The sequence below is a fragment of the Enterococcus sp. DIV1059_2 genome, assembly GCF_051713685.1.
GTDB classification, from domain to species: Bacteria; Bacillota; Bacilli; order Lactobacillales; family Enterococcaceae; genus Enterococcus_D; species Enterococcus_D casseliflavus.
This window is the reverse complement of sequence record NZ_JBIOQK010000001.1, coordinates 3,612,843-3,670,513: the sequence shown is the minus strand read 5'-3', so window position 1 is coordinate 3,670,513 and position 57,671 is coordinate 3,612,843. Positions and strand designations below refer to the sequence as shown.

Genomic DNA, 57,671 nt, shown 5'->3' with positions numbered 1-57,671 from the left:
AGTATCGACAAAACTATCATTTTTCCGCACCCATCGGGTGGATAAATGACCCCAATGGGTTTATATATTACAAAGGGCATTACCATCTCTTCTATCAATACTATCCTTACGATAGTCGATGGGGGCCCATGCATTGGGGGCATGCGCGCAGTAGTGATTTGGTCCATTGGGAAGATCTACCAGTAGCGTTAGCCCCAGATCAACCTTATGACAGCGGCGGGTGTTTCTCAGGAAGTGCAATTGAAAGAGACGGAAAACTATATTTATTTTATACAGGCTGTCAAGAAATTGATGGTATTAGCCATCAGCATCAATGTTTGGCGGTCTCTGAAGATGGTATTCATTTTAGCAAATACAGTGGTAATCCTGTGGTAGCAGAAAAACAGCTAGGTGAGAATGGGCTGATACAAGAATTTCGTGATCCTAAAGTAATTGTTCACAACGATGCTTACTATATGGTAGTAGCTACTAAATCTACACAGTCTACTGGTAGAATAGTGATGTTTCAATCGTCAGATTTGTATACTTGGCACTTTTACTCTGTGTTGCTAGAAGGGACTTCAGAGCAAGGAATAATGTGGGAATGTCCTGACTTATTCCATTTAGACGGACGAGATGTCTTAATCATGTCACCGATACAAATCAAGAAGAACGGACTGGAATATCATAATATCAGTTCTACCATGGCTTGTATTGGTGAGGTAGACTGGGAAACAGGTCAGATGATAGTTGATAATTTCCATGAAATGGATTTTGGAATGGATTTTTATGCACCACAAACAACAACAGATCCTAATGGTGGACGGGTGATGATTGCTTGGATGCAGATGTGGGATCGTACATTGCCTACACATGAGTTAGGCCATCTTTGGGCAGGCTCTATGAGTTTGCCCCGAGAGTTAAGAGTGAAAAAAAATCGATTGGTACAAAAACCCATCTCAACTGTATATAGTCATTTAGTTTATCAACAAGGCAGTGAAAATATTGCAGTGACTGACACATCAGTCGTATTTCGAAACGCGCTGTCTGATTCTTCATATTTACATCTAGTCGCAGATTTGGAGAAAGCAGAAGTTTTTACAATTGAATTACTGCGGTCTAAGACGGATTGTCTCAAACTAACTTATGACACTGCTACACAGGTTTTTGAATTGGATCGTCAGAAACTAGGAAGAGAGCTTACAGGGGCGGAAGAAGACCCTCTGAATGTCCGAAAAGTTGAAATACCTTTGATTGATAATCAGCTCGTTCTTGAGATTTTTAGAGATACCTCATCAGTTGAAGTCTTTATTAATGGTTTAGAAGTTATGACAGCTACTTTCTATGAGCTGGAAAAAGCTCGAGATATCTTATTTCATTCGATCGGAGAAAGTCGTATTCAAGCTTTTGAAACAGCGAGTGTGAAATAAATGTTTGATTGCTTAGGCGATGAATCAATTATTTAATAGGTTTTGAAGGATAATTTTTTAGAAAAGAACAGATAGCTAGATTTCCCATGGCTTTGCTATTAGTATTTTGAAAAAATTAGTAATTTATGACAAAATTCATTATACTAAACTTGTGCAGAAATGTGAGGGATCAACTATGAAAGCAACAATGAAAGATGTCGCAAAATTAGCAGGTGTCGGAGTAGGAACTGTTTCCCGGGTATTGAATAACGGCTCTGTTAAAGCTTCTACTAGAGAAAAAGTTGAAGCAGCAATGACAGAGTTAAACTATCAACCAGATTTTTATGCCCGGGGGTTAAAGATGAAGCATACGAATACGGTTGCTTTGATTCTACCCACTGTATGGCATCCATTTTTTGGCGAATTTGCCTACCATGTAGAAACAGCATTAGAAAGACAAAACTACAAGCTTTATTTGTGTAACTCCAGTGGGAATAGTGAAAAAGAACAAGAATATATCCAGATGGTCAGCCAAAATAAAGTAGACGGCATCATTGGAATTACTTATTCAGATATCGATGAATACATTTCGAGTAATCTGCCTTTTGTTAGTATTGACCGTTATTTCACTGAAGAGGTGATTTATGTGACCGCTGACAATGCGGCCGGTGGACGTTTGGCTGCAAATGAACTTTATCGCCGAGGATGTCAGAATGTAGCATATATCGGTGGGTACCAAGAAACACCGAATGAAACGAAGAGTCGTCGAAAATATTTTGAGATTGAGTGCCGTCAATTGGGGATTTCCTATAAAGCGTTAGATATGTTAGAACCTTTAGACCATCTCTCAGAACGTGTAACAAATTTTTTGTTAGAGAATCCCGATATCGATGGGATTTTTACGATCAACGATCCGATGGCATTAGCTGTCATTGGTATGCTTGAAAAAATAGGGAAAAACGTACCAGAGGATGTCCAAGTTATCGGATTTGATGGTCAAAAGATGACAGAAGGAGACCCTTATCTCGTCTCAACAATTGCCCAACCTACAAAGCAAATGGCGGAAGTGGCAGTGGCAAAATTAATTGCTGTCATTAATGGAGAGACAGTAGAAAAACGTACCGTATTGCCGATTGAATTTGGTGAAGGTGGAACAACGAAATCTTTAGTGAGAAACGATTTTGCTTAGTGCAAATACGTTTCTTTTTTTGAAAATGAGTGAATGAAAGGTGTAGATAAAATGTTATATGGCGGGATAGAAGCTGGTGGAACAAAGTTTGTCTGTGGGATTGGTAATGAACAATTACAAGTGATAGAACGGAAAAGTTTTCCAACCACAACACCAGAAGAAACGATGAAGCAAGTGTTTGATTTCTTTGATAAGTACAAAGGAAATATCGCATCAATTGGTGTAGGAGCATTTGGGCCTATTGATATTCAAATCGAATCAAGAACTTACGGATATATCACCAACACCCCGAAGTTAGCTTGGCAAAATTATCATTTTGTAGGAGCTTTGGAAAACGCCTTGTCGGTTCCCATCTATTGGACTACCGATGTAAATGCTGCTTGTTATGGAGAATATATGGCAGGGTATGGAAAAGGTAAAAATAGTGTTCTGTATTACACCGTTGGTACTGGTGTTGGTGGTGGTGCTGTAGTCGATGGAAAAATAGTCACAGGTTTCAGTCATCCTGAAATGGGACATATGCTCTTACAACGTCATAATGAAGATCAATTTGAAGGAATCTGTCCTTTTCATCATGATTGTTTGGAAGGGTTAGCCTCAGGCCCCGCGATTGAAAAACGCTTTGGAAGAAAAGCCCAAACCATTTCATTTGATCATCCTTATTGGGCGATTGAGGCAGATTATCTTGCTCAGTGTGTGTATAACACAACTTTACTATATGCACCGGAAGTAATAATTTTAGGTGGGGGTGTAATGAAACAGCCGCAACTACTCGAGTTGATTCGCCAAGCGTTTAAAGAAAAAATGGGTTCCTATGTGGATACCCCTACTCTCGAAGAATACCTACTAACTCCAATGCTTGCTGACGATGCAGGCTTGATCGGCTGCTTAGCTTTAGCAATAAAGAAGTTGGAACAATAGCAGCATGTTAAAGAACGTGCGAGAGAGTTTTTATAGCAGTTAGGATAGATAAAAAGGTTAACTAAAATGTGAGCTAGTAAAAAGGATGGCTAATAATAGATGTTCATATGTATCTTTTTCGTAATCGAATGTTGCGAATAAGAATTTTTTCTTTCGTTCTATACTATTGTCTAGTTGTCTCAAATTGCTTCTTAATGCTTGATTTTTGTTTTATCATAGATATTCAGTATAGAAATAAACGATGTGAAAATCTATTCTTCTTCTCGGTAGTTTATTGCTTCTAGTCGGGATGATTGCGTAGAAACTTAACGTCAATTAAAGCGCATCACGAATAGTAGTAACGAGAACTAATTAGACATTAGAATGTTATAAGGAAACCGTCAGGAGAGTCTACCTGACGGTTTTTATAATTATTAGAAGGCTTGCTATTCCTCACAGCTCCGCAATTTTCCTTACGGTATTGATAGTCCGAATCGTAATCTGTTTGCCGACGCTGGTGCTGGCTGTTTTTTTCCACCAATTGGTTTTTTGATAGTCTTTGCGGAGGTAAGACCAGAAGACGACGTCTTTGTAAGGGAAAACCTGTTCAAGGTCGGCATTCGGAGCCCCGAGTTTTTCAGATAACACCTCGTAGGTCAGCGAAGGCATCAAAAAGATCAGGTTATCATAGATGGTTTTATCTTCCGTTCCTGACCAATCAGGTATATGGGTCAAGCGTTCCTGCAGGTCTGTTTGGCGAATGATATAAATAGCGATATCAAAGGAAAAGTACCGTTTGATCATTGCTTTAATCATTTCGGCAAGGGCTTGTGGATCATCATCTTCGCTAGAAAAAATCACATTGCCGCTATTCAAATAAGTGACCACATCTCTAAACCCCAGTTCTTCAAAACCGGCTTTCAATTCTTTCATAGAAATTTTGTTATTCCCACCGACATTGATGCCTCTTAATAAAGCGATGTATCGTTGCATGGCTAGACCCTCCTTTAAAACTCTTCTTTTAGCTGATTATAGAATGGATGGAGCGGAAGCACAATCCTGGCTTCTCAGCTACCCAAAATACGTGAGCGAGAAGCGATTAATGCAAGCTTATTGGTGGAGTGGCTGTGGCGTACGTATTTTTGCACTGCAGATTAGTAAAAACGAAGAAACAACCTATAGATGGTAATACCCCTCACAAATTTGCTAAAGCAAGCGAATTTGTGAGGGGCACTTTAAGTTGTTTTCTCTATTTCTGGCTTCATTGTTAATCCACCGCAATCCTCACAGACACTGTCTGTACGGGGACATCATAAAAGGGATCTTCTCGTCGGCCTAAAAAGTCTTGGGCTTGCTGAGGGAAGAGGGCGTACATCAGCACGTCTTCTTCGCTTTTGGCATACTCAGCGATTTCTTCCTTGAAGGCTGGCAATTGCGGTGCCAGTAGATCAGCTGGTCTGACGGTGATCACTTCGGCATCTCCGATAATTGTTTCTTTGATTTCGTCGCTGATGGGTGCTGGCGATTGTCCATAAAGTCCTTTGACGTAATCTTTGATCTCACTTGGGACAAGTTTGTAGCGTTCTCCTGAAATCACATTCATCAAGGCTTGAGTGCCGACCATTTGCGACAATGGGGTCACTAGCGGAGGATAGCCCAAGTCCGCCCTGACTTTTGGTACCTCTGCTAGGACTTCTTCATACTTGTCTTGCAATCCTTGTTCTGTCAATTGGCTGAGTAGGTTCGACAACATGCCGCCAGGTACTTGATAGATCAGGGTTTTAGGTTCGATGTCTTTGACTTTCGGATTCAGCAGCCCTTCTTCACGGAAACGATCACGAACGGGATTGAAATGTTCTGCAATCTCAGCGACTTTCTGCAAATCAAGTCCAGTAGCAAAGCCGCAATCTTCTAAGGCGATCGCCACAGATTCGGTCGCTGGCTGACTGGTGCCGCCAGCAAAAGAGGAGATGGCAGTATCAATGATGTCTGCGCCAGCTTCCGCAACTTTCAAGTAAGTCATCTCAGCAATGCCGCTGGTGGCATGGGTATGGACTTCCAGCGGCAGATCGACCGCGTCTTTGATTCGGCTGACCAACTCGTAGCCGGTCTGCGGCGTCAAAACGCCTGCCATATCTTTGATACAGATAGAATCTGCGCCGAGGTCTGCCATTTTGTTGGCAAGGTCAACGAAGTAATCCACGGTATGGATCTGGCTAGTAGTATAAGAGATTGCCGTTTGACAGTGTCCACCCGCTGCTTTTGTGGCGCGGATGGCGGTTTCTAAATTGCGGACATCATTTAAAGCATCAAACAAACGAAGAATGTCGATGCCGTTTTCGACCGATTTGGTAACAAAGTCAGCAACGACGTCATCGGCATAGTTTTTGTAACCTAAGAGATTTTGTCCACGTAAGAGCATTTGCAGTTTGGTACTTTTTACTTCTTTGCGGATCGCCCGCAATCTTTCCCAGGGGTCCTCATTTAAAAAACGCAGACAAGCATCGAAGGTCGCGCCGCCCCACATTTCTAGGGCATGATAGCCTGCTTGGTCCATGGTTTTTAGAATCGGCAACATATCGCTGGTAGGCATTCGTGTAGCGATCAGACTTTGTTGGCCGTCCCGCAAGACGGTTTCGGTAAATTGGATTTTTTTCATTCTTTCACTCTTTCCTGAATGATTTTACGGATCTGCCGCTGCATGTCTGCCACGCTATGGGTTCTAGAACGGCCACAAACTTTGGCGTCTTGTTCACAGACGTAGCAGCTTCTTGCAGGCAGTCCAATTTCGGTGCGGCTGATAGGTAAAAGCTGGTCTTGGGTTTTGGTTAAGACATCCAGATCCACCAACCGGCCGTAAGGATGATTGGTCTCAATTTGAACCATCATTCGTTTTAGTTCATAAGGATCTGTGGGCAGTACGAGATAATATTCTGGTCCGGTCTCCAAACTGCGGTAGAGGTTTGCCAGTGGAATCAGTTCCTTGACGACCTCTTCGATTTCCGTAATGAGTTCTTCAAAAACGGCGGTCAATGAGGCAGAATTTTTCACAGGACCAGGAATATTCATGGTGGCAACAAGCAATGCCGCTTTTTCATCCGCAGCGAGAAGCTCCCGTTGAAGGGAGCTTCTATTTTCTCGCGCCTGCAGCATATCGGTTAGCGTCACAGGGGTTCCTGAAAATAGGGCATCAGACATTTTTGACCACATCAATGATCGTGCCATCGCGGTATTCGATCAAAGCGACGGTTTTTTCCCCGTACTTGATTGGTTCGGGTTGACCGACAATGCTGTAGGCTTTTTCTTTTAATTCTTCAATGGTGTATTGGGGAATATCCAATGCTTCAAAATGGCTGATCAGGTCTTTGCGAGCTGGATTGATGGCGATCCCGATTTCTGTGACGACGACATCAATGCTGGCGCCTGGCGTGACGATCGTGTTGACGGTATCGACGATCGTTGGGATCCGTCCCCGCACGAGAGGAGCGATCACTAAGCTCATTTTGCACGCCATACTGGTATCTGAGTGTCCGCCAGAAGCACCGCGGATCACACCGTCAGAACCGGTGATGACATTGATATTGAAATCCGTGTCGACTTCCAGTGCGGAAAGAATGGCGGTATCCAATTGATTGATAAACGCCCCTTTGCTTAACGGTGAGGCATACATATTGGCATCGATCTCGTAATGATTGGCGTTTTTTCCTAGCGATTGTGCGGAAGGGTGATCAAAGTCTTGGACATCGATCAGTTTTTCCACTAATCCTTCTTCTAACAGTTCCACCATGGCATTGGTGATGCCGCCAAGGGCAAAGCTGGCTTTGATCTCATCTTGGATCATCGCCTCGCGTAAAAAACGAGAAACAGCTAATGCGGCACCGCCTGTTCCAGTTTGGAAGGAGAAGCCTTGTTGGTAGTAAGGCGAGCTGGTGATGACCTTGGCTGCATACTCAGCAATCAGCAATTCTTTTGGATTTTTGGTAAAGCGGGTCGCACCTTTTGCGATCCCTGCAGGATCACCGATGGCGTCGACTTCCACGACATAATCGACATCCGTTTGGGGAATGCTGATTGGGGTATTTGGAAACGGCACCAGGGTGTCGGTGATGATCACGACTTGGTCGGCGTATTTTGCATCGACCATCGCATAGCCCAATGAGCCGCAGGTTGCTTTTCCGACGGTGCCATTAGCGTTGCCATACGCATCTGAGCTAGGCGCTCCTAAGAAAGCGACATCGATGTGGATGTCGCCGGCGGCAATCGCACGAGCACGACCGCCATGAGAACGGATAATGACTGGGGCATCCATAATGCCTTCGGAGATTGCGGCACCGACTTTGTCCCGCAGACCGCTGGAGGTGATATTGGTCACGACCCCAGATTTGATATGTCCGATCAATGGTTCATGAACATTCGCGATGGAACTAGGGGCAATCGCAAGATTCTTGATGCCCATTTTTGCGATCTCGTCCAAAACGAGATTCATGATAAAGTCCCCTTCGCGAAAATGATGGTGGAAGGAGATCGTCATGCCGTCCATTAACCCTGTTTTTTCAATGGCTTCACGGATACTGCCCAAGACCTTGCTTTTGCCTGGCAAGACTGGCTCGATCTTGCGACTCGCTTCTTTGTAGGCATGGATATTGGCCGTTTCATTTTCAAAGACTCCGTATTGGTTGGCATAGCATTCAGGGATGTCTTTTCCTGCTTTGTTTAACACCATAATTACACTTCCTCCTCGGTAATCAATTTCGCTGCTTTGGCAAGGGCGATCACGCGTTCCGCTCGCTCAACGATTGGTTTATCGACCATTTTGCCATTCAAGGAGATCACACCAGAACCTTTGCTTTCGGCTTCGCGAATGGCCCAGATCACTTCTTTGGCCTGTTGGATCTCGGCTTTTGAAGGCGCATAGATCCCATTGACTAGGGGAATCTGCCGTGGATTGATCACTGATTTTCCGTCAAAACCAAGCTGCTTGATGCGAGTCGTTTCAGCGATAAAGCCATCGGTGTCATTGATATCAGAAAAGACGGTATCGATGGCGGCGATCCCTGCAGCTCTAGCTGCATGCAAGATCATACTGCGGGCAAACAACAATTCTTGCCCATCTGGGTAGCGACGAGTCTTCATATTGGTGACATAATCTTCTGCCCCTAAAGCGATCCCGATCAAACGATCGGAAGCTGTAGCGATGTCTCGGGCATTTAAAACGCCTTCGGCAGACTCGATGGCAGCCATCATTTTGGTGGTTCCTACAGGCAGATCGTTTTCTTCTTCTACTTGTGTGATCACAGCGGCAACGTCAATGATGTCTTGGGCGGTTTCGGTTTTCGGTAGACGAATGACGTTGACCCCCGCTAGGACCATCGCTTCGATATCAAGGGCACCCACCGTGTCGAGGCCGTTGATGCGTACGACGGTTTCGATGGCAGAATAGTCAAAGGTTTTTAAGGCAAAATGCACCAGTGTCCGAGCGGAGTCTTTTTCATTCAAGGAGACCGCATCTTCTAAATCAAACATAACGGAATCGGCGCCATACAATGGTGCATCCCGTAGCATGGCAGCATTGGCTCCTGGTACAAACATCATCGTTCTTCTTAAACGTTCCATGTGTCGATCTCCTTCCAAGCATACTGTTCTTGTTCGGCGGCCCGATGAACGGCGGTCAGAGTTCGGGCTTTGATGGTACAGTCCAATGCGCCTTTATCGGTGGCAGTGATTTTGGCCTGTGTCACGCCTAGATGGTTCAGCGTCTCAAGGATGACGGCGCGAATTTGTTTGCCGAATTGTTTTTCGACACTGCTATCGAGGGTCAGCTCGATGGTTTGGGTTGTGGTAGGCTCGATCGCGATCAAGATATCACTTGATTCAACAGAGCCAGCAACCGCACTTTTTTTGATTTCCACTTATTATCACCTCTAAATATAGTTATGCTGCATTAAAAATGAGAACGTTGTTTCTGGTAAAAATTGCTGCAAGGAAAGTAAATCTTTTTCTGCAATCGCTTTCCGAACGTTTGTAGCCGAAACGGTTGATTGGTTGATCTTCAGACGGTCGATCACGATCAGTTCAAGCTCGGGTGAAAAAACGGCAGCCATGGCCTCGTTGTAGAGTTGGGTCACGGGCGAGTAAGGCTCTGAGCCTACAAAACGCGTAGTGATCGCCAACAGCGGGGCAATTTTTTCTTTGAAGAGGGTTGCATCAAAGGCGGCTTGTTTTTTGGCGATCGCCTCAGGTGCTTGCTCTTTCAAGAAATAACTGGGAAAGACCGCCGAAGAGACGAGATAGTTGTTGGTCGGCAGCACCGTTACATTTGGCAGATGAGCCACACCATCCGTCACCATCTGCAGCCGTTCGCTGGTAGAAAATTGCGAGCGGTCTTCTGATAAAACGAACACATAAACCTGTTCTTTTTGACTCGCAGCCGTTTCGACTAAGTACAAATGTCCTTTGGTAAAAGGATTAGCGTTCATGACGATCGCGCCGTTGTTTTGTCCAATTCGCTGCCGTTGCAGTTGCTGGGCATAGCTTTCAAAAGAAGGAACGCCTTGTTCCATGAACAAGATGTCTTGTGCTGCCAGCACTTCACGAAACCCGAGGGATTCAAAAAACAGGCGGTTTTTCGGTGCTGTATAGACGAAGGACTTGGTGAAGCCTTCGTCTTTGATATGATCGCTAAGGTGTGAAATCAATTGCGTCAACAGCTGTTCGGAGCGTCTTTTTTCACAGACCACCACATACTTGATGATATTGGCATAGCAAGAAGCAGTAGCAATCAAGGTTTGCTGGTCAAAAATGCCGACGGTATAGGCTACTTCTTCACCGACGGCTAAGCCAGCACGGGTGATCAATTTTTGCCATTGCAAAAAGACTTCTGGATCTTTTTGCAGCCAGATTCTTTTTAATGTATACATACAATGCCTTCTTTATTTTTTTACTGGGAAGAGCTTCGACAAAAGCAAGGATGCGAAGTAGATGATCAGGATCACGACAAAGACGCCGCCCCAACCGAATAACAACAGTTCAAATGAAGTCAGTAAATCTTGACTCATAGTTTTCCTCTCCTTTCTAGTGACCTAAGCAATCAGTGCCAGCAGTAAGCCACCGGCGATGACCGAAGCAATCTGTCCTGAAACGTTGGCACCGGCTGCATGCATCAAAATAAAGTTTTGCGGATCTTCATCTGTCGCCATTTTTTGGATGACCCGACTAGACATTGGAAACGCAGAGATACCAGCGGCACCGATCATTGGATTGATTTTTTCTTTACGGAACAAGTTCAGCACTTTCGCAAACAACACACCGCCGACCGAGTCCATAATAAAGGCAACCAACCCTAAACCAATAACCATCAATGTATCGACTTGTAAGAATTCTTCATATTGCATTTTCACAGAAATTGATAAACCTAGGAGGATACTAATGATATTCACTAGTTCGTTTTGAGCAGTGATGGACAAACGATCCAAGACACCACATTCCCGCAAGAGATTTCCAAACATCAAAAATCCAACCAGTGGCAATGAAACAGGTGCAATTAACCCTGCTACGATCGAGATCACGATCGGGAACAAAATTTTGGCCGTTTGCGAAACTTCGCCGGCACGATACGACATACGAATTTTTCGTTCATGCTTGGTCGTCACTGCTTTGATGGCAACCGGTTGAATGATCGGTACTAGCGCCATGTAAGAATAAGCTGCTACCATGATCGCACCCATATATTTCGAGTTCAGCGTATTTGCGACAAAAATCGAAGTCGGACCGTCAGCAGCGCCGATGATCCCGATGGAAGCTGCATCGTTTAAATCAAAACCAAGCAACACGGCAACGATGATCGTAAAGAAGATCCCGAATTGCGCAGCAGCGCCAAACAACAAAAGAAATGGATTTTGCAGCAAAGGACCAAAGTCGATCATGGCGCCAATCCCGATAAACAAAAGCAAGGGGAACAATTCAGTTGAGATCCCCATATCAAACAATACTTGGAACGGGCCAGCTTCTCCGCCAGCACTTAACACACCTGAGTTCGGGAAGTTCACTAACAACGTGCCCAATCCCATGGGGACTAATAAGGTCGGTTCATATTCTTTCTTGATCCCCAAATACATCAATAGACCACCGATGAACATCATAACGATCCGTCCCGGCTCCGATCCTAACCCGACTACACCTTCAATTAACGTTTCCACTACGTCACTTCCTTTTCAATAAATTAGCCGATCGTAATCAGCAGTTCTCCTGGGTTGACCATGTCGCCCGCATTGACTGCAATGGCAACCACGGTTCCTGCTTTTGGTGCCACGATCTCATTTTCCATCTTCATGGCTTCTAAAATCATCAACGACTGATTTTCTTGTACAGTATCACCTACATTGACCAAGAGACGTAAAATCGTTCCCGGCATCGGAGAATGAATCGGCTCGCCATCAGCAGGAAGCGTAGCTGGCGTTGGCTGTGGTGCTACTTTTGGTTCTGGTGTGCTGACTGCCTCTGATTGAGCAGGTACCGCTGCGGGAGCCGGTGTTGGCACTGCTGGGGCAGGAGTGGTAGGTTGCGGCGCACCGATTTCTTCCATTTCGACAAGGTATTCTTGCCCATCGATCGCTATTTTAAATTTACGTAACATGTTTTTCCCTCACTTGTTTTCATTTTTTTTGGCTATTTTTTTGATTGTGAACTGAGAATCAGGCAGCTCTCCTGCGGCAATACTGGCGGCAATCAGGGCGACTCGCTTAAATTCAGGATTGCGTTTCTCAATTCTTCGAATGACAAACTGACTTTCAGGGTAACATTCAGCCCCTAGTGCGGCGGCTATCAGACTGACTAATGGATAATCTTCTGCAGGCGCTGGCTGATAGCTCGACACTTCTTGCCAATCAGACGCGGGTGGATCCGTTATCATTTCCTGGGGCTTCAAAGGGGAGCTGACAGGCGCATCAGGTTCATCATGCATTTTTTTGAACAATCTTTTAATAAGATTCATGGGTTTCTCCTTTCTCAATGATTCGTTCCCTTTCATTATAGAAACTCCTGCTCAATCAGCGAGATTTATTTCGGCTAAAAATTGTTTTTTCAGTGTTCCTTTTTTAAAAAAAGAGTGAAAAACCGAGATAAACGTTGATTTATCAAGGTTTTTCTTGCGTTAATATTCTGTTAAGAACTTTTTAAACGAAAAATAAGATTTGAAAAGAGAAATTGTTTTTTTGCTGTTCTTTTTTTTAACGGGTCTTTTTTTCTATTTCTTGATTGTTTATTCTTAGACGTGTAAAGCATTCAATAACATTATTTCCTTTAAGAAAAGAAAAAGATTCACAAACTAGTGACGCTTGTCGCTAACAAATTACGGGCCTGTAATTTTTTTAAAATGTTTTTTGATAACGCTTACACATTTCGATGCATGAAAGGAAGAAGAAAATGTTCTTAACGATTTTATCCTATGCTATGATTATTGTCTTCATGTTCGTCATCATGAAGAAAAAAATGTCACCCTTTACATCCTTAGTAATTATCCCATTACTATTTACCCTCGTTGCGATGGTTGCTGGTGTTTCAGAAAAAGGCAATATCGGTGATTTTGTCCTTGAAGGAATCTCCACCACAGCCAACACAGGGATCATGTTGCTGTTTGCAATTTTGTACTTTTCCATTATGTTGGATGCGGGATTGTTTGATCCAATCACGAAAAAAATGATTTATTTTGCTAAAGGCGATCCGATGAAAGTCTTGATGGCAACGGCAGTCGTTGCCGCTGCAGTCTCTTTGAACGGTGATGGAACGACCACGACATTGATCTGTTGTTCTGCGTTTATTCCCATCTATAAGAAGTTGAATATGAAAATGATGAATCTTGGTGTCTTGATCATTTTGCAAAATACCATCATGAACTTGTTGCCATGGGGCGGACCAACTGCTCGGGCAATGGCCGTGCTGGAAGTCGATGCGGATATTCTTTCTTATCTGCTGCCAGGAATGATCTTGTCTTTGCTCTATGTGGTTTTCTTTGTAGCTCGCAGAATGGGGATCCAAGAACGGAAACGTTTAGGGGTTACCGAGCTGACGAATGATGAGATTTTAGAAATGACAACTGTGACTGATCCTGATACATTAGCGATCCGCCGTCCGAAAAACTTTGTCTTCAACGGTATCTTAACAATCGTCTTGATTGGCTGGTTAGTAGCAAGCTCCTTTATCTCTAGTATCGCTTTACCGCCAATCTTGTTATTCCTTGTAGGTACGTGTATTGCATTGATGGTCAACTACCCAATCTTGAAAGACCAGTCGTCACGGATCGGTGCCAACGGCGGCGACGCTGTGCAAGTCGTAATTTTAGTTTTTGCAGCAGGCGTCTTCATGGGCTTGTTCCAAGGCTCAGGGATGGCAACGGCTTTGGCGAATAGCTTCACGCAAATCATCCCTAAACAATTGGCTGGTTTCTGGGGCTTAGTCATCGCCCTGATTTCTGCACCTGGGACCTTCTTTATTTCCAATGACGGGTTTTACTTTGGGGTCCTACCAGTCTTGGCAGAAGCAGGTCGTTCGTATGGCTTCACCAATATGCAAATGGCCTTGGCGTCCTTAATGGGCCAAGCGTTCCACTTGTTAAGTCCATTGGTTGCCTTCATCTACTTGCTGTTGCGCTTGACGGGCTTAGATATGGGGCAATGGCAAAAAGAAGCTGCGAAATACGCACTGGGGATTTTCGTGATCTTCGTCGTTACGATTGTGCTATTAGGTCACATGCCGTTTTATATTCCACAGTAATTTCATACAGAAACTATCGAGCAGGCTGCCATTTTGCTCGGTAGTTTTCCTTGTTTATCGATAAACTTATTTTTTCCCAAAAATCTCATTTGTTTTTAGTATGATAGGAGTAAATCATGAATCCAATTATTGATGCAGTAAATAAAAATCTGGATCTGACCAAAAATAAACCATTAAAAGATTTGATCTATGAAGCATTCAAAAAAACCATCATTTTAGGAGATATTCCCGCAGGCTCTCGCATCAATGAGAAAGAATTTTCCGATACGCTAAATATCAGCCGAACCCCGATTCGTTACGCCATGACTCAGCTCGTGGCTGAAAAACTGGTGGAGCATGTGCCAAAAATCGGCATCGTCGTAAAAGGGATCAGTATCAAAGATGCTTATGAGATTTACGATATCCGCAAATCATTGGATACGTTAGCGACCATCAAAGCGATGGACTTGATGACTGAGGAAGATTTCCAGGAAATGCGCTGCTTGTTAGAACATGGCGAACAGCTGAATCGTGAGGATGATGTGGATGGGGTCTTGAAAAACTTTTCGGACTTCAATGCGTTTATTTACGAAAAAAGTCAAATGCTGCGGTTAAAAAGTATCGTGCTAGATCTGCAAGCGTACCTCGTGTATTTTCGTGACATTGCGATTCGCTCTTCTAGGAGAAGGGATGCGGCATTGGCGGAACATTGGCTGATTTATCGCGGCATGAGAACCAATGACACGGAACAGATCACGTTGTTGACCCATGAACATTTGGATCACTCCCTGCAATTTATTCTTGCTGAAATGGAGCGAAGAAAAATTGACTGATTCCCATCTTTTTACCGCCAGCAGCTATGCAGTCAATGCGCTGCATTATGAGGTAGCGTTAGCACCCAAGCCTGGTTTAGTAGATCCTTGCTCTTCTGGTGCGCATCAGGACATGAATGTGTTTACCTTTATCAACAGTATCACTTGTTTGGCGCCGTTTTTTCAGCGCTATAGCCAAGCGGGCTTTGCCCATAGAGGCTCGCTGATCCAGCTATTTGACCAGTTACGAGGGATCGGTCAAGAAGCAGAAGAAGCGATGCTTCGGGCAACCAAAGGCATCAATACCCACAAAGGGGCAAATTTTTCCTTTGCAGTTTTGTTGGGGGCGACAGGAGTCTATTATCAACAAAATGGCAAGGCGGAGCTGACGGCTGAAGATACCAATCAGATCCTGCAGCTTGCCGCTGATATCTGCCAGCATTTGGTCAAGCAAGACCTGCAGCAAATCACCCACAAAGACCAATTGTCTTACGGGGAAAAAAATTATTTGACCTACGGCACGATGGGGATTCGTGGAGAAGCTGCAGCTGGGTATCCAACGGTCAAAAAACTGCTGGAGTACTTGCGGCAGCAACCGCAAAAAACCTCCGTTTCCTTGTTGCGCGGGTTAGTCTATCTAATGAGTGAAACCGAAGACAGCAACCTCGTCCATCGAGGAGGTTACGAGGCGATGAAGACGGTGCAGCAGGAGATGCAAAAAATTCACCAAGCCAATCTGTCGGATACAGACTTGCTTCGTGAATTAACGACCTATGATCAAGTATTGATTGCACGCCATTTGAGTCCCGGCGGCTCGGCGGATCTTTTAGCCTTGGCGCTTTATTTCTTGCAGCTAGAAGGCGTCTCCTTCTGGTAAAAAGGTATAGCCGATCCCCCAAACGGTTTTTAAAAAGCGGGCGTGCTTCGGCTCATCTTCAATTTTGTTTCGCAGATGATTGATAAAAACCATCACGGTATTGGCATCGAATTGGCCATCTTGCCAGACATTGCTGTAAATCTGTTCTTTCGAGAACACTTGATCTGGATTTTCCATGAAAAAGCGCATCAGCATGATTTCTTTTGAAGACAACTTGATGGGCTGATCATTTTTGAAAAACTGATAGCGTTTTTGGTCAAAACGAAACATGCCGCTGCACAGATCGCCTTCCGGTTTGGCGATCCCTTTTTCTCGCAGCACGTTGCGGCGATCAAGAATCGAAACGATTTGTGCTTTTAAGAGTGCTGGTGAAAAAGGCTTCGTAATGTAGTGATCGGCGCCGATCTCATAGCCGTTGATCATGTCTTTTTCGTCACTTTTTCCGCTCAAAAAAACGATCGGCACCGTGGGGTTTTCTTCCCGAATCAGTTGTGCCAAATGATAGCCGTCATTTTCATGCTCTAAACTGATATCCAGTAAAAAAAGATCAAAGCTGACACGAGAATTGATCGCAATCGTTTTTTCAACGGAATCGGTCTGGTAGATCAGAATACCCGTCGACTGTAAAGATTTCCAAATCAGCCGCCGAATGGCAGGGTCATCATCAACGATTAAAATTTTTTCATCTCGCAAAATATCCGCCTCCTGTATCAATAGTATTATAGTAAATATGAAAGGGGTTTACAATGAAACCGCCATCAAAGTTTTGGCTGTATTTAAGTGTGGTCGCTACCTTATTCATTACACTGATTGGACTTATTTTTACCTTTACAAGTTATAAAAGCGCACAAAGACAAGCTGAAACCGTCGGGTTGCGGCAGTTGGAAACGGTCAACCAAGCGGCGATCAAGCTGATCAGCCGCAGTATCGAATCGTACCACATGGCTCTTGCCAATTATGCCGATGACCACCTCGAAGGCGCCGCCTTGGCTGACTTGCAGCGGCCTTTAACGTTACCAGTGATCAATTCTGCGAACAATGCCATGGTCGGATTGTTTTTGATCAACCAACAAGGTCAGGTCATCGCCCAAAATACCGCAACGGCGGTCAATAAACCAGAAGATCCGCCGGTGCAAGAATTGTTATTTAAAGACCCATCCTTAGACAAAGTATTGGCAGGACGGCAGGTACAAAATGGGCAAGTCTATTTTGATGGCAAGCAGGCCTATCTAAATGTGTATCAGTCCTTAACCCTTGACGACAAAGAAGCGATTCTTGTGATGCCTTTGAATCTACAGCGCATGTACCATCATGAATTTACCACCGATCGCAATGTCTCCGGCTATACGATGGTCAAAAACGCCGAGATGCGGATCGTTATGCACCCATCGGACGAACAAATTGGGTTTTCCATCGTTGAAAGCCGCAAAAAAGAATTTCCAGAGCTGGATTTCACCGATCTTGAGCGCTTGGAGCAAGAACAAAGCGACAATGAAGAGGGCACCTCCGTCTATTATTCTTATTGGTGGAACGAAGAAACACTGCAAAAAGTGCTGAAATTGGCTGCTTATCAATGGATCACCATCGGCGACAGTCGGCTGATCGTCGCTAGCAATGCCGATTTTTTGGAGCAAAGCGGTCTCTTTTTACAAGACAACTTGATTTTGATCGGCCTACTAGGTTTGTTGTTTGTCATTATGATTTTATTGACGGTCCTGATCAAAAACTACATGAAACGCAATCAAGCCTATGTCGAAAACCAAGCATTGAAAGAACGACAACGGCTGTTAAAAGAAAAGCACGAAATCGAAAAAAACATTTTGCAAGAATCAAAACTGGAAACCATTGGCTTATTAACGACCTCGATCGTTCATGACCTAAACAACTTTTTGACGCCCATGATTGGTCATCTGCAATTGCTGATTGAGGAAAACCAACACGATGAAGTCTTGATGGAGGACTTGCAAGAAGTCTGCAAAGCAGCAGAAAAAGGCAAAGAGTTATCTAGCAATGTGCTGCGTTTTTCAAAACTCGAAAGTGCCGATAAAACTGTGCAGTCGATCGCCGCCACCTTGACAGAGGCCATCGATACTATGCGCGCACTGTTGCCAAAAGCCTTTTCCCTTACGTATGATATCCAAGAAGTAGGATATGCTGTCTACGAGAAGATCGATCTGCAAGTCATTATTTACAATTTGTTGATGAATGTATACCAAGCAAATGCCGACTGCAGCATTCGCTTGAGCCGCACTTCGACAGAAAGCGCCACCTTTCTGTTTCGTATGCAAGCTTTCTCCGCACAACAGGAGTTTGCATTGATCGAAATCGCCGACAACGGTCCTGGCATACCAGAAGCGATCCAAGAAAAAATCTTTACCCGCTTTTTCACGACCAAGAGTGCCACTGGCGGTACTGGTCTAGGACTCTTCACTGTCTCTTCGATCGTGGAAAAAAACGACTGGTTGATTGATGTTACAAGTACGCCTAAAGGAACCACCTTCTATATTGGTATCCCTCTAACTGATCCCGAAAAAGCCGCTGAAACCAACTGATCCAATGGGGTGGTTTCAGTGGTCTTTTTCTTGGGTATGTTGGAAGGCATTGATTTTTTGCAGGACTAGCAAGACGAGTACCAAAACAAAGATCGCTAAAGCAAAAAATAGGGCATCGTTCGCCATACCTTGCGTCAACAATAACTCGCGCAAAATCGCAGTAATGCTGATCAGAATCAAGTAACGGACGGGAATATGGTGTCCGTCCTTCATATACCGCAGCAACATCAAAATGATTTCTAATAAAATGAATAGCGTGGCAATTTCTTCAATCAAAAAGGACAGGTGGGGCGCTTCACTTAAGGGAAAGAGCGTCGTGCTGATCATAAAAATCGCTTTTCCCATAAAAATCAAGACGACAACGACTAAGATCGCCAATATGCTATCAATGCAAATACTGATCACTCGCTCGAACATTCGGGTCAATTTTTCCATTCGCCACTCCATTTCTGCTTTTTCTTTTATTATACAAAAGAAGGCGTAGGACAAAGGGAAAAGAACAGAGAAAGAACAATCGCGGCCATATCTTTTTGACCGCGTGCTTAACGATCCTTCTATGGGCATGTCTTTTGTGATAGCTTTCAATAGCAGAAAGTAGCGAGGAAAATATAATATCTTTTTTTGGTAAAATTAGAATAAGATGAGAATGAATAGTTAAAATATACACAAATTATTACGGGACACTTAGTTTCTTTTTTTGTTACAATGGTTAAATAAAATAGAACGCTGTTGAAATGTTGCTTAAACAATGTTTTTATCGCTATCGAATAGAAAAATAGTCCGATCGCAAGATATTTACAATTGTTAATAAAGTAACAAGTTGGCAGAGTTCGCAAGAAAGATGCTTCTTTTCTTATCGTATATGACGGGGATCAGTGAGGAGAAAAGAGCAAGAAAAACGGAGGGAAACAAATGAAAAAAAGTGGATGGTCAAAATGGGTGATTGGGGCAGCCTCATTATTGTTGCTTAGTGCATGTGGCGCCGATGGCGGAACAAAAGCCAGCAGCAGTGCGGCAAGCTCTTCTTCAGAAAGTGAAGTCACTTCAGGTGCTTCCCAACAAGAGTATACCGATCCAGCAGAGTTAAAAGATCAATATGATATCGTCATCGTTGGTGCTGGCGGTGCAGGGATGGCAGCAGCCTTATCGGCTAAAGATGCTGGAATGAATCCAGTCATTTTAGAAAAAATGCCGATCGCAGGCGGAAATACCTTGAAATCTTCTGGCGGAATGAACGCATCAGAAACCAAGTTCCAAGAAGCCCAAGGCATTGAAGATTCCAATGAACTATTTTTTGAAGATACCCTAAAAGGCGGTAAAGGAACCAACGATCAAGAATTGCTGCATTATTTAGTAGACAACTCTGCTTCAGCGATTGATTGGTTGGATTCAATGGGGATCACTTTAGACAATATCAGCTATAGCGGCGGTGCCAGTGTAAAACGGATCCATCGTCCTCACGACGGTTCAGCAGTCGGTACGTATTTGGTGGATGGCCTATTGAGAAACATTCATGAGCAAGAAATTCCTTTATTTGTAAATGCTGATGTGACAAAAATCAATGAAACAGACGGCAAAGTCACTGGCGTCAACGTAAAAATCAATGGCGAAGAAAAAGAAATCGCTGGCGATGCGGTCGTTGTTACTACTGGTGGTTTTGGCTCCAACAAAGAACTGATCGAAAAATACCGTCCAGATCTGAAAGGCTATGTCAGCACGACTTCTGAAGGAAGTACAGGCGATGGCATCAAGATGATCGAAGAATTAGGCGGCGCAACGGTTGATATGGATCAAATCCAAGTCCATCCAACCGTGGTTCAAGATACAGGCATGTTGATCAGTGAAACCGTTCGTGGAGAAGGCGCCATCTTGGTGAACCAACAAGGGGAACGTTTCTACAATGAATTAGAAACCCGCGACAATGTTTCTGCTGCTATCACAGATCTGCCAGAAAGCTATGCCTACTTAATTTTTGACAATGCGTTAGCAGGTAGAGCCAAACAAGTCGATTACTACAAAGAACAAGGTGTAGTGGTAGAAGCCGATACCATCGAAGCCTTAGCTGAAAAAATCGATGTCGATCCAGCAACCTTGAAGAAAACCTTAGATACATGGAACCAAGCAGTGGCAGACAAAGCCGACAAAGATTTCGGTCGTGAAACGGCGATGGACTATGATCTGACGGAAGGGCCATTCTATGCGATTCAAATCGCACCTGGGATCCACCACACAATGGGCGGCGTCAAAATCAATACGAAGACCCAAGTGTTGAAAGAAGATGGCACACCAATCACTGGCTTGTATGCAGCAGGTGAAGTGACCGGCGGTATCCACGGACAAAATCGAATCGGCGGCAATGCTGTAGCCGACATTATGGTCTTTGGTCGCCAAGCAGGCGCGCAATCCTCTGACTATGTGAAAGAAAACGGGAAATAAGCGGCTGTTTTTTCCTAAAAAAGACCGTATATAAAGAAAGAAACTTGGAACGAATCCTCTTAAGCGATTAGGAGGAGAATCGTTTCAAGTTTTTTTGTATTTCTCACTGAAAGGACGGGAAACTAGTCATTATAATCTTATAATGATTTGATAATTTATAATTCACATATAAACAAAATGTTTTTGTCAGTAGGATTTGCTTTTCAATGAATCGGAATCAAGGAATAAACGGATAGAATTGGTTTATTCGATGATAAAAAATTTTAGGAGGCAGAGTATGAAAAACGCATTGGTAAAATGGTCGGTCGGGGTGGCAATCTTACTTGGAGGGACCTTGTTCTTCACGGGAAAACAAGTATTTGCTCATGGTTATGTGGAATCACCGGTCAGTCGGGGCTATCAAGGGTCTTTGGATCGCAATACGTTAGGGTGGAGCGCTGCGTTTGAAAAATATGGCAATGTCATTTCAAACCCACAATCATTGGAAACCAAAAAAGGCTTTCCAGAAGCAGGACCAGTAGATGGTCGTATCGCTTCAGCAGATGGTGGACTCGGACAAATCGGGGACTTTGTTCTTGATGAACAAGGAACCAATCGTTGGACCAAACAAGACATCAATCAAGGACCATTGCGGGTCAATTGGCATTATACAGCGCCGCATAAGACCACAAAATGGCATTACTATATCACGAAACCAGGATGGGATCAAAACGCGCCACTTTCAAGAGATAGCTTGGAATTGATCGCCACTGTAAATCACGATGGTTCGGCTGCCAGCAATAGCCCAAGCCATACCATTACCATTCCAGAAAATCGTCTTGGTTACCATGTCATTTTAGCGGTCTGGGATGTTGCCGATACGCCAAATGCCTTTTATAACGTGATCGACGTTAACGTTTCTGGTTCAACAGTCATTCCTGAAAAACCAGCAGCACCGGCAAATGTCCGCTCAGAACGAGTGACTAGCAGCACGGTGGCTTTAGCATGGAACGGTCAAACCGATGCGAAAGAATACAACGTGTATCGTGATGGTGCCTTAGTGGCAACGACTACTGAGCCAACCTTTACCGACACGCAATTAAAAGCTAACACGACCTATGGCTATCAAGTAGAAGCAGTCGGCTTTACGGCGTTAGTTTCAGAAAAAAGTGCTGCAGTGAAAGTGACTACCTCAGCAGACAATCAAGTCGAAACCCCTTCGACACCAGGCAACCTGCACCAAATGAGCGTGACAGACAGCAGCGTGTCCTTAATGTGGCAAGCATCGACTCATACAAATGGGATCGCTGGATATGATGTTTACCGCAATGGCGTCAAAATCGCTACAGCCACAGGAACAACCTATGAAGACACGAATCTAGCAGCGGATACAACCTACAATTACCAAATCAAAGCAATCAGCAAAACGGGCGAACAATCCGCTTTCAGTAACCAGCTGAGCGTGAAAACCAATGCCAAAGAAGAAACGGAAACACCTGGAGGCGGGGAGTCAGAATACCGTGTGTGGAAACTAGGTACATTCTCTGCACCAGAAGTGTATACAAGTGGTGAAATCGTGAGCCATAAAGGCAGCAATTATGTCGTGATCAACACCCACTCAAATTACGGGGACACCACTTGGTCTCCTGATCAAGCACCAACCTTGTTTCAGAAGCTGTAACCCTTGAATGAATCAGTAACGCAAGAGCAGTGCGGTGGCACTGCTCTTTTTGACTCTTTTATGAGGAAATGATTGAACCTTTGTTTGATTCGTGCAACCAATTGGACGAATTCGTTTGAGGAATGCAAAAACAGGTGCTGCTATGCGTCATGCGCAGCAGCACCTGTTTTTTGTTTTTGATCAAGAATAGAAGAAACGGATCAAGATCCCACCTAAAATCAGCACGATTGCACCGCATAAACGGTTGGCCATTTGGGCAAAAGCAATCATTTCCATTCTATCAGAGGCAGACAATACAGCGATATTGCCTGTTCCCCCCATGGAGTTGTTGATCATACCGGCGCCAATTGCGGTTTCAACGGGGTACATCCCCAATACCATCCCAAAGAACCAGCTGGCAGCCCCCATAGATACGACACTGGTTAGGCAAAGCACGACAAATTGCCAAGTAAAGGCAGAAGCCAATGTTGACAGATCGATCAATGCCAAACCAATCCCCGCCAAGACCGCATGGGTCAAATTCGTCATCACAACATTGTTGAACATCACCACAGAATCTTCGAGTTTCTTAGGGACAATGTTCAAGGCTTTTAGAATAAAGACAATCACGATCATAAAGGCATACTCGTGAATTTTAGGGAAAAAGTCGCTTAAAATCGCACCAACGACCAACAGTGAGAAGGAAAAGAGCATCCCGACCCCGATTTGTTGGGCATCAAGCGTTATTTTTGGTTTTTCTAATTCTTCTTTCGTGGCATTGATCAGTGTACCATGGCCATTGTATTTGGTTTTAGCAAAGGCCTTTGCGATAAATAAAGCACCAATAATGGCAAGAATATTCCCGAAAGTAACTGCTGGCGCTAATTGAGAAAAGATGGCAGCTTGATTGCCGTTTGCCAAGCCATCAGCATAAATTTGTGAAAGTGGGGTGATTCCCGCTCCCATTCCGCCAGACATCATTGGTAGAGACACATACATCACCGAATCAGCAAAGCCATTGCCTAGCAGCATACCGACAAGGCCGACGGAGAAAAAGCCTACTACCATGGTGATCAAAGCAACGGGAATGAATTTCGTAGAAGCTTTCACCAACAAATTGCGGTTCATACCTAAAATCGAGCCGCAAATCAAAGCGGCAATATAGAAATCAAGAAAGCCAAAACCGCCCCCCATGAAGTCACTGACCGCGTCAATGACTTTCGTGGGTACGAGATGGAAGGAGGCTAAAAGAGTGGCACCAAGTAGGGTAAAAACTGACCCACCGCCAAGATAAGAATTCATGATCGGGAGTTTTTCCCCAATGAAATACAGCAGGTGTCCTAAGGCAACCAGTAAAATGGTGATCCCAACCATATTTAATGGCAACTTGTCTAAGGCAATCGCACTGAATATGACAACCATGAAAAAGAGATACAAGGGAAGACTAATTCCCGAAATCGTCATCGTTTTTAATTTATTCATTTTTCAGACCTTCCTAGTATGTTGGATACCATTTCAGATTTTGGACAGCTTTTGCCATATCGGTTTCTTGCGCTTGGGCTAACCCTTGTTCTTTGGCTTTATTGGCAACTGCTTCAGCCACTTTGATAGAAACGTCCGCAACGTATTCAAATGGTGGAAGAACTGGTGCACCGGGTTGGCTCAAGTCAACCAAACCACTTAATGAATGAGCAGCAGCACCAATCATTTCATCGGTCAAGAGAGAGGCTTCTGAAGCCAACATACCTAATCCTAGACCAGGATAGATCAAGGCGTTGTTTGCTTGACCGATTTGGTAGTCGACCCCTTTGTATTGGATCGTTCCTGAAGGGACACCGGTTGCTACAAAGGCTTTTCCATCAGACCATTCGATCACTTGCTCAGCTGTTGCTTCTAATTTTTTTGTTGGATTCGAGATAGGGAAAATCACTGGACGAGCAGTGTTTTCACACATCGCTTCCACAACTTCTTTGGTAAAGGCACCCGCATTGGTTGAAGTACCGACCAAAATCGTTGGTTTTGCGACTTTAATGACATTGATCAATTGCGTCATATCGCCAGCATTGGCAAAGTCAGCCCGTTTTTTGGCAAATGGTTTTTGTGCAGGAGTCAAATCGGACATATCATCGAACAAAAGCCCTTGTTTGTCAACCATAAAGAAATGATTGTAGGCTTCTTCTTCTGAAAGCCCTTCGCTGACCATTTCCGCATGGACACGGCTGGCAATCCCGGCACCAGCGGAACCACCGCCATAACATAAGTAGACTTGATCCGTTAATTTTTCACCTGTAATATCCAGTGCACCGAAGATACCGCCCAGCACAACGATTCCCGTTCCTTGGATGTCATCGTTAAAAGTTGGAATCGATTGTTTGTATTTGTCCAAAATCGTTGCAGCATTTGAACGGCCAAAGTCTTCCCAATGCAAGTAAAGTTTAGGGAACAATGATTCTGCCGTTTGAACAAATTGGTCGATGAATTGGTAGTAAGCATCACCGTAGACACGTTCTTGACGATTGCCTAGATACAAATGATCCTCTAACAATTCTTTACGGTTGGTCCCAGCATCGATCATGATTGGTAAAACAGAAGCAGGGTCGATCCCAGCAGCTGCTGTATAAATCATCAATTTACCGACAGAAATATCGACACCTTGGACACCCCAGTCACCAATCCCAAGAATCCCTTCAGCGTCAGTGGCTACGATCAAGCGAATGTCCCGATCGCCAGCGGCGTTTTTCAACGTTTCTTCGATGTTTTCTGGATGATTGATATCTAAGTATGCTGCATATTGAGGATCAACGAATAGGCGGCTGTAATTTTCAATGGTGTCAGCAATCGTTGGATCGTAGACGATCGGATTGAATTCAACGATATGTTGGTTGAACAAATAGTAGAACAATGTCCGATTGGTATTAAAGATCTCCATTAAAAAGTGACGTTTTTCAATGTCGGATTCTTTGGTGACATATTGCAAATAGGCTTGTTCTGCTTGTTCTTCGATCGTTTGCACGTGAGGGGGCAATAAACCGATCAACCCTAGTTCTTTTCGTTCTTCTTGCGTAAACGCGGTTCCTTTGTTTAAAAATGGGTTATTTAAAATGTCATGTGCTTTCATTATGTTCCTCCAATGGATATATTTTGAGTACTCGTTCATTTCCATTAGCTACTTTAATCCTCGGACAGAATTATAGTCAACTATCGGTGGTATAATAAAAATTATTTATAACAAAACCGATGCGAGCTTGAATCGGCTAAGGGAGAAATCAGACGATGAACATACGAGATTTAGAATACTTTAACGCTTTGGCAGAGATGCTTTCTTTTACGCAAGTGGCGCATAAATTTGCCGTCAGTCAACCAACCGTCAGCTACGCTATCAAACGCTTGGAAGAGCATTATGGCTGTGATTTGATCGCTCGAGAAGCCTCTCATCGCTCCATTTCATTGACCACGGAAGGAGAAATTTTGAAGGCTCATGCGCAATATATCTTAGATGAATTTGTGACCTTGGACCGAGCCATCGACCATGCCAAAAACAACCGGACCCACATCGGTTTGCCACCGATCATTCGTTCCAAAGTTTTTTCAAAACTCTTAGATGAAAAAGAGATCATCCGCTTTATTTCGAATTTCCACTTAGTATCTGGGGGATCCAATGAATTGCTTTCGAAACTATTGTCAGGAAAAATCGATTTTAGCTTGCTGGGCAGTGTCAATCCCCTCGTCCACCCGAATCTGCAGGTGAAATTGCTGCACCAACAAGAGTTTTTTATCTTTGTGTCAAAAGAAAATCCATTGGCAGAAAAAAAGGAGATCTCATTCGAAGAAGCTGCCGAATATCCCTTTATCCTATTGGAAAAAGGCTATACCCACATGCGCGCCTTTCAGAATTTAAGTGAGAAATCAAAGAAGAAGCCCGAAGTCCCCTTTTATTTTTCAGACGTCCAGACGATTGGTCAGTTGGTCAGTTCCAATATCGGCATTACCTTGATGACGGAATTTCCCGTGTTTCAAGAAATGGAAGGCTTAGTGAAAATACCACTAGTCCCTGAAGATAAGGAAATCTTTTATATTCAATATGCCTATTTAAAAAGTGCGATGTTGAATCAAGAAGTCCAGAAGTTGATTAGGATCTTGGATGAGCTGTCTTGGGAGGAGGAAGGGTGAGAAATGGGGATCTCTTGAGGTAAGGTCAGAGAAAATGGTAGAGGTATGTGTTTTTGAGGTAAGAAAAATCTTTCAAAGTAGATAAAACGAGTGAATGGTTCCTTTAAACGATGAAACGAGAAAAAAATCCCTTTACTTAGACCGTTCTTACCGCATGAAAAAACGCTGAAAACCTTGATAAAGCTCGGTTTTTAGCGTGGATTTTTGGTATAATAGTAGGACAGTAAAGTTTGTGACGGTGGCTATCTTTTGAAAGGTGGTGGTGCTTATGAAAGTAAGTGTTCACTCTTTAGAAAGGAGAAGCCTTTTGTCTGTAGCTGAAGCATTAGGGCTAATGATTAGTTTCGGTTCTTTAATCGCAACGATTATCTTTGGCATCCTAACTGCAGCAAAAAACGACAAAAAAAAGTAACCAGTCACTAAACTTTGGCGAGTTGACTGATTACTAAAATAATATAAAACTTGCCACCGTCTTAAACGGTGCTGTAGGGGAGTTGTTCGCGCAACTCCTCTTTACACAATAATTATAGCAAGATTTCGGTGAGATATCAATCATTGACGCTACAGACGTGCTATTGCACGTCTATTTTTTTGTCCTCCTAAGTGGTGGAGCCAACTGGAACGTGGAGGGTAAAAAAGATCGCTTTTCCTTCTTAAAAAAGGTCTAAGTACCACCATTGTTCTGCAATTTAACCATCCATTTTCTCGGTATTATTAATCTATCGGGTACTTAAAATATCTTTCATGTGCATGAAGAAACTGAATGAACAATGGAAAATACCAATAACGCCCTACAATCGGCGCTTATACTGGCCGCCTAGCTGGATCAAATGTGATTGTGGGAGTTAGTAAAACAAGTTTATGTGAAAAAAGGGGATTTTTCTATCCTGATGGGCTTTTTAAGTAACGCTACGACGGTTGAGAATCTGCAATTTACGCAAAGAAAAGAAGAGTTAGGTATTTTTAAGGAGAACGAAGCAAAGGCAATCCTTGATGCCATATATGCACTATAAGATGAAGAGGATGTGATCCGCAAAACTTTTACAGATAGCGGTCATGTAGACTGGGTATCTGGAACGTATTTTGATTTTGAGATTGCAAAATTAACGTTTGAATAATTACTGAAAGAATGGTCAAAACCAATTAGAGGAGGAACAACAATGGATGATTTATTTCTAAATAAGGAACACATTTCTGGGCGCCATTTTTGGAGTTAGTAAAGAGTCTTATATAGGATTGAATAGTTTAATTAAGTCGGATAATCACTTAGTAAATATTCTAATAACCAAGGTCAATCCTTTTGAAATTATCAGTATAATCATACTCGCATATCTGTTTACAAAAAAATAGAAGGAAGTAAAAAAGATTTTACACTTATTATTTCTATATGGTATATCCTGGATTTGCTTATTCTTTACTTTTTTTCTAACTAAGAGGGGTTACTTTTCTGATGTTCCAAGATTACAAGAAAGAAATGCAAAAATTAATGCGTTATTTTTTTTAACTTACTTTATTATTGTTATTATTAGTTTGATGTTCATAAACTTAGATCGGCCAGAAGTAGTAATGGGCGAAAATGATTTTTACTTTTTCACAAAAGTTTTTTTCAATAATTTCATTTTTTTTTATATTATGTAGCGGATGTGTTCTAAATAAGTATGTTACCTATGTTGTAATAATATCTAATGCTTATCTTCGAGGCATTAATACGCCGCTAATTATTATGTTACAAATGGGTGTAGTATCCGTTCTACTTCATGGAGAGATCGAGTTTTTTGGTTTTTTCTTGGGTGCACTTATTGGTTTGAAAAGTATTGAATATCATGTGGCAAACGTCAAAAATACAAAATTAATTTTATTATTAGGAATTATCGCTATTTTTCTAGGTGCATTGGTAGAAGCATATATCACCACTATTTTTAATGATTTAAATAAGGAGAATTACTATGCAGGAAATTTTGAAAGTAACAGATGTTAATTTTGAGAGGAGCGACTTTAGTCTCAACAACATAAGTTTTAAAATCTACAGTGGGGATATTGTTGGTTTGATAGGTGAAAATGGTGCAGGGAAAACAAATTTATTTAACGTAATATTTAAAAATTTAGAGCCGTCCAATGGAGAAATATCTTTTTTGGGCGATCAGCACACAAAAACAGACAAATCAGAAATGGCCATTATTCTAGACAAAAATCATTTCAACGCATCATTTACAGCTATTGATATAAACTCTATTTTTAGCAAAGTTTTTAAAAACTGGAACAAGGAGCTATTTTTTTCATACATAAAGGAATTCGACTTACCAAAAGATAAAAAAATTAACGATTATTCACATGGTATGAAAGTGAAATTAAATTTTGCCTATGCTTTGTTTCGAAAGCTCAAATTGTTGTTGCTGGATGAGGCAACTAATGGATTGGATCCCGTATTTAGAAATACATTACTATCTTATATATCAGGTTTTTCAAAGGAAACTGGATGTGCTGTGTTTATTCCTTAAGGAATAATATTAAAATAATCTATGTTATCTCATTTTTGATCATATACTTTACTGCTGTTTTGATATTTAAAGAAACTGGGCTTATAATAGCTAATATTATTAGTATATTTTTTTCTGTATCGATTGTACTACCATTATTCACAGATGATCATAAAGACGATTGGTACTATTTTTCTACTACTTTGCCTATTAGACATACGGATATAGTCCTATCAAGATATACTGTTATGGGAGTTGTTCTAGCAACTATTTCACTATTCAATTTGATTGTAGATTCTATATTTTTACTTTTTTACAACCAATACTCAATTTTGGTATACTTAAGTGTTATAGGATTATCAATAGCTATTAGTGTAATATACACTTCCCTTTTAGTACCAGCGGTTTATTTAGCTGGAATAAACGGAAGCTCAATCGTTTTTCTGATACTGATTGTTATATTCATGTTAGTTCAAAACTTATTGAAAACTTCTATGATAAATGAAATATTTAAATTATCAAATTACATTCTCTTTTTCTGCTTGTTCTTAGTTTGTTTATTGTTTTTGCTTATATCGATATACCTATCTTTTAGAATTACAAAAAAGATGGTTAACCAATGTCCAAATACAGATTAAAGGAGCTTTAACATGTACGATGTAAAGTCAAAAAAATTTTATTGTAACAGATGTAAGAAAGAAATAAGTACTTATGAAACATGTTGGACTAAATGGCAATTTCCTCCCAAAATCAATAGCGCTCAAGAAAAATCCCTCAAGGCTTTAGAGAATCAAAATGCATCTATCTTATGTTTAAAGTGCGCCAACGATATTTTCTCTGAACCGTTTTAAAAAGTTGATGTATTTATACTTCCCGTTATTAGTCACCAAATAAGATGTATTTCAGGATAAAAAAGGTGTCAGAAACTTAATAGTTTTTGATCCTTTTTTGTTCCCTCGTTTAAGGGGGCACTGGAACATCCGTACAGAAAATAGCGGTAGTTTTTGGGAATGATTAATTAGAATCATTTTGACAATGACTTTTTGAAACTATAAAACATTGTTATAATAAGATTTTATAACTTATTTTACTGATTGCCAAAAACTAATGTTCCAGTGGCCCTTATAGAGACAAATTTATAACAAGAAAAGTCTATTCTGAAAAATACTATATAATAAATATATACACGTTATAGTGTTTTATCACGAAGGGATGATTCATATGGTTTTTGAGCGGAAATGTTACGGTGACCAAGGGAAAGTACCTGTTACACCGTATAATCAACGATGGTATTGGCCACCTGATTGGATAGAATGCGATTGTGGTGATCTAGAAAAAATTACGGTAAGGAAAGGAAATTCTTTTTACTCAAATGGACATTATCTATGCAAAACTTGTGACCGTGAGTATCGAAAAATTGATGGTACTAATCGATTTGTTTTAGTGAGAGATAAGGTAAATTAAAAAATTTATTAATCCATGTATTCTTAGAGCATTGCTAATAGTGCAGTGTTTTTTTTATGAAGATGATGCAACTCCTTTATAAAATTTACCTAATAATGTATTTCCCTTCTATATCAGTAATCGTTTACAGTATTGTTTTATTACATCTTCAAACTGTTATCTAGACTAAGATGTGTTTTTTTTATATAATCAAGATAATTAATTACTTGAGGGGTTTAATAATGAAAAAGAACTATCAAAAATTATTTTTGTCAGTGTAATAATGGTCTCAGCTTTGTTGATAATCAGATTCCAAAAAAAGAAGTTAGTTATCTTCCAGTTCATTATTTTACAGAAGTTATTACAGATAATAAACAAGAACTAATTGATAGATCGAATATAAATAAAGTCTCAATTGCTGATAAACAATTAATTTTAGAACTGAAAAATGAATTGAACAACTATGATGAAGTATCATATTTACTCGATGGAAATGATGATGAACTAACGTTGTCACTTTATATTAATCAAAATAATAATAGAAGTAATAATTCTCAGAGTCACAATAAATCAACCTTAGTTTTTCCATTAACTAACAACATTAAATCTGATATCAATATAGTGAATATATAAGCTAATAATTAATAAAAGAGCTGAATCGATTCGAAAAGAATAACAAGGATGATTTTGAATTTTAAATCATTAGATTAGTGAGGAATATAATATGATGATTATTTATGTAGTATGTTATTGGGTGTTACTCATTGCTTGTGGCGTACTAATTAGACAAAATGAAAAAGGAAATAAACAAATTTACCAAAAAATTGCAAATGAGTTTGGCTCAATATCTTTAAAAGATGCTGAAAGATTGTTAAAAAAACAAACTAATTATTTTTTTAAAGAAAACCCTAAAACAGGTTTTTTCTTGCGACACCTAGCGTATTTTTTTCAATTCATATTCATACTCCTATATTTTTTTACGCCATTCTTATCAACGGTGTACTGGTTAAGTGTCCTTTTTATTTTTTTTCAATTAACTCTTATAGCGGATATTATAGCTATTTTATATGTGAAAAAAGTATATTCGAAGAATGAAATTGAAGTGTTTTGGAAAGAATATTTAGATAGTCATCCTACAAACTTATTGAAAGTAGCGTTAAATAATGGATACTACACACCTAAGTCAAATGTTCTATTAATTAATCGTTCTATATTGCTGCTTGTTTTTTCAGCTACTGTAGCGTTAATTCAATTCTTCTATCACAACTTTGGTGTATGAGAAAATGATTTAGGGATTTTTAAGGGTGTTTATAATGCTGGTGTATGTATAGAATCATATCTTAATATTGCTCGAAATACTTGATGTTATAAACGACGTTAAATGATAAAGCTAAGTCCTCCACAAAAATTTGTCATGTTTTTGGAAGGATTTAGCTTTTTTCGTCAGTTAGCTTATAAAAATTGTGTTCTAAATCTCAATTCACACGTCTATCATCTCTACAACAAAGAGTGTGATAACATCATCCGATTGATTTAATTGAAATTAGTCTTTGAACGTTTCTTCAAAAAAGGCTATCATAGTAGCCAGTATTGCTGTAATACCTTGTAATACACCCTGTGTAGCAACAATACCTGATAAACCTAAGAAGCCTAATACAGCTACTGGCGTAAGACCAACACCTAGTCCCACTGCCAAACTGAAACGGCGATCAAATTCTTCAATTTGGATTTTGTATCTGTCCAACTCTGGTGATAGTCCTGGTGGAAGCTCTCTAGGATCGAAATAGATACCTAAAGATACAGAATAATTATAATTTATAGGCTCATTATTTAATCTGATAGTATCTTTTCCTGTAGACTTAATGAGCACCCCAATAGCACCAGCGTCATTTATATCCATAGAAATCTGAATGTCTCCATTATTCATGATTTCACTAATTCTATTGACAATATCTACTACTTGATTATTTCCACCCGTTAAATCAATTAAGTCTTGAACCAGCTGCAGATCTTCTTGAAATTTAAGCTCTGGTTTTCCATTTTCAATTTTAAACTTTGCATAGTTTCCATCAAAAACATCAATACTATTTGATATTTTTAACTGCAAAACAATATTACCTACAACTGCAGTCTGTTCAATCTCAGAAGAAAATTCAGTGGTTAAATTCTCTTTAAATAGTGGCAGTGCTTCTGTAATTTTTTTTGCGATAGAGATTTTTTTAGCTTCTTCTAATTCTAGAAGGCGTTCAGCATCTGTGGGATATTCAAACGATGACTGACCATTATCCCAATACCCTGATACACCGACTTTATCAATATCTATTCCCCCAAGACTATATTCAAAGAATTGATCAAATGACCAGTTCTTAGGCATTTTATACCCTAGATTAGCACTAAACCCCGAGGACATATCGGATACAAAACAATTTTGAATTTGGATAATTGAGTTCATTGCTTGCGTACATACATTTCTTGGCGCGTACAACGAAACGCCGTACTCAGGATATTTGCTTTGCATTGTATGGACTACATCTCTTAAGTAACTCACAACTACTGGAATTTCGTCACCCAAAACATCAAAGTCACATGCAAAATAAATTGTAGTTCCATTTTTAAACCCAAGAGACTTAGCGGCGGCACCAGCCTGGACTGCATCATTAATTCCTTGCCCATATCTAGAAAAATAAGCAAGACTAGCACCTCCATTCTGATAAATTGGGAATACTTTAAAATTATTTGCTTCTAGTAATTTTAATTCTGGAATAGTTAAGTTTTTTGGGCGTTCATTACTTCCAATTCCAACAGTACCAGTCAAATAACGACCGATTGTATTATAACCTGCATTTTTCAAAATATTAATCTGATCCATAGTTAGTATTTGGTAGGATGTATCGCAAGCAGTAGTTTTCCTAGAAGTATCCCCCGTAGTAGTTAACAAAGCTTTTATAACAGGCATGTCTGCGGTATCGTTTACAGGTGAAATATTCATAAAATTCTTGTAGTTTTTTAATGCTGCAGAAAGTGACGACGTCCAAATCCCATCTAAATTTCCACTATATTCTTCATTAACAATTAAAGCCGCTTGCAAAATGGCAATATTATTCTTTGAGCCAATTGAAGGAGATAAAGTTGGACAGTTTGCGGTAGTTCCTTCACCAAAAAAACCATTAGCGACACTTGTTGACATACCCATTTCAGCCTGTAGAGCATAAATCAAAGCTTTATTTGTTTCTCTTTGATAAATACCATCACATGGCAGAATTCCAGTATAACGATTATAATTTTGATTTAAATACATTTGAACTTGTTGAATTTTTAAACTTCCTCCATACACTAAACTAAATGCACTCATATCAAATAATGCTTTAGCCCACATAGAAGAGAAATTATCAGTTGATTCGTTGACTCCAGCTGCATACTTAAACTGGAGAATAGCATTTTTTGTTGATTGGGTATATTCTTCGCTAAATGCACCCGTCCCCATTCCCTTACAAATCATACCAGCATCTATCAACTTAAAAATTCTATGTTTTGTTCCTAGAACAAGAAGGCTACTAATTTTCGCATCCCACTTCGCTTGTGTAGTAACACCGAAGTTATTTGCAAGTGAAGTAATTCCAAGTTCATGTTGTACAGCTTTAATTATTCCATAAATAGTAGGCCATCCTGTTCTACCATCTTCAGGAACACTTCCCCAACCTGAAACGGTACTGTATGTTTCATTTAACCAGTTCTGCACATTTAAAACCCATGGATCCCCATTGCTTTTTACATTTAAATTATTCATAATTATCACCTCAATAATAGTATTTGATTCGAATCATAAGTATATGTCGTATTATTTTTGAATATGTGACACTAACTTATTAAAATTTTTCCTCATAGAGATAGTTTTTAAATTTTTTCTACTACGTTCTATTTTTTTGCGAACTTTGTTGGTATACTCTTCTTCTCCAAAAACAATTTTTGTGGCTTCTGATGTAGAATATCCCTGAATTAACAACAAGAAAAAGTATGTTTCAGCGGGTTCTTTTTGAATATATTTAAAAAACAATTCTTTGAAAATAAGAGAAAGATCATTGAAGTCTTCATACATTGAATCAAGCAAGGTACACTCTAAAGATTTCCAACGAGTTGCTTCATAAGTGGTGCCATTTATATCTGTTACGTTGTTTGATTTTTTTATATATGTTCTCCAAACGTCTTTTTCAGCTATTTTTAATCGATATAAAACAATGGTTTTAATTTTTTTAATATCTATTACTTCCGCGTGCAGGTCCTCAAGAACTTTCCAGACTGACACAAGATACGTGCTATAAAAATCTTCAAATGGTACATAGGCACCAGTCATTCGTGCACGAAATTGTGCGCTTCTTGCATTTTTTAAATAGGGAGTAAGATGGTTAATCACATTTTTCAATGTAGTACTTTCCCGTATCTTAGGATCCGTTTCCAAAATAATTTCTAAGTCATTCCAAAAATCCATAAAATCAACTCCAAACGTAGTTACATCTCTGTTATGTGTTTTACTGTGTTGTTAAGTAATTTTTGCGTAGTTTACGTTGTCAAAGCCATTCAATGTGAGGTTCAGATCGTTTATTCAGATAAAACTATTTAGTACGATATGATGAATATAAAATATCTGCTTTTTAATAACCGACCTTTGTAATCTTTTAAATGTAAAAAACAATCAATTTGTGTAAACTAACTACATTCATTAGAATATATGTTCGCTTTAGAGGTCAAGCGAACGAAAAAAAAATTTTAGACTTCATCAACTAATTATGTAAATATTGGAAATTTGATATTAAATCAGATAAGTCAAAAAACTTGAATCGGAAATTCTTGTGCTATGTGTAAATAAATTTAAAGATGAATGCGATTATTTTTGTAAAAGATTACTTCTCAACGCAAAGAAAAAGAATAAGCAAAAGCCTATTCTTTTTTAGAATAATCTAAAGAGTCTTGTTAGTATATTGGCGGAAATACTCTGCGTTAAATAAAAAATTATTTTTTTATCGATCTTATATTATGAGACCTTTTAATTTTCTGGTTCTAAAGGATATATAGATCTATTTTTCTTTTTCTGCATAATTGAAATCGGTATTTAATCTATCAGGATTTGACTCGTCTATTAAGGCTATAGCAGACACTTCTTCAAAATATCTCTGCTCTTCCTTGGTTTGAAGGAAATATTAAAATATAACCCAAGATACTCATGGCTGCACCAAATGGGCAGTAGAAAGAACTTTTAGCTACAGTTATGTCTTCTGTGTTGTACATCTTTGGGTGAAAAAGCCGGTCTATTATCCTCAAGGACAGCAACGGATCCAAAAACCTAAAATAAAAGTGAGAAGCACCATATTTCTTTATGAATTGATACTTAAACAATTGTTTATAGTATTTTATTTACATAAAAATAGAATACTTATTTAAATTAAGATACTTTTCAAAAGATTTTTTAGCTCTTTCGACTTTTTTTCTAGATGCGTTATCATAATTATCGCTTATCCCCATAATTTTTATTGTTTCAGAAGGTGAATATCCAAATAATAGCAAAGAAATTAGTTGAGAATTCTCTTTTTTCTCGTTTGCGAAATTACGAAAATCATCGTTCATAATTAACATATAATCTGTAAATTGGTTATACGTTTTTTTTGTTACTTTTTCATTATTCAATTCTTCCCATCTTGCTGATGCATAGCTTACACCATTTTTGTCCCATCCTGTTTTAGTTTTTTTCTTGTACAATCTCCAAACTTTTTTTTCTGCAATAAATAATCGTCTAAGGATTATATTTTTTAAGGAAAGATTTGTTGAATCTAAAAATGTTTCTATACCTTGCCAAAATGATAATAAATATTCACTATAAAAATCCTCAAAAGGTATATAGACTCCTAGATTTTCAGCCTTTTTTCTTGAATTATGAGCGCAAGTTTTTAAATACTTAGATGAGCATAAAATAATATCATCCATATCATAACTCTTTCTTGAACTTATATATATATTAACTTTAATTTCTAATTCTTCCCAAAATGACATTTAAACACACTCCTATTAATTTAGAAGGTATGTTGTGAGAAAATGCTCCTTGTGACAGAATTATTTTTTTATCTATCTCCATTTGAAAATAAATAGCGACTGAAGTATAAACACTAAAAAATTATTTAACTTAAAGAACATTGAACGAAAAATGGTATTCCTTTAGACAAAGGAATACCATTCAAACTTATTTATATTTTTATTCTTCGTTCAAAAGAACATTATTTAATCTACCAAGTTGTATATGTATAGGCAGAGTAATAACTTCGCTTATTGTAAGTTCCATTATCGTTATACCAAATTTTTTCGTTATAATTATTCTTATAAGAATCATATCCTTTATCCCAACGGATTGTTAACCAAGCAGTAGTAGTTGAGTAAGTTTGAACCCATTTACCATTTTGCCATTTTTCTTCAATATATTTTGTCTTTGGTACAGTTGCTTCAAATTTCCACGATGCTAATTTTAACTGTTGATAAGAATTATTATCAACAGTTTGTTCAGCCGTAACATTGCGACTAAACGAGATAAAGATAAATACTGTGAGTGATAGTAAAACTATTAACTTGCCTCTTTTTAGATTAAACCAAGGGTTTAATTCCCACATAATACCATCTCCTAAAATTATTATTTGATATAATTAAATAATACAATTAGTTAGTTTAAATAAAATAAAATGGTTAAAATTTAGGCAAAAAGGATGGAATGAATATGAAGTCAAATTTAGGAGTAATGTTGAAAAAATTGAGAGTAGAACGAGGTTATACCCAAATGAAATTAGCAGAAGGTATATGTGATAGACACACTTTGGCTTCATATGAGAATCAAACGCATGACATACCAGTAAAAAAACTATTTAAATTTATATCAAAAATGAATATTTCTATAGAAGAATTCTATATGTATATTAATGAACATACCTTGGAGGATAAATACAAAAGTAGCAACAAACTGTATTTGAAGTATATGAAGAATGAGATGGTAAGTAACGAGGAATTAACATTTTTAATTGAAAAATTTACTAATACAGATGATATTTTATTTTTAGCAACTTACCTTCAACTTAAAGGAGCTATGTCAAAAAAGCAAAACACAGTGAAATTTTTCAAAAAAATAGAAAATCTAAACATTAACTATTTGAAGGATTATTTGAATAGTATAGAGACATGGGGATATTTCGAGATAACTATATTTATGAACTGCTTATACATTTTTGATACCGCTTTTATTAGCCATCAATTAAAGAAGGTTTTAGACAAAGCAGAATTTTATAGCCAAAATAGAAAATTTGATCGAACTTTGTTAATACTTTGTATTAATTGTAGTATTCTCTTTTTTGAATCAAATGAATTCAATTTAGTATTATATTTTCTGGAAATTGCACGAAATGCTTCTAGTTTCTCTTATTCGTTGAGAGAAAAATTTATAATCAATTATATTCATATGTGTTGCGAGTATAAACTTGGAAAAATAAAAGGGGAGAGTTTAGAAAAATTTCTTAAAAATCTAAAACTGCTTGGTGAATATGATTTGGTTGCATATTTAGAAAAATTTTTTAAAATTTGTTCAGTAATTTGAATGGTAAGTCTTGTATATATATATAAAGGAGAGGAACTGAAAAATGAATGAAAATGATGAAATTTTAAAGGATATGCTAATAAAGAAAGATAATGAAGCCTTAAAAATTATAATAGATGATTACTCTCACTATTTATATGGTGTAGCAGCTACTATTATTTCCCAAGATTTTGGACAAAGGCCACAATTAATTGAGGAAATTGTTCAAGATGCATTTGTTTTTATTTGGCATTATCCTGAAAAGTATAATCCTAAAAGATCATCTTTAAAGACATACTTATCTTGGAAAGTAATCAGTCTTTCAAAGAATAAAAGAAAAAAAGAAAAAAAAGAAGAGAAAATATCATTTTCGTTAATTAATCTATATCAATTTAGTTCGAAACCCGAATGGTTTGATGATACTTATCTGGATATGTTTATCAATATGCCAGAAAAAGCCAGGAACATAATGATTAGAAGACTTATATTGAATGAAAAGCCAAAACAGATACAAAGAGATCTTTCTATATCAATTAAAGAAATAAATAATACACTCTTTTACTATAAAAAACAATTGAGAAAAATGATAAAGGAGGAATTGAATTAATTATGAAAAACAAAATAAAAGAAAATAAAATAGATGAATTTTTAAGTGAGCAGGGATTATTTGATGAAATCAATAAAAATAAAATTTATGATACAGTGATATTGGCAAGTAAGAGAAAAAATACTATTTGCTCAAAGCATACCATACACACGTTAATAATATCTGTAGTCCTTTTTTTCTTAGTTGGTTTTGCTAGCTATCCGTATATAAATAAAATAATTGATAATTATTTTGGAGATAATTTTAGTTCTTTATTAACAAATAAAGGGGACAATAGCGCTAAGAAAAAGAATATAACCATAAATTTGTTGCAAAGTTTTAAAGATAATAGCGTCTATTATAATATAATATCTATTGAGGGTAATAATCAATCTATTAGAATTGAACCAGGTAGTATCTCAGGGGTTTCAATGATTGAGGAAATTACACCGCAAGATGAAAGTGATAAACAATATTTTATTTTGACGAGCTTTGATAAACTATCGGAAATAGCGATTAAGGAATTACAAACTTCTCCAGAAATAGTAAGTGAAAAGATAAGTTTAAGCAATCTTCATAATTTAGAGACTAATAAATATGAGTATATTTCACGAAGTTCTATTTTAAGCAGTACTGGGCTAGCGTCAGATGGTAAAGAGTTATCTATTTTGAAATATGAAGTAAATGAAACTCAGCACCTTTTAAATAATGAAATAGAAATAGTTGGTTTTAACAGCGATAACAATCAATTCCGCTTTCAAATTCAAAGTGAACATCAGTCAATAGATAATATTTTAGTTTCGGCAAATTCAACCAACAATATTACTAAAGATCCTATTAATACTTATATGTTTGAAAGATATCATTCAACTAATCGAGAATATGCTAGAGAATTTGTCTTTTCTAATGAGGATCAAGAGGATATAAAAGAAGTAAATATCTATGGTGAGTTATATACTGATGTTATTTCCTCTGACTGGACACTCAAACTGGGTTCTTTTGATGACTTACCTCAGAAATTATTTGTAAATAAAGATAGAACAGTATTAGTTAAAGTTTCACCTATATCGGTAAGTATAGATACTAGTAAAGATCTTGAATTAAAAGGAACAAGTGTGATTGGACAAGATTCAGAGGGAAGTAGAACAGAATTAATAAAACTAAATCAAGATAAATATTATATGTCAGAAGACTATTCTTACTTGGCTTACTATTCTGATATTGATAATCTTAAAATGATCTATATAGGGAAGGAGGAATTTCAACTAAAAGAAAAGGACTAATTATTTACCATCAATACTCCAGGTAGAAGAAGTAGAGTACACTATATATAGATATCTACTAAAACTTGCAAGTTAAATTAGGGACAAGATAAATACTAACTTTTATTCTTGTTTAATTTGAATGGAGTGATTACATTATGGAAAAGCAAATGTTAAGATGGTTATTAGTAATAATATCGACAATATGTATTTTTTCTTATAAGACAAGTTGGGCAGATGAGCAAAAATCTATTACTGCTGAAAGTATAACTGAAGAAGTAGAATCGGCTATTAAACAAGAAGCTGAAAAATATCCATTTGGAGTCTCTAATGCAAGTATTAATATTAATGGTAAAAAATTTTTATTTAATGTAACTTTGGGGGATAATAGTGAGCCATTATTATTTGTTCTCCGCGCAGCAAAAAAAGAAGCAACTGTTCCGAGTACTTCAGAAGCCTTTTTAGTACGTAATTCGGCAGGAGGGTTCACTTTTGATCATGAAAATGTGTTATCATGGAGAACAATTTTCTATTCAAACTCTTATAGTAGAACTTATAGAGTGACAAAAACTATTAGTATACCCCGATCCGAAGCAGATAGGACAATAGTAGCTAAATTTGAATATCGAACATATGATTATGCTTTAAGATGATTCATAAAAAGAAAAATTACAATTATATACAGACAATTTTGGTATAGTATATTTATTAATGAAATATACTATACCAAAAATCACAAGTAAATAGATAAAAGAAGAGACAAATTTCTGATTAGTCTCTTCTTTTATAAAAAAAATAAAAATCTCATTTTTTAACCAAACTTGAGAATAAAAAATATTGAAACAAGCAAAAATTTACTTTATGTGACAAAGAATAGTTGATTTCTATAAAAATTTATCGTAAGTCACTACGTAAATTATATTAAGAATTACCACATAGTATTATAAAAAAATCAAAAGGTTCTATAAGTAAATACATAAAAATCGGATTAGATATCAATTAATCGCTACGCTTTTTATTCTTTAATAAAAGCGCAGGCTTAGCTCCATCATATAAAATAATAAGCAAGGAGGACAATATGTTTATTTATATTCTACTATATTGGATGTTTCTAATAATAAGCGCAATAATTTTACACTTTAATAAAACTGAAAATCAAAAAATATATCAAGAAATTGCAAATAAATTTGGTTCATTGTCTTTAAAAGATGGCGAGGAAACATTAAAAAAACAAAGTAATTATTTTTTTAAAAATAATCCTAAATCAGGATTTATAATACATTATTTACCAATTATATTTCAGATTTTTTTTATGATCATATATTTTTTAACTCCACTATTTTCTTCATTGTATTGGATAAGCGCACTTTTAATTCTCTTTCAGGTGTATCTTTTAGCTGAATTGATTATTTTCTTATATTTTAAAAAAGTATATTCAAATATAGAAATTAAAATTTTTTGGGAAAATTACCTCAATGCTCAACCCAATAATTCTTTAAAAGTTGTTATAGAGGGGGGGTACTATACTCCAAAATCCAATTTCCTTATTAAAAATAGAGTCGTACTAATTATTGCTTTTTTTGTGACTACCATTTTAAGTCAATATATATATTCAAAATTTGGATCTTAGCTATGGATTTTCGACATTTAGTATTGTTGAATATAGCTCAACAGAAAATAAAATAAGATCCATTTGAACAGAGTATTTAAATGGATCTTATTTTTGTTATGTCTTCAGACCCAGTTGAGCTCGTATAGCGTGCGAAACAAAAAATCACCTGCTTTGCGGGTGGAGTGTTAAAAAATTCTACAAAAAAATCTCGTCATTAGCGTTAAAATTTAGTTTTTCAGGCCACACAGTAATGAAAGGAAGAGATTTTAATGGCTAATAAAGCAATTAGCTTAACCCATACAAAATGGTTATGCAAATACCGTATCGTCTTCACTCCAAAGTATAGAAGAAAAATCATCTATACTCAATATCGAGCAAGCTTACAAGACATTATAAAATGATTGTGTAGCTATAAAGGAGTTGAAATTATAGAAGGGCATATGATGTCCGATCATGTACATTTACTTTTAAGTATTCCCCCGAAAATGAGTGTTTCAAGTATTATGGGTTATTTAAAAGGGAAAACGTTATGATGATTTTTGATAAACAAGCCAATTCAAAGTATAAATTTGGGAATCGCTATTTTGGGGCAAAAGGATACTATGTTAGTACAGCAGGGCTCAACGAAGCGACCATCAAAAAATATATTCATGAGCAATAAAAGCATGATAAAGCGTTAGATAAATTAAGTGTTCGAGAATATGCCGACCCTTTTAAGGGTTAAGAAGTGATAATACTACCACTTAAGAGGTAGCAAAAGTGATAAAACCAAATGTGGCTTGAACAAAGTGAAAGCTAGCGCCTTGAGATGCTGGATAGTAGTAGAGGCTTATAGCCTCAGAGCAAACCACCCTTTTGAAGGGTGGTTATGATTTTAATAGTAACTCCTTGCTTTTTTACAAAAAAAGATTGTTCGTCTATTAACTCTGTATGTGGATTCTTTTATGAGCGATTAAAGATCGAAGTGTTTAATAAACACGACTGAAAATATACCTATGATAATTATCTATCTTTGATTATTTAATAGAAATTAATAATTTTTTTTTAAAATTTCATTTACCATATTTTGAACAGTTATTGGATTGTATCCATTTTCTTCTAAAAATTTTATACGAGAAGATCCATTTCCCCATAATCCTTGGATTACTTCTATTGCTACAGTTTCTATTGACTTTTTACTTGGAATATTATTTTTAGTATCGGTAATTTTATAAAAATTATGTTTCAAACTTGTTCCCATATAACTATCATCTTTATCAATATGGATACCATTCCATGTATATGAACAATGAATAAAACTATTTTCATTTAAAAAAATTCCAGTGTGCCCCATAGCACCATTTGAATAACCAGGTATTCCAGAAATAAAAATATCTCCACGTTTAACATTTTTTCGACTTATTTTGTATAGTAATGTGCCATTCATTTTAAATAGAGTTTCAGTATTTCCCATACTATTCGTTGGTAAAAAATTGCCCGCAATTAGTGAAAAGAAAAGCGCTGAACTACAATCATAACTATCTGGTCCCAATCTATTTTTCAATGAATAGCTAACTTTATTTTTTCGACTTTCCATCCATCCAATCATATTTTCAATACCCATGTATTTCAACTCCTTATCTAAATAATTAGTGATGTCTTGTGTGATACTATTCGACTAATAGAGCCTCCTACAATCTATTAATTATAGGAGGCGACAGCATACTTTCTATCGTAAATTTTATTTAATAGTAAATATTTATTTTTTAAAAGGTTTTGCCAATAAAGTTAGCATTGTAGAAATTATTACTGCAACACTTTTTAGTATTCCAGTTCCAGCTGCTGCTCCGGAGAGCCCTAAGAAAGCAAGTACGACAACTGGTGTTAGAGCAATAGAACCTAAAGCTAAACTAATTCGACGATCCATTTCGGCTACTTCAACTTTGTATTTGTCTAGTTCCGGAGAAAGTCCAAGTGGTAGTTCCCTTGGATCGAAATAAATCCCTAAAGATACAGAAAAATTATAGTTTAATGACTCATTGTTAACTTTTATAGTATCATTCCCAGTAGATTTAATTACTACACCAATAGCACCAGCATCATTAATATCCATAGAAATCTGAATATTCCCGTTATTCATTATTCCACTAATTCTATTAACAATATCTACTACTTGGTTATTTTTATCAGTTAAATCAATAAGGTCTTGAATTAGCTGCATATCTTTTTGAAATTTAAGCTCTGGCTTTCCATTTTCAATTTTAAACTTTGCGTATTTTCCATCAAAAACATCCAGACTATTCGATACTTTTAATTGCAAAACTATATTACCAACAACTGCTGTTTGTTCGACTTCAGAGGAAAACTCTGTTGTCAAAGTTTCTTTAAATAGTGGTAGAGCATCTGTGATTTTCTTTGCGATGGCAGCTTTTTTTGCTTCTTCTAATTCTAAAGAACTTTCAGAGTCTGTCGGATAATTAAAAGAAGATTGACCGCTATCCCAATATCCTGAAACACCAACTTTGTCTATGTCAATACCGTTAAGTCTATATTCATAAAATTGATCAAATGACCAATTTTTAGGCATTTTATATCCGAGATTTGCGCTAAAGCCCGAAGACATATCTGACACAAAACAATTTTGAATTTGTATAATTGAATCCATGGCTTGTGTACATACATTTCTAGGAGCATATAAAGAAACTCCATACTCAGGATACTTGCTTTGCATCGTATGAACAACATCTCTTAAATAACTAACGATTACAGGAATTTCGTTTCCTAAAACATCAAAATCACAAGCAAAATATATAGTGGTTCCATTTTTGAAACCTAGAGATTTAGCAGCTGCACCTGCTTGGATTGCATCATTAATTCCTTGGCCGTATCTAGAAAAATAAGATAAGGAGGCTCCACCATTTTGGTAAATTGGGAAAACTTTAAAATTATTAGCCTCTAATAATTTTAATTCTTTAATACTCAAATTTTTAGGGCGTTCAGTATCACCAATTCCAACAGTACCTGTCAAGTAACGACCAATTGTGGTATATCCAGCATTTTTCAAAATGTTAACTTGGTCTGGGGTTAGTATTTGATAAGAAGTATCACATGCAAATGTTTTTCGTGCAGTGTCTCCAGTTGTTGTCAATAATGCTTTGATTACAGGCATATTGGCGGTATCATCAACAGGAGATATATTCATGAATTTTTTGAAATTCTTTGTCGCTGTAGATAAAGCAGAATTCCAGATTCCATCTAAGCTGCCACTGTATTCATCATTAACAGTCAAAGCAGCCTGCAAAATGGCAATATTATTTTTTGTACCTTTTGAAGGTGATAAAGTTGGACAATTTGCAGTCGTTCCTTCACCAAAAAAACCATTAGCTACACTTGTAGACATACCCATCTCTGCTTGTAATGCAAAAATTAAAGCTTTGTTAGTATCTCTTTGATACAAACCATCACATGGTAATATACCTGTATAACTACTATATTTTTGATTTAAATACATCTGTACCTTTTGAATTTTTAAACTGCCCCCATATACTAAGCTAAATGCGCTCATATCAAACAAAGCTTTAGCCCACATTGATGAGAAACTATCAGTCGTGTCAGATGCTCCAGCAGCATATTTAAACTGTAAGATAGCATTTCTTGATGCCTGACCATACTCTTCGCTAAAAGATCCTGTTCCCATTCCCTTACAAATCATTCCAGCATCGATTAATTGAATAATTTTATGTTTATTTCCTTCAACAAGAATACTACCAATTTTCTCATCCCATTTTGTTTGTGTAGTAGTTCCAAAGTTATCAGCAAATGTAGAAATTCCTAATTCATACTGTACAGCTCTAATTATGCCATATATTGTTGGCCAACCAGTTTTTCCATTTTTAGGGACACTTCCCCATCCTGGGATAGATCCATATGCTTCATTTAACCAAGTCTGAACATTTTCAACCCAAGGATCTCCGCTACTTTTTGTATCCAAATAATCCATACTTTATTTCACCTCAATAAATTATTTGATTCGAATCATAAACAAATGTCGTAAAATGAGTTATGTTGTGACATTAAAAGTCCTTGGTAATCGTATCTTTTGCTTTTTTCAGTATTTGTTTTAAATATTCTACAAATTCGCTTTCATACAGATTTTCTACTATACTTCCTATTTCTGTAAGAATTAATAAAGATATAAACAAATTATAAACTGAAAACTGAAATTGAATTCCATTTTCTTTAATAATAAAGTCCAATATTTTAGCTAATATTATAAGAACAAAACTACTTACTTTTTTCCATAAGCCATTCCAACTAAGGCTTGAAAGCCAGACTTTCTTTACACTCGCTTTTATCCATCCTGTTACTATATCCATAATTGCTACAAGAAAAAAAATATCCAATAAATTATTATTTTCTCGAAACAAATTAGCAATGAATTCCATTCTTTTTCCTCCTAAAATTTTTCTACCTTTTAATTAATTGTTAAATTTTTTTTTGAAATGTGACTTTGTGGGTAAAATTAAAAGATTTAAAATTTTATTTTCATATTTTAATCAACAAGCATACAAATAATATGTTACAAAAAAGAATTGCTATTAAATTATCTAAAATCGGAAAGTCGAAAAAAGTTCTCAATCGTTGATTTAAAATAAAGGATTGATTATCTTCCAATCAAAGAGACAAGATTTGGGGGCGTCTCTTTTAATATGCTTATTTCCAATTTTTTTACGAGACCAACAGAGTATACGCTGTTGGTCTTTCTTCTGAATGAATTATATAAACCGTTCTTGGCGACCAGATATATTGTGAAAATTAGATTTCAAATAATAGAATGTGTATGATTAAATTGTTAAAAAGAGTGTCCAGAAATTAGTCATTTTCTGGACACTCTTTTTAGATACTATGATTGATATGCATTATTATATTTTCGTGTCCATAAACTCATAAATTATTCACTGCTCAATTAAAAATTAAATTTATGAGATTGATTACAAATCTTGAATGGTGACATAAACTTAATAGATTTTGATACACAAATAAATGCTCAGTATAATAGACTTGTGAGTAGTTTATAAACTAATGTCATTAATTTGGGGGTTTTGCATGATTTTAGATAACAATTTGGGTTTAACCAATCAAGCTGCATTAGACAGGGCTGAAGAAAAACTAAGCAAGCAAAAAGCGAAAAAATTATACGATTCGGGGAAAATAAATGAAATCGAAGTGGGTACTTTTAAAGGCTTAGCTGAAATTCATGAATTTCTCTTTTCAGAGATTTATGATTTTGCTGGAAACATTCGAACGGTCAATATCGCAAAAGGAAATTTTCAATTTGCGCCGGTCATGTACTTGGAGCATTCTTTAAAACATATTGATCAGCTACCGCAAACTTCTTTTGAGGAGATTATAAAAAAATATGTAGAGATGAATATCGCTCACCCTTTTCGTAAAGGAAATGGTCGGACTACTAGAATTTGGCTGGCTCTCATTTTAAAAAAAGAATTGCAAAAGGTTGTAGATTGGAACTTGATCAATAAAGAAGATTACCTTTCGTCAATGGAGCGAAGTCCCATAAATGATTTAGAGATACGCTATCTAATTTCTAAGGCATTGACTGACAAAATTGACGACCGCGAGTTATATATGAAAGGAATCGACGTTAGCTATTTTTATGAAGGTTTCTCTAAATACACGATAGATGATTTGTCAGAGTAGGAGAGATACAAAATATGATTATGCACGTGTCTTATCCGCATCTCAATGTAAGAAAGAGTAAATTCAAAAACAACTTGTGAACGGTGTTGAGAAGGAGCATTTGTTTCTGGAAAATTTATAGGTATGAGACGGGATCGTCCAACGTTTAATCAGCTGATAGTTGGTCTGAAGCCTGATGATGAAATCGTTGTTACAAAACTTGGGTGATTGCCCGTAATACACGAGAAGCATTAGAAGTTGACAATTTTTTACTAGATAATAACCTCACGATTAATGAGTATACATACCTCTTAATGACAAATGAAATTTTCTACCTTTGCAGGAGTTTACTTTATTCCTGGTGCTGGACAAATTGCTTTGTCTGAGTCTGAAGCGATTGTATTAGGTGAAATTTCGACCGATGTAAGCACCGAGCATATAAAACAATTAATGATGGGCTAAAGAATCCACAAAATAATGCTGCCAAAGCTCATGGTATTCCTAAAGGTTTACTAGATTCGAATAGTCGTATCAACTTTAGGAATTTTAACCAAAAAGTAAACGGGAAAAATGCTTTGCTTAACAAGATCCTAAAATAGGCTATGCTAAAGAAGATAACGCAGGACATGGCGGAAGAAAGCGGAAAAATAAAAGATAAAACTGGAATAGGAAAGCTTCAACTACATGTAAGGACTAAACTTTCAATCTAACACATAGACCTTTCGATTAGTACTTTTCTTTATATGTCATTTTTAAACACTGTGATTGTTTTTATGCATTTGCAATGCTATGATTAACTAGAACTAAATAAATATAGATATATTTGAAATTAGGTAATTGTTCATACTGGCTGTGAATCTAATTTCGTTTTGGGTCATTTAGTCAGTGGGAAGATAAATGCTCAGGTTGCGGAAAGAATAGCAGCATATCCTATAGAATGGTATGAATTAAATGCAGAATATTCCAACATTCCTTAAAACAATGAACAAGAGGAAGGTTTTTATATGAATTACAATTTGATTTATTATGGTAGAAAAGTTAGAAGATTTTTGCTATTTACTATTAAATTTATCGATGTTTTTTTGTTATATCTAGTGATTGGAAGGCAAACGTATTTAGCAATTAAAATTTTTTTGTTTATTGTACTCATATGGATGACAGGAGCTACAGTTGTATTAATAAGAAGGAAAATCCTGTATGGAACAATAAATGATAGACCAAAAGAAGATGGGTATTTGCATCCAATTCATGACAGAAGAGAAAATATTATACTGCTAGTATGTGTTATGTTATTAATCATGCAATTATATATTCTTTCTCTGCCATTACCTACTATATAAAATGCTAGTTTCCTAAACTTATCTTCTGGCTCTCACCGTAATAGTAAATCCAACAAGGAGTATTTTTTCTGAGAATGAAAGTTAGGCTAAAGAATATAAGAGAGAAAAATGGAAAATACTCAAAATTTGTAATTTTCCAATCGTCAATAGTGACAGGGATAACATACCTACAATTACACTACTGGGATTTTATTAAAGACGTCAGATGAAGAGAAGTATATAGCGACTATACAAAATTTTGTCAAATAAAATTAGGAAGGTCCTAAATGAAAAAAAAGCTTAGAGGATTAAAGCGCAGATGGAAACTAATGCTAAAAAACTTGGATAATATGGCTGAAACAATTGATTCTACTGACGATGAAATTTTTATTAAAGAATCCTTCCAATATTTCAACAGGAAAATATCTTCCTCATATAAAATTGAGTTATTTGATAAGCTATTGCATATACTTACTACTAAACAAAAACAAGATGGTAAGCGATGTTATCTATTATGGTATCTTCCCAATAACATATTTGAATCTAGTATTTTAATTTTTAACGGATCTGTTGCATTAGAAAAGTTTATCAAAGAAAGATCCTCTAGTGCTATTGATAGTGGCGAGTATCGGTTGTTTTTAAATGAAGAGAACAATCCAGAAAAGTATATAAGTGCTAGAGTGAAGGATGAAGAAATGTTATCCGCAATAGTGACAATTGAAGATGAGGAATATGGATATAAAGTTCCTGTGATAATAATAGCTAATGAAAAAATTATTTCTATGATTAAAATGGAACTGAGTTGAAAAGATAGTCAGAATGATCCTAATCTAGATGCTTTGGTGATTTTTTGCGACTTGAATGATAACTATAAGTAAAATTAATAAAGTGACACGTATGAAATACATTGGGATCACTGGAATATCTGTAAAGAAATAGCGATAGGCTTTAAAACATGAGCATTCTAGGTTTATTTTGAATGTGAACTACTCACCACTTAGCTAAACCTAATGATTCTTAACGCTTGAAGAGGGTGTTTCTCGAGAATAGTGTATATTTGATAGGGTACTAATAACGATGGCTTTTACTCACCAAGCTATTCCCTTAGTTCCTACGGTTTTTGCTGATTCAAAGGTTAGTGCGTGTATTCTTATATTTCCGATCACAATGATTACACTAGATGAAAGGAGGAGGATTTTGTGTTTCAAGATATTGGAGTCAATAAGATAGTCTTTAAGTATCGTAAGTGGACAAGGAAATTTGAGCTTAGAGAGTATGCAAGGAATTTAGAGTTTGAATGGGATACTGCTACAGAAGATGACATCAGATACCTAAGAAATGATGGTAGAGCAAAACTAGATTTTTTAGGAGTTATTCCAGGAATTCAGATTTCATCTTTCAGGGCTGTAGCTCATTTTCTCGATGATAAAAATATTTATTTCCAACTGTTACCTACTAAAAGAAAAAAGGGGATTCAGGAAAACCTGAATGAAAATATACCAGACCAATACTTTTCGTGTAGGTTGAGTGATTTCAATGAACTACAGAAAACAGGGGGGATTAAAATTGAAAAAATCGTATTTTTAGATACAAGAGATGAAAGTCAGGAATAAACTGTACTTGTTGCACGTTCCTACCCTAATGCTTAATTTAGTTGAAATTTAGGTTAAGTTCGAATGAAGAAAATGTTTCATTTTTTTATATCAAAAAACAATGATGATATCGAAATTTATATAAAAAAGTGACTTAATATGTCTAATTCTTAGTTTTTTCTAACTGCGATACGTTTATTATAAAAGTAGTAAAAGAACAAGAATAGAAATAAATCCTGCAGATAATCACTTTTTGATTTAATATACAAAATTATGATATTCATGCGTATTCATTCATTTGTAATTTAGTTCCCCTTGCAAAAGTAAACCGCTTTCTATAAACTAGAAGGCGAATAGAAATCAAAAAAATAGGCACTTCGTATCGGTGCTACCAACACCAATACGAAGCCCTGATCAGTCACACCAATACCCGGATGACCAATCAAGTTGCCATAGTTGATACCCGTAGGCATCAACGTGTTTATTGTACCGAAAAAACGCCTTCATTTCTAGTAGGAGTATGCATTTTTTTCGATAAAAACACAAGAAGCCTAACGCTTATTTAGCTATCTCACAGGCATTGGACAAATCCGTCCAATGCCTTTTTGCTGTGAATCACTACGATTGACTCACGAAGTGAGACAGAGTAGATGATGAACAGTACTAGGCGAGCGTAAGGGAGCGTAGTCACCAAACTAGGAATCACTACGATTGACTCACGAAGTGAGACAGAGTAGATGATGAACAGTACTAGGCGAGCGTAAGGGAGCGTAGTCACCAAACTAGGAATCACTACGATTGACTCACGAAGTGAGGCAGAGTAGATGATGAACAGTACTAGGCGAGCGCAAGGGAGCGTATTCCTAAAAACTATCGGTTCCACAAAATGGTACCTGCGCAGTACCATTTCCGCTCCCTAAGTCTAAGTATCTAGCTAATACGAGGACAACGACCAGAAGTTGGCAGAAAAATAGGCAGTCATAGTTGATTCTTTAGGCGAAGAACGACGTTGAATGGAGAAAAAGAAATACCATTGCCAAAAATGGTCAAAATAAGCGTTCATGGGTCAGCCTTTTATTCTAGATAAAAAAGAAATTTTTGATTTCTATTCGTAAGTGTAAACAATGGTTTCACAAAAAAGTAAAAACAGCTAAAGGAGAGAATATGGATAATTACGAAGTGAGTTTTACCCTGATTCTACACGCGGGAAATGCAAAGTCAGCTGCCATGATGGCGATTGAGGCAGCCCGGGAAGGAACCTTTGAAGAAGCACGACGTTTATTAGAAGAAGCTAAAAATGAGCTTCAGCAAGCCCATCAATGTCAAACCGATTTGGTGCAAGCGGAAGCCAGAGGAGAAAAAACGGAATTATCTATTATATTGATACATGCTCAAGATCATTTAGCAATGGCAATGACTGCCACAGAACAAGCCGCGGAATGGCTTTATTTATACCAAAAAATTTCTGAATTGCAAGGAGGAGTTTCATCATGAGAATTATGTTAGCTTGTGCAGCGGGAATGTCCACTAGTATTTTAGTTGCCAAAATGGAGGAAGCCGCAAAAGAACAAGGAAAAGACTACAAAATTTGGGCGATTGATCAAAGTTTGATTGAACGAGAATTAGGTAACTTCGATGTCTTGCTTTTAGGACCACAAGTACAACATACGATGCGTAAAGTGAAAAAGATCGTCAATGATACAGTGCCAGTAGCAGTCATCAAAGCAGTCGACTACGGTCGGGGCAATGGAGCAGCTGTCTTGAAGCATGCGGAAGAGTTGGTAAACGGAGGACAAAGATGAGTGCTTTCGACAAATTCGCTGACAGTGTCAGTATCATTGCAGAAAAAGTAGATGATAACAAATATTTGGGCGTGGTAAAAAATACCTTTACAGTTTTGATGCCCTTCATTATCGTAGGCTCTTTTGCAACATTGGGTAATTCATTGTTAACGAGTGAAACCACAGGGCTGGCACAGTTTTCTGCCCTAAGCTTTTTAGCCGTTATGGAACCAGCCTTTACCGCCATCAACTTTGCGACGATGAATACCATGACGTTAGCCGTGATCGTCATTTTGGGGTGGATTTTAGGTGAGCGAAACAATGAGAACGGTATCATGTGTGCGGTGGTCTCCTTGAGTGCCTATGTTTCAGTCGTACCACAAGGGCTTGAAACGGTCGTTGATGGAGTGGCAGGAATGGCTGCAGGTCTGCCAGTAGATACTTTGAATGCTGGCGGACTGTTCATCGGTATGATTTTGACGATGATTACCGTAGAATTCTTTTGCAAGCTGAATAAGATCGAGCGTCTGCAAATCAAAATGCCCCCGAGTGTTCCTAGCGCCATCAGTAAGTCTTTTAGTGTGCTGATACCAATTTTCATCACGCTGTTTGTCATCGCTATTGCTGGACGATTGTTTGAACTGGCTTCAGGTCTCTATATCAACGAAGCATTGTACCGCTTTTTGCAAGCCCCATTGGAAGGGATTTTGCAGCATCCAGCTGGGATTATTGGTTTAGTGATCATTTCTCAAGTTTTTTGGTTAGTCGGAATCCATGGGGGGCTCGTTATTTCTCCGATTCGAAACCCAATTTTGATTGCAGCACTAGCCGCCAATATTGCAGCCTATGAAGCAGGGCAAACCCCAGACCAAGTCATCACGATGGGCTCTTGGGTAACTTTTTTAGTTGTTGGTGGTGCGGGATTGATTCTTTCCCTCAATATCGGATTACTGATGTTTTCGAAAAAAGATGACCTGCGAGCCGTCGCCAAAATTGGCTTAGTTCCTTCTTTATTTGGTATCAGTGAACCCGTTGTGTTCGGGTTACCGCTAGTTTTGAATCCGATTTTTGCGATTCCTTTTGTTCTAGGAAGTGGATTACCAGCAGCGATGTTATTAGCTGCCAATCAGTTTGGATTAATCGGCTCGAACATTGTAGATGTACCTTTTGGCTTACCGATCGTTGTCGGCGCCTTTTTGGGGTGGGGAATCAATGGAGTCATTTTACAATTGCTGATTATTATCGTCGGGGTGTTCATTTATTTACCATTTATTTTCTTGAGCAATCGCCAAAGTGAGTTAGCTGAATAGTTTGATGACTATCAAGGATAGTCTGGTTAAAGAAACAAGGGAATAGAACGAAGGAGGAGTTTCATGACAAAAAGTTATTTTCCAGAAGGATTTCTATGGGGCGGTGCGATCGCAGCCAATCAAGCAGAAGGGGCATGGGATGTTGACGGCAAAGGCATGTCAGTTGCAGATGTGGCACTATACAAACCTGACGTTTCTGTAGAAGACTATAAGAAGCAGTGGCATGTCGATGAGCAAGCCATTGCTGAAGCGATTGCCGAAAAAGGAACCGGTAATTATGCAAAACGTCGTGGCATTGATTTTTATCACCGATATAAAGAAGATATCGCATTGTTTAAAGAAATGGGCTTTAAGGTACTGCGAGTGTCGATTGCATGGACGCGGATTTTTCCTCGGGGCGACGAAGCAAAACCAAATCAAGCAGGATTAGCATACTATCGAGACCTTTTGACTGAACTAAAAGAGAATGGCATTGAACCATTAGTGACGCTTTCCCACTATGAAATGCCGCTGGATCTAGTCACCGAGTATCAAGGGTGGGTCTCTCGAGAAGTCGTTGATTTCTTTGTCAAATTTTGCAAGGTCGTTTTTGCCGAATACAAAGATCTAGTGACCTATTGGCTGACGTTCAATGAGATCGATAGTGTTTTTCGTCATCCGTTTACGACCGTGGGCGTAGTCGAAGAGCGTTACGAAACAAAACAAGCCGCAGAAGCCGCCATCTACCAGGCCTTGCATCATCAATTTGTGGCAAGTGCTCTGGCAACCAAGTATGGGCGTTTATCAAATCCACAAGCAAAAATCGGGGCGATGGTCACCAAGCTCATGACCTATCCAGAAGATTGCCATCCCGAGAATATTGCTTTAGCAGAAAAAGCCAACCGAGAAAATCACCTGTATTCTGATGTACAAGTCTGGGGAGAATATCCGAAATGGCTTTTGCGAGAATGGCAGGAAAAAGACATTGAAGTGGCGATGGAAAACTGGGATTTGGCAACAATCAAGGAATACACAGTAGATTTTCTTTCCTTCAGTTAGTACATGTCCCTAGTAGTTTCAAAAGATGCGGAACAGCGAGAAAAAGTTAGTGGCAACATTGCGACAGGGGTGAAAAATCCCTACTTACCGATGACAGAATGGGGCTGGCAAATTGACCCAGTCGGACTCCGAATCTCATTGCTTTCTCTCTATGATCGCTATCGGATCCCTTTGTTTATTGTAGAAAACGGCGTGGGCGCAGCAGATGAAATCGATGAAAAGGGAGAAATCAATGATCAATATCGCATTGATTATTTCAAAGCCCACTTTGAACAAATCAATTTAGCTCTAAAAGAAGGCGTTGAACTGCTGGGTTATACCTCATGGGGCTGCATTGATATCGTCAGTGCCTCGACTTCGCAAATGAGTAAACGCTATGGCTTTATCTATGTTGATGCTGATGATGAAGGAAATGGCACCTACGATCGGAAGAAAAAGAAATCCTTTGATTGGTATAAAAAGGTGATTGCGTCAAATGGGAGTGATTTGGCGTAAAGACTGAGAGGGGAATTTCGCAGGTTGAAAAAGTTTATGATCATTCTTTTTTGTAGTGCGAATTGTTATAATATATTTTTGCAATAGTTGAAAATAGCAGTACATGTTTTACCATGGCTTGCTTGTAAACTGGGACTGAAGAATCACTTCTGATTCATTAGTCCCAGTTTTATATTTGGAAATAAAAAACAGATATTTCCCTCGATGGATGATACCACCACCTAACAAAAAACTGAGAGAACGATCTGCTTGATGAATGATTCTATCGAAAATAGCCATAAAATCCCCTCTATTCTACTCTCTTTTTCAAGAATTCCTGTTAAATGGTAGGTTTTATGTCAAAATGAAGGGTAGAAATGGATGAGGAGTGGTTGAAATGAAAGAAACGATATTAGCAATGAAGCTGAAAGAATATAGAGAAAAAAACAAGCTAACGCAAAGTATGCTAGCAGAATTATTAGAAGTAAGTGACAAGACGATCTCAAAATGGGAATTAGGTGCTACGTACCCTAGCAAAAAAAATATGATCAAAATAGCCGAAGAATTGGATATCTCATTAGAAACATTACTTTTGGAAGAAACTAAGAAAGACAATGAGGATTTAAAAGTAAGTATCAAGTATGGATTGATTAGTTTTTGCTTGATCTTTTTTGTCACGATGATCGTAACTTCGTTCAATCAAGACTTCAGCAGGATTATGAATCTTTCTATTCAAGAAAAATTAGGCGTACTTTTAACCACCGCTTTAAAATTATTGAGTATCTCTGTGCCGCCAGCAATCATCATTGGCTCCGTGTTTTATTTTTATATCTTCCCAAAAAATAAAAAGGAGAACGAACCATTTTCTCGATTTCGACGGAAATGGTAGATTAGGGTAGAGGAATCAAGTCATGGACAGAAAAACGGCATTTTAGATAAAAAAGAGTACTCAGTCTGGCTGGTGTGAAAAGCGTATGGATTTTACAAGAAGGAGAGAGCAGGATGGGATTCTTTGGTAAAAAGAAAGAAGTCAGAAATTTAACGAAGGAAGAAGAAGCAGACATCAAAGAAGAAATGACACGACAAATGCTTTCAAAAAACGAAAATGATATTGGCATGGTCAAGAAAATCAAAGATCTGACAAACATGAGCACAGGACAAGCGAAAGAGCTATTCCTGAAATTCAGGGATGAGCTAACCGAGAGATAGCGGATAGGGAATCCGCCAACAACAGCCTTTCAATGGGAGGCAGATTCGCTTCATTGATAGCTTATGCGGTTGAAAAGGATGTTGTAATCTGGTCAGTTAGTTTTATAAAACTCGGTTACGCCGTAGCACTTCTATTACAATCAAGATTTTTTTCTTCTACTGGAGGGCACAACGATGTCGAAAGATTTAAAAAAGGTTTACAGTAGTACGATTATTCAGATAGTGATTTACGTGATCGCATTAGCCATGGCTTTTCTTAATCGTGGGATCTCACCGAACTGGCCCTTCTACTTGGTCCTAGCAGGAATATTAGGAGGATTTTTTCTCCCCAAAAAATATCGCTCACAATTTTCTTCGACTGCTCCAGGAATTTTTTTAAAGAACCGTACGAGACGTACAGAAAATATAATCGAACTGACCGTCACTTGTTTCGTCATTTTTCTGGTTATTTATTTAAATCTTGTCTAGAGGGGGTGTGACCATGAATACTATCAAAAAGAAGCGACGGTTAGGATTGGTGGGTCTTTATTTACTTTTAGCTATACTGTCCTCACTTATACGACAAGTGAAGTACTATGGCATAACGGCGGTACTTATGATCATTCTCACTTTCCTCGTACTGGTCATTTTATGGGGGTCTTTGCTTCATCACAACGTTATTCGGGTCACTTGGACAAGTATGACTTATGAACCAAATCTTCATAAAAGTGAACGGGTGTTTTTGTTTAGCCTCGTTACTTTAGTAGCGCCGGTTCTTAGATTTCATGACCTGACTGTCTATGACCTAATCGTTTCTGTTGTAGCTATATTGGTAGGGATAGTTGGTTTTGTAATAAATGAGCATCGATTAAATCGGAAAAAACAAACGCTATAGTAGAATTTTTCATTTGATCTCAGAAGTGACCGTTTTTATGCGGTCGCTTTTTTAATGAAATAAATGATCTTTTAAGCGCAATGAAAATAAATCAGATCACGGTGATTCGCACCGTGTTTTCTTTATTTTGAAACGCTTTTTATAGAAACATGCAGAATTCTCTAGTCTTCAACAACAACCGCTGTTCCGCTGGCTGTCACCACAATTAACATAATATCTGAATTTACAAATTGATTGTAGCTGATATGCGTATTGACTATGGCGTTTGCCGATAAGCGATGCGCTTGTTGTTCCAACTCCGCGAGAGCCAACTTTCTTCCTTTAGAATATTCATCAGAATAGGTAGTAGATTTTCCACCAAATATCCCTTTTATCCCACTTATGGCGTCCTTTACGATGTTCACGGAAATCACTTGTTCATTAAAAATAGCTCCTTTTACTTCACTGATTTTTTGGTCTGCAATGGTCTCGGTTGTTACTAAATACATAATAGATTCCTTCTTTCACATTTTCATTTCTACAGTAAAAATAGTGGCACTGTTATAAGCTAATGAGCAATAGACGTTTTCAAAAAATAAGAGTGGATTTTGAGAAGTATCTCTGACAGACAACAGTTTGTCCGTTAAAAAAAGGTCGATATTTTGTTTGATACAATCTTCCGTCTCCACGATAAAACTCATACTTGCATAAGTCCCTTTAGTAAAAGCAA

Annotated in this window: 57 protein-coding genes and 3 pseudogenes (2 of these 60 cut by a window edge); 35 read left to right on the top strand and 25 right to left on the bottom strand. The window is 37.9% G+C overall.

Translation table 11 applies throughout. The features are described from left to right. The 3 genes from IGI72_RS17460 to IGI72_RS17450 form a co-directional block, all read left to right on the top strand. Window positions 1-1,409, top strand: the 3' portion of a protein-coding gene (locus IGI72_RS17460; RefSeq protein WP_128489296.1) for a glycoside hydrolase family 32 protein. The gene continues 76 nt to the left of window position 1, outside the view; 1,409 of the gene's 1,485 nt are visible here — the last part of the coding sequence; the start codon falls outside the window, past its left edge; it ends in the stop codon at window positions 1,407-1,409. A gap of 175 nt (window positions 1,410-1,584) precedes the next feature. Continuing rightward, window positions 1,585-2,577, top strand: a complete 993-nt coding sequence (locus tag IGI72_RS17455; RefSeq protein WP_008381799.1) for a LacI family DNA-binding transcriptional regulator — start codon at window positions 1,585-1,587, stop codon at window positions 2,575-2,577. A gap of 51 nt (window positions 2,578-2,628) precedes the next feature. Continuing rightward, entirely contained in the window at window positions 2,629-3,498 is an 870-nt protein-coding gene (locus tag IGI72_RS17450) for an ROK family protein (protein WP_005230455.1), read from the top strand. A 432-nt stretch (window positions 3,499-3,930) separates the two neighbouring features. On the opposite strand, the gene IGI72_RS17445 is transcribed toward IGI72_RS17450, so the two are convergent. The 11 genes from IGI72_RS17445 to IGI72_RS17395 form a co-directional block, all read right to left on the bottom strand. After that, entirely contained in the window at window positions 3,931-4,470 is a 540-nt protein-coding gene (locus IGI72_RS17445) for a DUF1697 domain-containing protein (protein ID WP_325844051.1), read from the bottom strand. A 274-nt stretch (window positions 4,471-4,744) separates the two neighbouring features. Continuing rightward, window positions 4,745-6,136 (bottom strand): oxaloacetate decarboxylase subunit alpha, encoded by a 1,392-nt coding sequence (locus IGI72_RS17440; RefSeq protein ID WP_332283254.1) that lies wholly within the window; start codon window positions 6,134-6,136, stop codon window positions 4,745-4,747. Continuing rightward, complete coding sequence (gene citX, locus IGI72_RS17435) at window positions 6,133-6,687, bottom strand: citrate lyase holo-[acyl-carrier protein] synthase (protein ID WP_050759624.1); 555 nt, start codon at window positions 6,685-6,687, stop codon at window positions 6,133-6,135. The genes IGI72_RS17440 and citX overlap by 4 nt, the downstream gene beginning before the upstream one ends. Beyond that, entirely contained in the window at window positions 6,668-8,200 is a 1,533-nt protein-coding gene (citF, locus tag IGI72_RS17430; protein WP_438754981.1) for a citrate lyase subunit alpha, read from the bottom strand. The genes citX and citF overlap by 20 nt, the downstream gene beginning before the upstream one ends. 2 nt (window positions 8,201-8,202) lie before the next feature. Further along, window positions 8,203-9,090 carry a citrate (pro-3S)-lyase subunit beta gene (citE, locus tag IGI72_RS17425; protein ID WP_005230463.1) on the bottom strand — a complete coding sequence of 296 codons (888 nt, stop codon included), beginning with the start codon at window positions 9,088-9,090 and terminating at the stop codon, window positions 8,203-8,205. Then, on the bottom strand, window positions 9,078-9,386 hold the full coding sequence (citD, locus tag IGI72_RS17420; RefSeq protein ID WP_005230465.1) for a citrate lyase acyl carrier protein: 309 nt from the start codon (window positions 9,384-9,386) through the stop codon (window positions 9,078-9,080). The genes citE and citD overlap by 13 nt, the downstream gene beginning before the upstream one ends. 12 nt (window positions 9,387-9,398) lie before the next feature. Continuing rightward, a complete protein-coding gene (gene citC / locus IGI72_RS17415; RefSeq protein WP_375814660.1) occupies window positions 9,399-10,394 on the bottom strand; it encodes a [citrate (pro-3S)-lyase] ligase in 996 nt (331 codons plus the stop codon). Between the two features lie 12 nt (window positions 10,395-10,406). Then, window positions 10,407-10,532, bottom strand: coding sequence for an OadG-related small transporter subunit (locus IGI72_RS17410; protein ID WP_008381833.1), 126 nt, complete (start codon window positions 10,530-10,532; stop codon window positions 10,407-10,409). A 24-nt stretch (window positions 10,533-10,556) separates the two neighbouring features. Beyond that, a complete protein-coding gene (locus IGI72_RS17405) occupies window positions 10,557-11,672 on the bottom strand; it encodes a sodium ion-translocating decarboxylase subunit beta (protein ID WP_005230469.1) in 1,116 nt (371 codons plus the stop codon). A gap of 23 nt (window positions 11,673-11,695) precedes the next feature. After that, entirely contained in the window at window positions 11,696-12,109 is a 414-nt protein-coding gene (locus IGI72_RS17400) for an acetyl-CoA carboxylase biotin carboxyl carrier protein subunit (RefSeq protein WP_438754979.1), read from the bottom strand. A gap of 9 nt (window positions 12,110-12,118) precedes the next feature. After that, window positions 12,119-12,502, bottom strand: coding sequence for a hypothetical protein (locus IGI72_RS17395; RefSeq protein WP_438754977.1), 384 nt, complete (start codon window positions 12,500-12,502; stop codon window positions 12,119-12,121). Window positions 12,503-12,897: 395 nt separating this feature from the next. Between IGI72_RS17395 and IGI72_RS17390 the strand changes: the two genes are divergently transcribed. From IGI72_RS17390 to citG, 3 genes are all read left to right on the top strand, one after another. Beyond that, window positions 12,898-14,244 (top strand): CitMHS family transporter, encoded by a 1,347-nt coding sequence (locus tag IGI72_RS17390; protein ID WP_010748906.1) that lies wholly within the window; start codon window positions 12,898-12,900, stop codon window positions 14,242-14,244. A 116-nt stretch (window positions 14,245-14,360) separates the two neighbouring features. Beyond that, window positions 14,361-15,056 (top strand): GntR family transcriptional regulator, encoded by a 696-nt coding sequence (locus IGI72_RS17385; protein WP_005230494.1) that lies wholly within the window; start codon window positions 14,361-14,363, stop codon window positions 15,054-15,056. After that, a complete protein-coding gene (citG, locus tag IGI72_RS17380) occupies window positions 15,049-15,912 on the top strand; it encodes a triphosphoribosyl-dephospho-CoA synthase CitG (protein ID WP_438754975.1) in 864 nt (287 codons plus the stop codon). The genes IGI72_RS17385 and citG overlap by 8 nt, the downstream gene beginning before the upstream one ends. On the opposite strand, the gene IGI72_RS17375 is transcribed toward citG, so the two are convergent. Next, entirely contained in the window at window positions 15,889-16,605 is a 717-nt protein-coding gene (locus IGI72_RS17375; protein ID WP_005230498.1) for a response regulator transcription factor, read from the bottom strand. The two genes, citG and IGI72_RS17375, sit on opposite strands and share 24 nt — an antisense overlap. 53 nt (window positions 16,606-16,658) lie before the next feature. On the opposite strand from IGI72_RS17375, the gene IGI72_RS17370 reads away from it, so the two are divergent. Continuing rightward, window positions 16,659-18,464 carry a sensor histidine kinase gene (locus IGI72_RS17370; RefSeq protein ID WP_438754973.1) on the top strand — a complete coding sequence of 602 codons (1,806 nt, stop codon included), beginning with the start codon at window positions 16,659-16,661 and terminating at the stop codon, window positions 18,462-18,464. Window positions 18,465-18,479: 15 nt separating this feature from the next. Here the strand turns inward: IGI72_RS17370 and IGI72_RS17365 are convergent, their stop codons facing one another. Continuing rightward, complete coding sequence (locus IGI72_RS17365; protein ID WP_438754971.1) at window positions 18,480-18,899, bottom strand: phosphate-starvation-inducible PsiE family protein; 420 nt, start codon at window positions 18,897-18,899, stop codon at window positions 18,480-18,482. Window positions 18,900-19,376: 477 nt separating this feature from the next. Between IGI72_RS17365 and IGI72_RS17360 the strand changes: the two genes are divergently transcribed. Both IGI72_RS17360 and IGI72_RS17355 read left to right on the top strand, forming a co-directional pair. Further along, complete coding sequence (locus IGI72_RS17360) at window positions 19,377-20,900, top strand: flavocytochrome c (RefSeq protein WP_010748911.1); 1,524 nt, start codon at window positions 19,377-19,379, stop codon at window positions 20,898-20,900. Between the two features lie 277 nt (window positions 20,901-21,177). Beyond that, window positions 21,178-22,560: a lytic polysaccharide monooxygenase gene (locus IGI72_RS17355; RefSeq protein ID WP_438754969.1), complete on the top strand. Its 1,383-nt coding sequence runs from the start codon at window positions 21,178-21,180 to the stop codon at window positions 22,558-22,560. 180 nt (window positions 22,561-22,740) lie between these two features. On the opposite strand, the gene IGI72_RS17350 is transcribed toward IGI72_RS17355, so the two are convergent. Together IGI72_RS17350 and IGI72_RS17345 are read right to left on the bottom strand one after the other, a co-directional pair. Continuing rightward, window positions 22,741-24,021, bottom strand: coding sequence for a 2-hydroxycarboxylate transporter family protein (locus tag IGI72_RS17350; protein ID WP_005230514.1), 1,281 nt, complete (start codon window positions 24,019-24,021; stop codon window positions 22,741-22,743). Between the two features lie 13 nt (window positions 24,022-24,034). Next, window positions 24,035-25,696, bottom strand: a complete 1,662-nt coding sequence (locus IGI72_RS17345) for a malolactic enzyme (protein ID WP_438755124.1) — start codon at window positions 25,694-25,696, stop codon at window positions 24,035-24,037. 116 nt (window positions 25,697-25,812) lie between these two features. Here IGI72_RS17345 and IGI72_RS17340 point away from each other — a divergent pair, with 116 nt between their 5' ends. From IGI72_RS17340 to IGI72_RS17310, 7 genes are all read left to right on the top strand, one after another. Continuing rightward, window positions 25,813-26,709, top strand: coding sequence for a LysR family transcriptional regulator (locus IGI72_RS17340; RefSeq protein ID WP_074536231.1), 897 nt, complete (start codon window positions 25,813-25,815; stop codon window positions 26,707-26,709). A 268-nt stretch (window positions 26,710-26,977) separates the two neighbouring features. Next, window positions 26,978-27,121 carry a putative holin-like toxin gene (locus IGI72_RS17335; RefSeq protein WP_015510573.1) on the top strand — a complete coding sequence of 48 codons (144 nt, stop codon included), beginning with the start codon at window positions 26,978-26,980 and terminating at the stop codon, window positions 27,119-27,121. Between the two features lie 424 nt (window positions 27,122-27,545). Beyond that, complete coding sequence (locus IGI72_RS17330) at window positions 27,546-27,722, top strand: hypothetical protein (RefSeq protein WP_438754966.1); 177 nt, start codon at window positions 27,546-27,548, stop codon at window positions 27,720-27,722. 563 nt (window positions 27,723-28,285) lie between these two features. Beyond that, a complete protein-coding gene (locus IGI72_RS17325; RefSeq protein ID WP_438754964.1) occupies window positions 28,286-28,687 on the top strand; it encodes a hypothetical protein in 402 nt (133 codons plus the stop codon). Continuing rightward, the gene (locus tag IGI72_RS17320; protein WP_311903579.1) at window positions 28,656-29,207 is read left to right on the top strand and encodes an ATP-binding cassette domain-containing protein; all 552 of its coding nucleotides are present in this window, start codon (window positions 28,656-28,658) and stop codon (window positions 29,205-29,207) included. The genes IGI72_RS17325 and IGI72_RS17320 overlap by 32 nt, the downstream gene beginning before the upstream one ends. Further along, window positions 29,186-29,824, top strand: coding sequence for an ABC-2 transporter permease (locus IGI72_RS17315; protein WP_438754962.1), 639 nt, complete (start codon window positions 29,186-29,188; stop codon window positions 29,822-29,824). The genes IGI72_RS17320 and IGI72_RS17315 overlap by 22 nt, the downstream gene beginning before the upstream one ends. Window positions 29,825-31,353: 1,529 nt before the next feature. Beyond that, window positions 31,354-31,908: a hypothetical protein gene (locus IGI72_RS17310; RefSeq protein ID WP_438754960.1), complete on the top strand. Its 555-nt coding sequence runs from the start codon at window positions 31,354-31,356 to the stop codon at window positions 31,906-31,908. Between the two features lie 264 nt (window positions 31,909-32,172). On the opposite strand, the gene IGI72_RS17305 is transcribed toward IGI72_RS17310, so the two are convergent. From IGI72_RS17305 to IGI72_RS17290, 4 genes are all read right to left on the bottom strand, one after another. Next, window positions 32,173-34,416, bottom strand: a complete 2,244-nt coding sequence (locus IGI72_RS17305) for a glycoside hydrolase domain-containing protein (protein WP_438754958.1) — start codon at window positions 34,414-34,416, stop codon at window positions 32,173-32,175. A 51-nt stretch (window positions 34,417-34,467) separates the two neighbouring features. After that, entirely contained in the window at window positions 34,468-35,115 is a 648-nt protein-coding gene (locus IGI72_RS17300) for a hypothetical protein (RefSeq protein ID WP_438754956.1), read from the bottom strand. A gap of 923 nt (window positions 35,116-36,038) precedes the next feature. Further along, on the bottom strand, window positions 36,039-36,671 hold the full coding sequence (bacL2, locus tag IGI72_RS17295) for a BacL2 family protein (RefSeq protein ID WP_438754954.1): 633 nt from the start codon (window positions 36,669-36,671) through the stop codon (window positions 36,039-36,041). Window positions 36,672-36,901: 230 nt separating this feature from the next. Next, complete coding sequence (locus IGI72_RS17290) at window positions 36,902-37,279, bottom strand: hypothetical protein (protein ID WP_115232970.1); 378 nt, start codon at window positions 37,277-37,279, stop codon at window positions 36,902-36,904. Between the two features lie 104 nt (window positions 37,280-37,383). On the opposite strand from IGI72_RS17290, the gene IGI72_RS17285 reads away from it, so the two are divergent. The 6 genes and pseudogenes from IGI72_RS17285 to tnpA all read left to right on the top strand — a co-directional run bounded on the left by IGI72_RS17285 (window position 37,384) and on the right by tnpA (window position 42,413). Further along, window positions 37,384-38,250, top strand: a complete 867-nt coding sequence (locus tag IGI72_RS17285) for a helix-turn-helix domain-containing protein (protein WP_438754951.1) — start codon at window positions 37,384-37,386, stop codon at window positions 38,248-38,250. Window positions 38,251-38,293: 43 nt separating this feature from the next. Beyond that, window positions 38,294-38,836 carry an RNA polymerase sigma factor gene (locus IGI72_RS17280; RefSeq protein ID WP_115232968.1) on the top strand — a complete coding sequence of 181 codons (543 nt, stop codon included), beginning with the start codon at window positions 38,294-38,296 and terminating at the stop codon, window positions 38,834-38,836. Window positions 38,837-38,838: 2 nt separating this feature from the next. Continuing rightward, complete coding sequence (locus IGI72_RS17275) at window positions 38,839-40,098, top strand: hypothetical protein (protein WP_115232967.1); 1,260 nt, start codon at window positions 38,839-38,841, stop codon at window positions 40,096-40,098. Window positions 40,099-40,235: 137 nt separating this feature from the next. Next, complete coding sequence (locus tag IGI72_RS17270; RefSeq protein WP_270290802.1) at window positions 40,236-40,730, top strand: hypothetical protein; 495 nt, start codon at window positions 40,236-40,238, stop codon at window positions 40,728-40,730. Between the two features lie 425 nt (window positions 40,731-41,155). Continuing rightward, window positions 41,156-41,707, top strand: coding sequence for a hypothetical protein (locus IGI72_RS17265; RefSeq protein ID WP_270290803.1), 552 nt, complete (start codon window positions 41,156-41,158; stop codon window positions 41,705-41,707). A gap of 251 nt (window positions 41,708-41,958) precedes the next feature. Continuing rightward, window positions 41,959-42,413 (top strand): annotated as a pseudogene (gene tnpA, locus IGI72_RS17260) (IS200/IS605 family transposase). 306 nt (window positions 42,414-42,719) lie between these two features. On the opposite strand, the gene IGI72_RS17255 reads toward tnpA, so the two are convergent. The 3 genes from IGI72_RS17255 to IGI72_RS17245 form a co-directional block, all read right to left on the bottom strand. Beyond that, entirely contained in the window at window positions 42,720-43,292 is a 573-nt protein-coding gene (locus IGI72_RS17255; RefSeq protein ID WP_438754947.1) for a peptidoglycan amidohydrolase family protein, read from the bottom strand. Window positions 43,293-43,427: 135 nt separating this feature from the next. Further along, window positions 43,428-45,668 (bottom strand): glycoside hydrolase domain-containing protein, encoded by a 2,241-nt coding sequence (locus IGI72_RS17250; RefSeq protein WP_438754945.1) that lies wholly within the window; start codon window positions 45,666-45,668, stop codon window positions 43,428-43,430. A gap of 73 nt (window positions 45,669-45,741) precedes the next feature. Then, a complete protein-coding gene (locus IGI72_RS17245) occupies window positions 45,742-46,113 on the bottom strand; it encodes a phage holin family protein (protein ID WP_087628143.1) in 372 nt (123 codons plus the stop codon). 661 nt (window positions 46,114-46,774) lie between these two features. Here IGI72_RS17245 and fic point away from each other — a divergent pair. The 9 genes and pseudogenes from fic to IGI72_RS17200 all read left to right on the top strand — a co-directional run bounded on the left by fic (window position 46,775) and on the right by IGI72_RS17200 (window position 54,900). Next, window positions 46,775-47,386, top strand: coding sequence for a protein adenylyltransferase Fic (gene fic / locus IGI72_RS17240; protein WP_438754942.1), 612 nt, complete (start codon window positions 46,775-46,777; stop codon window positions 47,384-47,386). Between the two features lie 61 nt (window positions 47,387-47,447). Further along, window positions 47,448-47,658: pseudogene (locus IGI72_RS17235) on the top strand (recombinase family protein); the annotation flags it as partial. 711 nt (window positions 47,659-48,369) lie between these two features. Further along, window positions 48,370-48,705: a hypothetical protein gene (locus IGI72_RS17230; protein WP_438754940.1), complete on the top strand. Its 336-nt coding sequence runs from the start codon at window positions 48,370-48,372 to the stop codon at window positions 48,703-48,705. A gap of 266 nt (window positions 48,706-48,971) precedes the next feature. Next, window positions 48,972-49,490 (top strand): hypothetical protein, encoded by a 519-nt coding sequence (locus IGI72_RS17225; RefSeq protein WP_438754938.1) that lies wholly within the window; start codon window positions 48,972-48,974, stop codon window positions 49,488-49,490. A 393-nt stretch (window positions 49,491-49,883) separates the two neighbouring features. Continuing rightward, window positions 49,884-50,297: a hypothetical protein gene (locus tag IGI72_RS17220; protein WP_005233149.1), complete on the top strand. Its 414-nt coding sequence runs from the start codon at window positions 49,884-49,886 to the stop codon at window positions 50,295-50,297. A 1,143-nt stretch (window positions 50,298-51,440) separates the two neighbouring features. Further along, the gene (locus IGI72_RS17215) at window positions 51,441-51,770 is read left to right on the top strand and encodes a PTS lactose/cellobiose transporter subunit IIA (RefSeq protein ID WP_438754936.1); all 330 of its coding nucleotides are present in this window, start codon (window positions 51,441-51,443) and stop codon (window positions 51,768-51,770) included. Further along, on the top strand, window positions 51,767-52,078 hold the full coding sequence (locus IGI72_RS17210) for a PTS sugar transporter subunit IIB (RefSeq protein ID WP_438754934.1): 312 nt from the start codon (window positions 51,767-51,769) through the stop codon (window positions 52,076-52,078). Before IGI72_RS17215 ends, IGI72_RS17210 begins: the two co-directional genes overlap by 4 nt. Beyond that, complete coding sequence (locus IGI72_RS17205) at window positions 52,075-53,367, top strand: PTS sugar transporter subunit IIC (RefSeq protein WP_438754932.1); 1,293 nt, start codon at window positions 52,075-52,077, stop codon at window positions 53,365-53,367. Before IGI72_RS17210 ends, IGI72_RS17205 begins: the two co-directional genes overlap by 4 nt. A gap of 63 nt (window positions 53,368-53,430) precedes the next feature. Continuing rightward, window positions 53,431-54,900, top strand: a pseudogene (locus tag IGI72_RS17200) (glycoside hydrolase family 1 protein). 108 nt (window positions 54,901-55,008) lie between these two features. Here IGI72_RS17200 and IGI72_RS17195 read toward each other — a convergent pair. Further along, window positions 55,009-55,179 carry a hypothetical protein gene (locus IGI72_RS17195; protein WP_438754930.1) on the bottom strand — a complete coding sequence of 57 codons (171 nt, stop codon included), beginning with the start codon at window positions 55,177-55,179 and terminating at the stop codon, window positions 55,009-55,011. A gap of 97 nt (window positions 55,180-55,276) precedes the next feature. Here IGI72_RS17195 and IGI72_RS17190 point away from each other — a divergent pair, with 97 nt between their 5' ends. The 4 genes from IGI72_RS17190 (at window position 55,277) to IGI72_RS17175 (ending at window position 56,962) form a co-directional block, all read left to right on the top strand. After that, window positions 55,277-55,768 carry a helix-turn-helix domain-containing protein gene (locus IGI72_RS17190; RefSeq protein ID WP_438754928.1) on the top strand — a complete coding sequence of 164 codons (492 nt, stop codon included), beginning with the start codon at window positions 55,277-55,279 and terminating at the stop codon, window positions 55,766-55,768. A gap of 113 nt (window positions 55,769-55,881) precedes the next feature. After that, a complete protein-coding gene (locus IGI72_RS17185; RefSeq protein ID WP_438754926.1) occupies window positions 55,882-56,088 on the top strand; it encodes a hypothetical protein in 207 nt (68 codons plus the stop codon). Window positions 56,089-56,262: 174 nt separating this feature from the next. Further along, window positions 56,263-56,556, top strand: a complete 294-nt coding sequence (locus IGI72_RS17180) for a hypothetical protein (protein WP_438754924.1) — start codon at window positions 56,263-56,265, stop codon at window positions 56,554-56,556. A gap of 13 nt (window positions 56,557-56,569) precedes the next feature. Further along, entirely contained in the window at window positions 56,570-56,962 is a 393-nt protein-coding gene (locus IGI72_RS17175; RefSeq protein ID WP_438754922.1) for a hypothetical protein, read from the top strand. 161 nt (window positions 56,963-57,123) lie between these two features. On the opposite strand, the gene IGI72_RS17170 is transcribed toward IGI72_RS17175, so the two are convergent. Further along, a complete protein-coding gene (locus tag IGI72_RS17170) occupies window positions 57,124-57,450 on the bottom strand; it encodes a YbjQ family protein (RefSeq protein ID WP_195961513.1) in 327 nt (108 codons plus the stop codon). Between the two features lie 15 nt (window positions 57,451-57,465). After that, window positions 57,466-57,671 carry the 3' end of a MerR family transcriptional regulator gene (locus IGI72_RS17165; protein WP_438754920.1) on the bottom strand. It continues 526 nt past the right edge of the window, so only the last 206 of its 732 coding nucleotides appear in the window; its start codon lies off the right edge, out of view; it ends in the stop codon at window positions 57,466-57,468.

Bases quoted from the DNA above. Each gene is read 5' to 3' on its own strand.
- IGI72_RS17455 (WP_008381799.1), top strand. From the start codon at position 1,585: ATGAAAGCAACAATGAAAGATGTCGCAAAATTAGCAGGTGTCGGAGTA.
- IGI72_RS17450 (WP_005230455.1), top strand. From the start codon at position 2,629: ATGTTATATGGCGGGATAGAAGCTGGTGGAACAAAGTTTGTCTGTGGG.
- IGI72_RS17445 (WP_325844051.1), bottom strand. From the start codon at position 4,470: ATGCAACGATACATCGCTTTATTAAGAGGCATCAATGTCGGTGGGAAT.
- IGI72_RS17440 (WP_332283254.1), bottom strand. From the start codon at position 6,136: ATGAAAAAAATCCAATTTACCGAAACCGTCTTGCGGGACGGCCAACAA.
- citX (WP_050759624.1), bottom strand. From the start codon at position 6,687: ATGTGGTCAAAAATGTCTGATGCCCTATTTTCAGGAACCCCTGTGACG.
- citF (WP_438754981.1), bottom strand. From the start codon at position 8,200: ATGGTGTTAAACAAAGCAGGAAAAGACATCCCTGAATGCTATGCCAAC.
- citE (WP_005230463.1), bottom strand. From the start codon at position 9,090: ATGGAACGTTTAAGAAGAACGATGATGTTTGTACCAGGAGCCAATGCT.
- citC (WP_375814660.1), bottom strand. From the start codon at position 10,394: ATGTATACATTAAAAAGAATCTGGCTGCAAAAAGATCCAGAAGTCTTT.
- IGI72_RS17410 (WP_008381833.1), bottom strand. From the start codon at position 10,532: ATGAGTCAAGATTTACTGACTTCATTTGAACTGTTGTTATTCGGTTGG.
- IGI72_RS17400 (WP_438754979.1), bottom strand. From the start codon at position 12,109: ATGTTACGTAAATTTAAAATAGCGATCGATGGGCAAGAATACCTTGTC.
- IGI72_RS17395 (WP_438754977.1), bottom strand. From the start codon at position 12,502: ATGAAAGGGAACGAATCATTGAGAAAGGAGAAACCCATGAATCTTATT.
- IGI72_RS17390 (WP_010748906.1), top strand. From the start codon at position 12,898: ATGTTCTTAACGATTTTATCCTATGCTATGATTATTGTCTTCATGTTC.
- IGI72_RS17385 (WP_005230494.1), top strand. From the start codon at position 14,361: ATGAATCCAATTATTGATGCAGTAAATAAAAATCTGGATCTGACCAAA.
- IGI72_RS17370 (WP_438754973.1), top strand. From the start codon at position 16,659: ATGAAACCGCCATCAAAGTTTTGGCTGTATTTAAGTGTGGTCGCTACC.
- IGI72_RS17365 (WP_438754971.1), bottom strand. From the start codon at position 18,899: ATGGAAAAATTGACCCGAATGTTCGAGCGAGTGATCAGTATTTGCATT.
- IGI72_RS17360 (WP_010748911.1), top strand. From the start codon at position 19,377: ATGAAAAAAAGTGGATGGTCAAAATGGGTGATTGGGGCAGCCTCATTA.
- IGI72_RS17355 (WP_438754969.1), top strand. From the start codon at position 21,178: ATGAAAAACGCATTGGTAAAATGGTCGGTCGGGGTGGCAATCTTACTT.
- IGI72_RS17350 (WP_005230514.1), bottom strand. From the start codon at position 24,021: ATGAATAAATTAAAAACGATGACGATTTCGGGAATTAGTCTTCCCTTG.
- IGI72_RS17345 (WP_438755124.1), bottom strand. From the start codon at position 25,696: ATGAACGAGTACTCAAAATATATCCATTGGAGGAACATAATGAAAGCA.
- IGI72_RS17340 (WP_074536231.1), top strand. From the start codon at position 25,813: ATGAACATACGAGATTTAGAATACTTTAACGCTTTGGCAGAGATGCTT.
- IGI72_RS17335 (WP_015510573.1), top strand. From the start codon at position 26,978: ATGAAAGTAAGTGTTCACTCTTTAGAAAGGAGAAGCCTTTTGTCTGTA.
- IGI72_RS17325 (WP_438754964.1), top strand. From the start codon at position 28,286: ATGATTTTTACTTTTTCACAAAAGTTTTTTTCAATAATTTCATTTTTT.
- IGI72_RS17320 (WP_311903579.1), top strand. From the start codon at position 28,656: ATGCAGGAAATTTTGAAAGTAACAGATGTTAATTTTGAGAGGAGCGAC.
- IGI72_RS17315 (WP_438754962.1), top strand. From the start codon at position 29,186: ATGTGCTGTGTTTATTCCTTAAGGAATAATATTAAAATAATCTATGTT.
- IGI72_RS17310 (WP_438754960.1), top strand. From the start codon at position 31,354: ATGATGATTATTTATGTAGTATGTTATTGGGTGTTACTCATTGCTTGT.
- IGI72_RS17305 (WP_438754958.1), bottom strand. From the start codon at position 34,416: ATGAATAATTTAAATGTAAAAAGCAATGGGGATCCATGGGTTTTAAAT.
- IGI72_RS17300 (WP_438754956.1), bottom strand. From the start codon at position 35,115: ATGGATTTTTGGAATGACTTAGAAATTATTTTGGAAACGGATCCTAAG.
- bacL2 (WP_438754954.1), bottom strand. From the start codon at position 36,671: ATGTCATTTTGGGAAGAATTAGAAATTAAAGTTAATATATATATAAGT.
- IGI72_RS17290 (WP_115232970.1), bottom strand. From the start codon at position 37,279: ATGTGGGAATTAAACCCTTGGTTTAATCTAAAAAGAGGCAAGTTAATA.
- IGI72_RS17285 (WP_438754951.1), top strand. From the start codon at position 37,384: ATGAAGTCAAATTTAGGAGTAATGTTGAAAAAATTGAGAGTAGAACGA.
- IGI72_RS17280 (WP_115232968.1), top strand. From the start codon at position 38,294: ATGAATGAAAATGATGAAATTTTAAAGGATATGCTAATAAAGAAAGAT.
- IGI72_RS17275 (WP_115232967.1), top strand. From the start codon at position 38,839: ATGAAAAACAAAATAAAAGAAAATAAAATAGATGAATTTTTAAGTGAG.
- IGI72_RS17270 (WP_270290802.1), top strand. From the start codon at position 40,236: ATGGAAAAGCAAATGTTAAGATGGTTATTAGTAATAATATCGACAATA.
- IGI72_RS17265 (WP_270290803.1), top strand. From the start codon at position 41,156: ATGTTTATTTATATTCTACTATATTGGATGTTTCTAATAATAAGCGCA.
- IGI72_RS17255 (WP_438754947.1), bottom strand. From the start codon at position 43,292: ATGGGTATTGAAAATATGATTGGATGGATGGAAAGTCGAAAAAATAAA.
- IGI72_RS17250 (WP_438754945.1), bottom strand. From the start codon at position 45,668: ATGGATTATTTGGATACAAAAAGTAGCGGAGATCCTTGGGTTGAAAAT.
- IGI72_RS17245 (WP_087628143.1), bottom strand. From the start codon at position 46,113: ATGGAATTCATTGCTAATTTGTTTCGAGAAAATAATAATTTATTGGAT.
- fic (WP_438754942.1), top strand. From the start codon at position 46,775: ATGATTTTAGATAACAATTTGGGTTTAACCAATCAAGCTGCATTAGAC.
- IGI72_RS17230 (WP_438754940.1), top strand. From the start codon at position 48,370: ATGAATTACAATTTGATTTATTATGGTAGAAAAGTTAGAAGATTTTTG.
- IGI72_RS17225 (WP_438754938.1), top strand. From the start codon at position 48,972: ATGAAAAAAAAGCTTAGAGGATTAAAGCGCAGATGGAAACTAATGCTA.
- IGI72_RS17215 (WP_438754936.1), top strand. From the start codon at position 51,441: ATGGATAATTACGAAGTGAGTTTTACCCTGATTCTACACGCGGGAAAT.
- IGI72_RS17210 (WP_438754934.1), top strand. From the start codon at position 51,767: ATGAGAATTATGTTAGCTTGTGCAGCGGGAATGTCCACTAGTATTTTA.
- IGI72_RS17205 (WP_438754932.1), top strand. From the start codon at position 52,075: ATGAGTGCTTTCGACAAATTCGCTGACAGTGTCAGTATCATTGCAGAA.
- IGI72_RS17195 (WP_438754930.1), bottom strand. From the start codon at position 55,179: ATGGCTATTTTCGATAGAATCATTCATCAAGCAGATCGTTCTCTCAGT.
- IGI72_RS17190 (WP_438754928.1), top strand. From the start codon at position 55,277: ATGAAAGAAACGATATTAGCAATGAAGCTGAAAGAATATAGAGAAAAA.
- IGI72_RS17185 (WP_438754926.1), top strand. From the start codon at position 55,882: ATGGGATTCTTTGGTAAAAAGAAAGAAGTCAGAAATTTAACGAAGGAA.
- IGI72_RS17180 (WP_438754924.1), top strand. From the start codon at position 56,263: ATGTCGAAAGATTTAAAAAAGGTTTACAGTAGTACGATTATTCAGATA.
- IGI72_RS17175 (WP_438754922.1), top strand. From the start codon at position 56,570: ATGAATACTATCAAAAAGAAGCGACGGTTAGGATTGGTGGGTCTTTAT.
- IGI72_RS17170 (WP_195961513.1), bottom strand. From the start codon at position 57,450: ATGTATTTAGTAACAACCGAGACCATTGCAGACCAAAAAATCAGTGAA.